We start from the raw sequence: 56,532 nt of genomic DNA, 5'->3' as shown, positions 1-56,532 counted from the left end.
GCGATATCGAGCAGATGCTGTCCGCCATGAATGACATCCATTCGGCTTCGGCGGAAATCCGGAAGATCATCAAAACGATCGAGGACATTGCGTTCCAGACCAATATTCTGGCGCTGAACGCCGCCGTGGAAGCGGCAAGGGCCGGGGCGGCGGGCAAGGGTTTCTCCGTTGTTGCGGACGAAGTGCGGAATCTGGCAGGAAAGAGCGCGCAGGCCGCGGGCCAGACCGCAAAGCTGATCGAGAACACGATTTCGCTGGTCAACAACGGAATGACGGTTGCGAACTCCACCGCGGAGTCCTTCCAGCACATCAGGACCCGGACAAGCGAGTCCGCCGGGCTGATTTCGGAAATTTCAGAGGCGACCGGCGACGAAGCCGCCGCCGTGGAGCAGGTCACGCAGGGGATCGAACAGATCGCGCAGGTGGTACAGACGAACTCCGCGACGTCGGAGGAAAACGCGGCGGTCAGCCAGGACCTGTCCGCACAGGCCCGGCGTCTGCGCACGCTTGCGGCGAAATTCCGCCTGAGAGAAGGCGCGGCGAAAAAGGCCGGCGCGGTCGTCCAGCTGAAGGCCGCCCCACCGGAATCCAAGGGGACGGCTGAAAGCTTTCCCACGGTAGTTGAAAAATACGGCTGAAAGACATTTCCCAGAACGAAGGGGCCGCCATGCCGAGCATGGCGGCCCCTTCCGTTTGTATAGATTCCCGCTGTTTTGGCTCCCTCTTTGAGGGAGCTGGCAGGCGCAGCCTGACTGAGGGAGTCTGATAGAAATCCGGAAGCTTTTACTCCTTTCGACGCGCTGGGCGCGTATCGCCGCAATTCAACAGATAACTGTCTGAGAGCATCGCCGTAGGCGTTTGCCGACCGGCAGGTTCGCGTCGGAAGGAGTCTCCGCTTGCTTCATTGACGCATCGCCGCAAGTAGGTGTTGATCGTCAGCTTTGCCCTCAGGCCGGGCGGGCCCCTACTTTCGCTCTTGTACGAAAGTAGGCAAAGGACGCGCAGGGGGATTTTTAATTCCCGGCGGGAGGGTCCCATAAAATCCCCCTGCACCCCCAAGGTATCCCCAAAGTGTCTCTGTGAGATACGATACTGCTGCGGTTTTCATTGACGGGGGATACGGAAACGGGAATTAAACTTCCTGTGGGAGGGTGCCAAACCCTTGCCTCCCTCCGTGAGGGAGGTGGCGCACTTGGTGCGCCGGAAGGAGTCTCGGAGCATCCCGCTCACGATTTAAGGTAAAGCTGACAGGAAGCATCGCCGTAGGCGCATCCCGACCGGCAGGTCCGCTTGCCGACCGCATGGTCCAATAAAGGGCCGTCATGTTGAAACATGGCGGCCCGATTTTGAAAATTTTGGAAAATATTTGCAATTGATATTGCGTATCCCTGAAAAACGCGCTATAATCAACGTGTAAGGCACGAATAAAAAGTGCAAAGCAGGCGGAATGGTACGGGAATACCAACCGCCCTGCATACGGAGGACCAAGCTCCATACACAGCTGAATACTCAGCGCTCTGCGGTTACTATTATACCGCCTGTTTTTCATTTTGTACAGGGGGTATCTTAGGTTCGCGGCACTTTGATGACGTTGTATATGGAAAAATTTCCTGTACGGCGTTTTTTGTGCCTTGCGGACAAAAAAGGCGGCGGACCCGCATTCCGGGAAAGTGTCCCCCTGGTTTGCGCGGCCCGCCGTCTTTTGCATTTAAAAAAAATTAATTTTCCTGCTCTGTAAGGAACAGCCTTACAGAATGGGGGGATTTTCCGGATTATAATACGGTCCGGCGGGGGGAACCAGCCCCAGCTCTGCCGGGTCGATCTGATGGGTCTGGATCGCGCGGTCGCGCAGGAAAATATAAAGCTCCGCCATGGTAGCCTGATAATAGGGATTCACAAATAAAATCCCCACGCCGAAGCAGATGGCCCCGAGCAGGTACCACCCGATAAAGGAAAGGCCCAGCACGAAAATCGCACCCTTTTCGCCGTTTGTCAGGATGCGGCTGAGCTCCCTTGCGCGGCTGCCCGTCAGGTTGGGGTTATCCGCAAGGAGATACTTCACCATGGAATATTCCAGCTGTTTGATGATGCCGGGAATAATCAGCAGAAGATACCAGAGCCCAATAAAGATTTCCGTAACGAGCATGGCGGCGGCGCTGTTGACGTAGCCGTAGCGGAAGCTGCTGAACAGCGTGCCGAAATCCGACGCGCCGAAATGGTTGTGCACGTAATACCGGCTTTCACCGATAGTGACCGGCAGAGCAACGAAGACATAATAAAGAAAGCCGATCAGGGCAATCAGGATCGCGGACAGGCTGAGCACTATGGCCATAACGGACGCGATTCCTTCGTTCCACGGCAGGTTGTCAAAGCTGACCGTGAACCGTCTTGTCGACCATGAAAATCCTTCAATAATAGCCGCGGCAAGCAGCGATACGCCGAATGCGGTCCAGTACCGTCCTCCCAGCGCAATTTTTGCATTGGATTTCAGAATCCCTCTGTCCCACATAACAATGGCTCCCTTCATTCGTCAAAAATATTCCGCCGTCTTTCCACACGGCATCGGAAACAGGTTCCCGTATCGTAAGATGCCCCGGAAAAAGCTGCGGCGGAATCCATGCCTTTTTGATTATATGTTTTAAATCGTGAAATTAGTCAATCGGATCGTCGTTCCACGCATACATTTTGCGAAGCTCTTTGCCGACTTCCTCCAGCTGATGGCTTGCGCCGATGCGGCGGCAGGCGTTGAAGTGCGAGCGGCCGTTCTTGTTTTCCGCAATCCACTTGGAAGCGAAGGTACCGTCCTGAATTTCGCCGAGGACCTTCTTCATTTCCTTCTTGGTCTCGTCGGTGATCAGGCGCTTGCCGGTCTCGTAGTCGCCGAACTCCGCGGTGTCGCTGATGGAGTAGCGCATCAGGCCGAAGCCGCCGCGGTAGATCAGGTCAACGATCAGCTTCATTTCATGGATGCACTCGAAGTAGGCGTTTTCCGGAGCGTAGCCCGCTTCCACAAGGGTTTCAAAGCCGGCCTGCATCAGGGCGGTCACGCCGCCGCAAAGCACGCACTGTTCGCCGAACAGGTCGGTTTCAGTCTCGATTTTGAAGGTGGTCTCCATGATGGCGGCTCTCGCTGCGCCGAGCCCCGCGCCGTAGGCAAGGCCGATGTCCTGCGCGTGGCCGGTGTAGTCCTGCTCGACGGCGATCAGGCAGGGAACGCCCTTGCCGGCGACAAACTCGCTGCGGACGGTGTGGCCCGGGCCCTTCGGGGCGATCATGAATACGTCGACATCCTTCGGCGGCTTGATCTGGCCGTAGTGAATGTTAAAGCCATGGGCAAACGCAAGCGCTTTTCCCTCCGTAAGGTAAGGGGCAATGTCCTTCTTATACATATCCGCCTGGCGCTCATCGGGAATTAAAATCATAATAATGTCCGCGGCTTTGGTGGCCTCCGGGACACTCAAAACCTTCAAACCGGCAGCCTCGGCTTTTTCCTTGCTCTTGCTGCCTTCATACAGGCCGACCACTACATTGACTCCGCTGTCGTGCAGGTTCAGCGCATGGGCGTGGCCCTGGCTGCCGTAGCCGATAATAGCGACGGTTTTACCTTTGAGCAGATTGATGTCGCAATCTGCCTGATAATAGATTTTTGGCATGATAAATTCCTCCTTGCCTGATGGCAAAATATTAACGAAACACTTAGACGGCGCTGCCGCATAAGGGTTGGTTGGCTTGGGTCAGCTGTTCTGTTTGCGGGCGGTGGTGGGGCCTTTTTCAATGGCCAGGGTGCCCGCGCGGACGATTTCCTTAATGCCGTAGGGCTTTAAAAGGCTGATGAGCGTCTGGGTGCGCTCGTCGTTGTCCGTCAGCTGGATAGTCAGTGAGGTGGTGGCCACATCCACGATCTGGGCGTGCATCAGCTCGACGATTTTCATAATTTCGGCGCGCTGCTTTGTCGGGCAGTTTACCTTGATCAGCGACAGCTCGCAGCTGATGAACAGGTCGGGCTGCAGCACCTTGACCTTGATGACGGGAATCAGCTTGTTGAGCTGCTTTTCCACCTGCTCCACAATATATTCGTCGCCGTTCACCACAATGGTAATGCGGGAAATGGCGGGGTCCTCGGTAATGCCGACGGCTAAACTGTCAATGTTGAAGCCGCGGCGGGAAAACAGGCCGGACACCTTTGAGAGGACGCCGGGCTGGTTTTCAACTAAAATCGAAAGGGTGTATTTCATTTTCCTGCCCTCCCTATATCGTGGGCGCGTCGGGGTTGACCCGGCACACCAGGATAAAAGCCCTGTCGGACGCGAACATTTCTTTGGCCAGGCGCTCCGCTTCCCCGTTGGAGGTGGCCAGCGCCGCGGGAATGCCGTAAGCTTCCGCGATCTTCACGAAATCAGGGTTGCCCTGCAGCAGGGTCATCGCGTAGCGGCTGCCGTATTTGTTGTCCTGTATTTCCTTCACCATGCCCAGTCGGTCGTTCTGCATCACGATCATCTTGATGTTGACGTCGTTCTGGCAAAGCGTGCCCAGCTCGCACATGGCCATCTGGAAGGAACCGTCTCCGCAGATGCACAGCACCTGCCGGCGGGGCTTGGCCAGCTTTGCGCCGATAGCGGCGGGGAGCGCGTAGCCCATGGTCCCCAGCCCGCCGGAGGTCAGGAACCGGCCTTCCTTTACATTGAAATTGCGCGCGGCCCAAATCTGGTTCTGGCCGACGTCGGCGGTCAAAATCGCGTCCTCCTCCATCAGCGAGGAAAGTACGCGCATAAAGGAGCGGGGCTCCACAAAACCGCTGCTGTTGTCCGGTTCTCCGCCCGGAACGAATTCTTTTTTATACCGCAGTACGGCGTCGATCCACTCCTTCGGAACGGAAACGACGCTCTGCTCGATGAAATCGCGCAGTACCAGCCGGATGTCGCCGACGATGGGGATATGGGCGGTCACATTTTTGCCGATTTCGGCGGGGTCGATATCGATATGGATAATGGTTGCCTTTTCTCCCATCTGCTCCGGCGCGGACACCGCCCGGTCGCCGACCCTCGCGCCGCAGAGGATGATCAAATCGGCCTCATGCATGGCGCGGTTGGCGTTTTTGTGGCCGTGGATCCCGATCATGCCGAGATACAGCGGGCTGTCCATGGGAACCACGCCGATGCCCATCATGGTGGAAACCACCGGGATTCCGCTGCTTTGCGCAAAGGCGACCAGCTCGTCCCGTGCCCCGGCAAGCACGACACCGCCGCCGCAGACAAGGACGGGGCGCTTCGCTTCGGCCATGGCGGCGAGCGCCTTTTTGACCTGCATGGCATGTCCCGTGGTGCGGGGCTTGTACCCGATGATGTTCGCCTTCTGCGGGTAGACGAATTCCGGTACCTCTTCCATCTGAATATCCACCGGAACGTCGATCAAAACCGGTCCCGGGCGGCCGGTGGAAGCGATATGAAAGGCTTCCTTGAAAATCCGCGGAAGGTCCGCGGCGCTTTTCACCAGATAGGAATGCTTGGTGAACGGCTCGCAGGCGCCGGTGATGTCCGCTTCCTGGAACACGTCGCGGCCCAGAAGCTCGGAGCTGACCTGCCCCGTGATGACGATCAGCGGGATGGAATCCATATAGGCCGTCGCGATGCCGGTAATCAGGTTGGTCGCGCCCGGCCCGCTGGTCGCGACGCAGACGCCGGGTTTCCCGCTTGCGCGGGCGTAGCCGCTCGCCTCATGGGCGGCGTTCTGCTCCTCGCGCACCAGAACGTTTTTGATCGGCGAGCGATATAGGTAATCCAGGAAGGGACAGATCGCTGCTCCGGGATATCCGAAGGCGATCTGCACGTTTTCGTTTTTTAGGCATTCCGCCATCATTTCTGCTCCGCTTATCAAAAACAGTCACCTCTTATAATTGATTCGTTCCGGCGGCTCCAATGGGAATCGGGCACCGGACCTGCCGGTCGGGAAGCGGACCATGCGGTCGGCACGCGCCTTCGGCGATGCTCTCCTGAGAGCAAGGGCAGGCATACGCAGACTCAGTCAGGCCATGCCTGCCCGGCCTGAGGGCAGACCATACGGTTGGGAAACTTCCCCCGGCGCGCCGCCGGATGTGTTTCTAATTATTATATGTTTTTTACCGTTATGAGTCAAGGCATTTTAACGGTTTAAATGGATAAATTACCGTTCTTTCTTTTTCAGCACGGAAATCCCGCTCTTTTTATTGGGATGCTTCGCAACGGTGCGGTACAGCAGGTAGCCCCCGACGCTCAGTACGCCGGTCGCCGCAAAGAGGACGGCGGCCTGTGTGTAATTGCCGCTGAAGAGCGCCCAGCCCCCGAAGGAACAGGCCAGCAGGGACGGAATGCGCGCAAGGGTGGAGATCAGCAGGAATTTGCCGAAATCCTGCGGCACAAGTCCGGCGGAAAACACGAACAGGCGCTTGGGCATTCCGGGAATCAGGAAAACGATCCAGTAAAAGGTATCGCGCGATTTGGGGCTGCGCAGGTAACGGATGTGTTTCCGCTGGGCGGGGGTGAAGAACAGGCCGATCAGCCGGTGGCCGAATATCCGGGTGAAATAAAAGATGATGGTGGTGGAGATCACCACCGAGCAGAGGGTCAGCAGGCTGCCCTGCACCCGCCCGAAGGCGTAGCCGCCCGCGATGGTCGTCAGTTCCAGCGGGATGGGGAGAAAGCCCTGCAGAATCTGGATGCCCAGGAACGCGGCGCGGCCCATCGCGCCCCGGCTGCGGATAAAGCTCTCAAACCGGCCGGGATCCCGGAGCAGCGACAGAAGCGGTCTGCACAGAACGACCGTGAGCCAGAGGAACAGCCCCGTGGCCGCGAGAAGCACAGCCCCGCCCAGAAGCCGGTCGCGGAGCGTCGGACCCGCCGTTTCCGGCAGGTCGGCGGCGGTTATTTCCGGCGGGGGGCCGGTTTTTTTCTTTTTTGACCCCGTTCGAAGAATCGTCACCCGGCATAGCCTCGTTTCATGGGTTCTATGGAATAGTATACCACAAAAATGTTCCCGTATGGTAAATAGATACGCACCTCCTGCCCTCTCCTGTTTTATGAAAACTGCTTATTTTCGCTTTGTATAAAATGGGATGGGTTACATCATTTCCAGTTGATTCTGCAACAAGTTTGCGTTTTGTCCCGCAAACTGAAATGGAATTGCCGTAGGGGTGGAAAAAAACACTGGAAGCGATAAAAAAGCATGAAGGACGGAACCCCGCGCTTCATGCTTTCCTTTTCAGCTGTTATTCCTGTTTCAGGATGCGTTTCCGGGAGCACGGTGCTCCACACGGTCAAGGACCCGGATCAGCACGACCGCGACAACGGCGGTGATGACCGCTTCGGGAAGCATGTAGCTGCCGTTGTAGGTTAAGGAATAAATCCAGACCGGCGTGCCCTCCGGCGCGTAGCTGCCCCAAATCAGGATGCCGGACAAAAAGCTGCAGAGAAACCGCAGGAACGCAACGGCAACGGAACCGACGGCGACGCTGGCGGCCCTGCTTTTAAACGGCTTGCCGAAGAAGGCGGCGGTGCCCAGAACGGTGAACGCCAGTACATAGTCCAGCAGAACGACGGCGACGAACGCCCCGAAGGTGTTTGCCGGCGGCGCGTTGAACTGGATAATCATCTGCAGCAGGCTGTGCGCAAACGCGGTGGAAATGCCCCACTTCAGGCCGTGCCGGTAAGAGACCAGCACCAGCGGGACCATGCTCGCGCAGGTAACGGCGCCGCCCTGCGGCAGCTCAAAAATCTTGAACATGCTCAGTACGGTGGACATTGCGATCATCAGCGCGCATTCCACAAGGATAACGGTCGTGTTCTTTTTCATAAAATACCCTCCAGTCAATTATATGGAACTGAAATTGAAAAATTACCTGAGGGAAAATAAAAACGCCCTGTGATGCCACAGAGCGTTAAAAATCATCTTTTCCTACGCTGGCATTATCCAGATCAGGTTTAAGGGACATAAACGTCAGTTCGCTTCATCTCAGCCGAGGTTACTCAGCGCCCCTGTATATTCAGTTCTTATGTTCAGCATACCTTAACAATTCCGGTTTGTCAAGGGGATTTCCGTCGGATTCAGGAATCTTTCAGAAGCATGCCTCTCAGCTCGTCGATATCGCGGGCAAAAACTTTGCCGCCCTGTGCCTGCATGTCCTCCTGGGTGCCGAAGCCGTACAGAACGCCGATGAAGTTGGTGCCGGAATTCCGGGCGCCTACCGTATCGTAAACCGTGTCGCCGATCATGACGGCGCGGTCCGGCTTCACATGACAGGCGTCCAGACAGGAGTTGATCAGGACGCTCTTGTCGCCGCTGCGTTCCGAATCGTCCGGGCCGGAAACATGGGCGAAATATTTTGTCATGTCAAAATAGTCCAGCACGCGGCTGGTGATTCTGGCTGGCTTGGTGGTGGCAACGGCAAGCGTGGCGCCGTTTGCCCGCAGCTCCTCCAGGAAATCGATCATGCCGGGGTAGGGCTTGTTTTGGAACGCTCCGGAGACCTCGTATACTTCGCGGTAATTTTTGACCGCCTGCGCAGTCTGCTCCTGTGTCAGTCCGCAGTAATGGACAAAGCTGTGCCACTGCGGCGGGCCGATGAATTTGCGCAGGATGGAAATGTCGGGCACCGGCTGTCCCATTTTTTCAAGGGCATATTTTACCGAGCTGGTAATGCCAGGTTCGGAATTGGTCAGTGTGCCGTCCAGGTCAAAAATAATCAGATCATAAATCGGTTTCATCGTTATACCGCCTTACTTGTTTTTTCTTGCTTCCGCTTTGGCGGCGAAGCTTTCCTTTTTCACGCTGACGCGCTCGTGGGTCCCGGTCGCGATCAGGCCCGCGTTGTCGTAGGCTTCGAGCTGAAACCGGTAGACCCTGCCTTCCGCTTCGGTCAGTTCCGCGCTGACCGTTACCTTGCAGCCCGGCGCCGTAGGGTTCAGGTGGTTCACCGTGATGACGGAGCCGACGGTGGTGTAGATATCCTCAAGATATGTCTGGGCCAGCTGCGCCGCCGTACCCTCAAAAAAAGCGGCGACCATCGGGGTAGCAAGAACACGAACGCTGCCGCTGCCGATATTCACCGCGAGCATATCCTCGGTAACCGTGTATTCGCGGGTCAATTTTGTCTCTTTCATTGAAATTACCTCCTGTACCATGATATAATAAAAAATAAGCGGTTTCATCAGGGCCCGCTTCCGTGCGGCCTGAAAACAGGGCGCACGACATTGTCTATATTATAACATGATCCTGGGGATTTATAAATATAGAACTTTCAGCGGTTATCCCTTTCATTCCTATGCGAAACGCCGGTTTTGACCGTGCAAATCCGAAATCGGAGGGCGAACGAATGCCGAATCAAATCAAAGGGGCAGGGCGCAGGCGGATTTATTTTATGGATGAGCTGCGCGGTTTTGCGGTTTTCTGCATGGTGTTTTACCATGGCTTTTATACGCTTGCCTACCTGTACAACCTGAAAATCGGAATGCTCCTGCTGAACTTCTTTATGCCCGCGGAGCCTTTTTACGCCGGGCTGTTTATGCTGATTTCCGGCATTTCCTCAAACCTGTCCCACTCCAACCTTACGCGCGGGTTCAAGCTGCTGGGGGTTGCGCTTGTGGTCACCCTGGCGACGTGGTTCGTCCTTCCGGATGAGCTGATCGTGTTCGGCATCCTGCATTTTCTGGCGGTCTGCATGATTCTTTACGGGCTGCTGAAACCGGTTGCCGATCGTTTCCGTTTCTCGTGGGCGGCGGTCGCCGTCTGCGCGCTGCTGTACCTTTTGACCATGGGGATTTCAAGGGGGTATCTCGGCCTTTCGCCGGAATGGGGGGTGACGCTGTCTCCTTCCCTGTACCATACCGACTGGCTGGCGCCGTTCGGCCTTTACAGCGATACGTTCCGCAGCGCGGACTATTTCCCGCTTTTCCCGTGGATGTTTGTGTTTGCGGCGGGTACCTTTCTGGGTAAGCTTGCCGCGCAGGAGCGGTTTCCGGCGTTTATGTACCGTTCCCGCGTGCCGTTTTTCTCCTGGCTGGGGCGGTACGCGCTGATTATTTATGTGGTTCACCAGCCGGTGATCTACGGTGTGTGCTACGCCGTTTCCGCCGTCGTACAGTGGGTTCGCGGCTGAAGGCTTAGAATAAGAATTTTCGGAGGATATTTATGGATTTTGCGTTATTGATCGCGGAACAGTTTCATTTACAGCAGTGGCAGGTGCAGAAGGTCGTCGAGCTGATCGACGAGGGGAACACCATCCCGTTTATCGCGCGTTACCGTAAGGAAGCGCACGGCTCGCTGGACGACCAGATGCTGCGCGAGATTTCGGAGCGGCTGGAGTACCTGCGCGCGCTGCAGAAGCGCCGGGAGGAGGTTACGGACCTGATTGCCGCCGCCGAATGCATGACGGAGGAAATCGCCGCCGCGCTGGCCGCCGCGTCCACCCTTTCCGAAATCGACGATATTTACCGGCCGTTCCGTCCCAAGCGCAAAACGCGCGCGTCCGTGGCAAAGGCGAAGGGCCTTGAGCCGCTTGCGGACGCGATTTTTGAGCAGAAAAAAGACAGCGCGTACCCGATCGATATGGCGGAAAGCTATGTGAACGCGGAGCTGGGCGTGGAAACGCCGGAGGACGCGCTCGCGGGTGCGCTCGATATTATTGCGGAGCGGATTTCCGACGACGCGGGTATCCGCAAGCGGCTACGCGTGGTCGCCATGGCGCGGGGCGAGGTGGTTTCCAAGGCGGCGAAGCCGGACGAGGACTCCGTTTACGCGCAGTATTACGATTTCCGCCAGCCGGCGGCGAAGATCGCCGGACACCGTGTGCTGGCCGTCGACCGCGGGGAGCGGGAGGGCTTTTTGAAAGTAAGCGTGGAGCTGGAGCGCCTGAAGGGGTTGAATATCGTATATTCCGCAAGCGTGAAGGGGAACGGCCCCTGTACACAGGCTGTGCAGGAGGCCGCGGAGGACGCCTACGACCGACTGATTTTTCCGTCCATTGAGCGCGAAATCCGCAATGCCCTGACCGAAGCCGCGGCGGAGGCCGCGATCAAGGTCTTTTCCGTCAACCTGCGCCAGCTTCTGATGCAGCCGCCGGTCAAAAACCGGGTGGCCATGGGGCTGGACCCCGGGTACCGTACGGGCTGCAAGGTCGCCGTGGTGGACCCGACCGGCCGCGTGCTGGACACCGGCGTGATTTACCCCACCCACTCCCAGGCGAAGGTGGAGGAAGCAAAAAAAGTCATTACCAATTTTATTCTGAAATATAAAGTGGAAGTCATTGCGATCGGAAACGGAACGGCGTCGAAAGAGACGGAGATGTTTGCCGCCGACGTGATCAAAGCGCTGCACAGCGGCGTTTCCTATATGGTGGTCAGCGAGGCGGGCGCGTCCGTCTACTCCGCGAGCAAGCTCGCCGCGCAGGAGTTCCCGGAGTTCGACGTCACCCTGCGAAGCGCGGTCTCCATCGCGCGGCGGATGCAGGACCCGCTGGCCGAGCTGGTCAAAATCGACCCCAAGGCCATCGGTGTGGGGCAGTACCAGCACGATATGCCGAAAAAGAAGCTGGACGAGGCGCTCGGCGGCGTGGTCGAGGACTGTGTGAACACCGTGGGCGTGGACCTGAACACGGCGTCGCCGTCCCTGCTGGAAAAAATTGCCGGGCTTTCCGCGGCGGTCTCCAAAAATATTGTGGCGTACCGGGAGGAAAACGGCGCGTTCCACTCGCGCAGCGAGCTGAAAAAGGTGCCCAAGCTGGGGCCGAAGGCCTTTGAGCAGTGCGCGGGTTTCCTGCGCGTGGCGGAGAGCAAAAACATTCTGGACAATACCGCCGTCCACCCCGAATCGTACGACGCGGCAAAGGCGCTGCTTTCTCTGTGCGACTACGACATGGACAGCCTGAAAAAGAACGGCATCGGCGACCTGAAAAACCGGGTGGAGAAGATCGGGGCGGACAGCGCCGCCCACAGGCTCGGCATCGGCGTGCCGACGCTCAGGGACATTGTGACCGAGCTGCTGCGCCCGGGCCGCGACCCGCGCGACGAGCTGCCCGCTCCTATGCTGCGCACCGACGTGCTGAGCATGGAGGATCTGAAGCCCGGCATGGAGCTTTCCGGCACGGTGCGCAACGTGATCGATTTCGGCGCGTTTGTGGATATCGGCGTGCATCAGGACGGCCTTGTCCATATTTCGCAGATCTGCGATAAATTCATCAAGCATCCGGGCGAGGTGCTGAAGGTCGGCGACGTGGTCAAGGTGCGCGTGCTGTCTGTGGATACCGCGAAAAAGCGCATTGCGCTGACCATGAAGAGCGGGGAAATCGGCTGACGGGGAGAAACCGCCTTGCATCGGGGAATATAAACCTTTATAATAGTGTCATGAATAACAGAGACAAAGAGGGAATTAAAATATGAAGCTTGGTATTGTGGGGCTGCCGAATGTCGGCAAAAGCACCCTGTTCAACGCGATCACAAACGCGGGCGCGCAGTCCGCGAACTATCCGTTCTGCACCATCGAGCCCAACGTGGGCGTGGTCGCGGTGCCGGACAAACGGCTGGACAAGCTGGCGGAAATGTATCATCCGGAAAAATACACCCCCGCCACCATCGAGTTTATGGATATCGCCGGGCTGGTGCGCGGCGCAAGCAAGGGCGAGGGGCTCGGCAATAAATTCCTTGCCAATATCCGCGAGTCCGACGCCATTGTGCATGTGGTGCGGTGCTTTGTCAACGACGACATCATCCACGTGGAGGGGAGCATCGACCCGAAAAGGGATATTGAGACCATCAATCTGGAGCTGATCCTTTCCGATATGGAGGTTCTTGACCGCCGGATCGACAAAACGCAGAAAATGATCAAGGCCGACAAAAAATACCAGGCGGAATACGACTTTTTCCTGCGTGTCAGGGAAACGCTCGACGCCGGAAAATCCGCGCGCAGCGTGGAGTGCACCGAGGAAGAGGCGGAGCTGCTCAACTCCGTTTCCCTTCTGACCAACAAGCCGGTCATTTACGCCGCCAATGTGAGCGAGGACGACTTTAAGGGCGGAATCGAAAACAATGAATACTTTAAGGTGGTAAAAGAGATCGCCGACAGCGAGCACGCGGGCGTTCTGCCCATCAGCGCGGAGATCGAAGCGGAGATCGGCAGCATGGACAAGGACGAAAAGGAGCTGTTCCTTTCCGACATGGGACTGAAGGAGTCCGGACTTGACCGCCTGATCAACGCATGCTACAGCCTGCTGGGGCTCATTTCCTACCTGACGGCGGGCCAGCCGGAGGTGCGCGCGTGGACGATCAAAAAGGGTACGAAGGCGCCGCAGGCGGCCGGAAAAATCCACACCGACTTTGAGCGCGGCTTTATCCGCGCCGAGGTAGTCGCGTTCGACGATCTGATGGCGTGCGGCACCATGGCCGCAGCGAAGGAAAAGGGTCTTGTCCGCAGCGAAGGAAAAGAGTATGTGATGAAGGACGGGGACATCGTACTGTTCCGGTTCAACGTCTGATAAACAGAGGCTCGCAGGCCCCATTTCCTGGAAGAAATATTGGATGTTTTCTTGCCTGAGGCGGATTCCTGATGTATAATTAACTCAGGCAAACAAATTCTATTCTATATGGAAATTTATCTGAAGGAGGAATTTTATCATGGAATTAAAAGGAAGTAAAACAGAAGCGAATTTATTGGCTGCATTTGCGGGTGAATCCCAGGCAAGAAACAAGTATACTTTTTACGCATCCAAGGCGAAAAAGGACGGATACGAGCAGATTGCGGCCATTTTTGAAGAGACTGCCAACAATGAAAAAGAACACGCGAAGCTGTGGTTTAAATATTTGCATGGCGGAGCAGTAGGCCCGACAACGGACAACCTGGACGACGCGGCAAGCGGCGAGCGGTATGAATGGACGGAAATGTACAAGGAATTTGCCGATGTCGCCGAACAGGAAGGCTTTACCGAGATCGCACAGACCATGCGCCTGATCGCGACCGTGGAAAAGAGCCACGAGGAGCGTTACCGCAAGGTCCTGCAGAATATCAAGGAAGACATCGTCTTCAAAGCAGGGGAAGAGACCGTCTGGGTTTGCCGCAACTGCGGTTATATCCATATCGGCAAGAACGCGCCGGAAAAATGCCCCGCCTGCCAGCATCCGCAATCCTACTTCGAGCGCAGAGCGGTCAATTATTAATCTTAGCTTTCAAAAAGGCAAAGCATCGGAAACGGTGCTTTGCCTTTTTTGGTTGCGGTGGAAAATGATGAGTCACATATTCTATCATTTTCTTTATAAAAACTTAATGGGTTTTAAAAATAAGATTATTAAATTTCTATAGAATCAAACGATATATGTTATAAAACGATCAATATCAAGTAGATTTGAAGGGAAAAAGATGAGAAAACATGATCATTCCACTGCCTTTGGTCTGATTTGCGGGGCTATGGTAATTGCTATCAGCGCCATTTGGGGAAAAAAGGACATCAGAAGCGCGCTGCTGCTTTTTTATGATGTCCCGTCGATTTTTATTGTGCTGGGCGGGTCGCTGTGCGCCATTGTGGTCGCCTTCCAATGGGATACGCTGAAAAGCGTGCCGTCCATCCTGAAAAATGCTTTTCTGGACAAACAGCTTCCCAAAAAAAAGACCATCGAATTGTTTGTGGAGCTGTCCAAACAGGCGCGCAGATCAGGAATTTTATCGCTGGAAAACAGCATGGAGAAAATTACCGATAAATACACGAAATCGGGGATCATGCTGGTCATTGACGGCACGAATGAGGAGACGATCCAAAGGATCAAGACGCTGGAAATCGAAAACACCGCCGAAAGGCATAAAAAATGCATCCAGCTGTTCCGGCTGTGGGCGAACCTTGCACCGTCGTTCGGGATGCTGGGCACCTTTATGGGCCTGATTCAGATGATGGGGAATTTTCAGGATATGAGCAAGTTCTCCGCCGCGTTTGCGACCGTGCTGGTCACTTCGTTCTACGGCGTCATTCTTGCCAACCTGGTATTTTCTCCGCTTGCCAATAAGCTGGATATCAAAAATTCCGAGGAGATCAACAGAATGCAGATGGTTCTGGAAGGCATCATAGGCATCCAGACGGGAATAAGCCCCAGAATTATGGAAGATAATTTAAAGGCTTTCCTGTCGCCGTCGGAAAAGCTGGGCTACGAGCTGGTGGATATCAAAAATCTCAAGAGCCGCGGCGACGAAAAGGTAAAGAACCATGTCGCTTAAAAACAGTCTGGAAAACGCGGAGGACAACTGGCTGATTTCCTATGCCGATATGATGACTCTGCTGCTGTTCCTGTTTATTATTCTGTACGCCATGGCGGTGCAGAAAGAAGGGGCGAACCAAATACCGGCCGCGTCCGCCGCCCCGGCTGCGTCTGCCTCCAGTCAGGCCGCGGACCAGAGCAGCACGGGGGAGACGGCCGCGTATTATTATATCGACAAAAACAGCTCCGCCGCGGGAACCGCGAGTAAAAGCAGCTCAAGCAGTAAAAGCGCCGCGGCAAAAACGGCGGCGGGCAAGAGCACCGCAAGCAAAAGCAGCGGTACGAAAAAAGTCAGTACCGCGGCCAAAAGCAGTACGGGAAAGAGCAGCAACGGCAAGAAGCCCACGTATAACGAGGTGGAATCGTTTGTGGAAAGCAACAGCCTGAAAGGCACGGTGAGCGTACAGCAGGTGGAGACCGGCATCGTGTTCGACATTCAGGCCGAGGTGCTTTTTGACGAGGGAAGCTCGCAGCTCCGGCCGGAGAGCTATACGGTTCTCGACAAAATCGGCAAATATATCGGGTCGCTGTCAAACGACATCATCATTGCCGGACACACCGACAACCAGCCCGTGGATACGGGAAACTACCAGTCAAACTGGGAGCTTTCCTGCGACCGCGCAACCAAGGTGCTGAGGTATTTTACGGATACGGAAAAACTGGCCCCGCAAAGATTCCAGGCGGTGGGGTACGGCGGATACCGGCCGATCGCGGACAACGGCACCGCCGGCGGAAGACAGCAGAACCGCAGGGTCGAGGTGATCGTCGTCGAGGTGCCGTGAGCGGAAAATCGAACCGGCCCGCCTATTTCTGCTCCAGAATCAGCTCTTTGATATTGACCAGCATTTCGCGGTAGTCCAGGTGGTGCCTGACCCCGTGGGTCAGCAGCAGGCTGCGGATATAATTTTTGCCGTACCCGGCGCAGAATTCGTTTTCCTCAAGCAGCTCCAGAAGGTAATTCCGGATATAGAGAATCCCCGTTACGCTCAGATCATCGCTGAAAAGGGGATAGCTGATGTTTGCCATGTCGCTGAGTTCCGTGGTCTTTTGCGCCTGAAACCGGGCATCATAGCCCTTCAGAAGCAGACTGATTTCGGAATCGATCGTATGATTGTAGGCGATCAGCTCCGTCTGCACGCGGGTCGCCTTCACTTTCTTTAAAAGCTGTTTGCATTCGGAAACATACTGCTTGACAAGCTCCAGCCCGCTGAAAAAAATCTGCTGTAAATCAAACGCGCGCATCGCGGCGTACGGGTCGGGCAGGGTGTTGAGGTAGGCGGTCATGCAGTACAGCATGGACTCAAAAAGGGACTGAGCCGTTTCCACCGGCACCGAGTTGCTTTCGTAGCCCGTGTACCGCAGAATTTCCTCGCTGAGCATGTTCAGCAGGCGGGCCTGCACATCCTGAATTTCCTCCGGGTTTAAAAAAGCGGCGATCGCTGCGTTACTGTTCATCCAAATCCTCCTTTTCGTCCTCATCCAGCTCGTCCGGCTCCGGGTCCATATTGGTGTAGTCTTCCCGGCCGAAGCGCAGATTTTCCGCCAGCTTTTGAAGTTCCCGGTTCGCCAGCAAGTCCAGCGAACCGCCGCAGCGGTTTTCAAAGGCGTCCTTCATAAAAGCGATCAACTCATTGTCCGAAATCAGATCGAGCGTTTCATTTTTATAGTAGTAAAACAGCTCGATCAGCTCGTGCAGGACCGGGGAGTAATTCTGCTGGCTGAGATAGGCGGAGCCGCAGAAGGCTTCGACCAGCCGGCCGATGGTGGCGCTGCCGATTTCAATGCGTCCGTTTGCGTTGAGCGCTTCGGTGCGCGACTGAATCAGCGCGGAAACGTCCGTGGGGGAAAGCGTCAGACCCAGAGGCTCCGTTTTTTCATTCAGGCTTAAAAGCTGGGCGGCGGCGGTCGGATCGGAAAACAGGTTGAGAGAAAAGACGGCGGAAAGGCGGCTGTCCAATCAAAAATCCCCCTTAAAAAAATATTTTTGAAAAACCTATTGACAAATAAAAACAGATGTGCTATACTATAAACAGTATTATGAGAATGTTATATATGTTCGCCATTCAACAGTATACCATTGATTCGTAAAAGAGTCAATGGCTTTTTTTATGCTCATTTCTAATTTTATAAACAAAAGGAGACGGCGGGGGAAAGATCTATCAGGGGGACCTCATCCCGCCGTCCCTTCGGCAAGACGCAAAAAAACGCCGCACACGGATGACTCACCCATATACAACGTTCTACATCAAAGCGCACGGATATTATCAACGAACCTCTGTACAAAAGCCGAAAGAGGCGGTATAATAATAACCGCAATGTGCTGATTATTCAGTTGCCTATGGAGGTTATTTCTCCGTAAGCAGGAACGGAGTGCTGCAACACTCCGTTCCTGCATTGCGCTTTTTATTGCGCCTTACAAGGGCATTATAGCGCGTTTTTTCCCGTAACGCAAGAGGAAATGTAAAAATATGTCAGTTTATCAATTGAAAACCGGCGCCGGGAGTGTCTTCCGGCGCCGGTTTTATACAAAACCCCCTCCCGCTGAACTCCTCTTGCGCATCACCGATTGAACTTATTGAAGAGCAGGAATGCAAAAGGGGGCGGGGACGGGCATAGCCGAAAATTCGGCCGCGCGGTCAGTAGCGGTCCAGATCGCGCTGCAGCCGTTCCACATATCTTCCGGCATGAACGCCGTCCATCAGCGCATGATTGGCCTGAATGGAAAAAGGCAGGAGCGTTTTTTCACCGTCCTTAAAATATTTTCCCCAGGCGATACGCGGGATGGAATCGTCCCTGTCCAGCGCGATGGGATGCGTCACCTGCGTAAAGGAGAACCAGGGAACGCAGGTGATGTAGAGCACGTCGTCGCGCTCCTCCTGTTCCGGATCCATAAACGTCTTTTGCGCGGCGGAGGCGCGGGACGCTTTTTCCGAAAAGGAGCAGATATCTTCCGTTAAATCGACTCCTACGCACTTGAACAGGTCGCTGTCCCTGTCAAGGTCGGTAAAGGAGGGGTGTACTTTGTCGTGAAGAACCACCCGGCCCCCGCGGATGCGGCAGCGGAATTCGGGGATTTCGTTTGCCGCCCGGGTCGCGGCAAAGCCCATCGCGTAGTAGAAGGAAAGCCGGTGTTCCTTCACAAAGGGCAGAAAACTGGTGATGTCCAGATTCAGGCTGACACTGAACATAGGGTATTCCATTTTATAAAAATGCCGGAAATGCTCTTTCCTGGGCCATGTTTCCATATTGATGTATTCCACTTTCATCCCCGCTTCCCTCAATCCTGCCGTAAAATCGCCCGGTAAATTTCGCCTTTTTTGAAGCCGGTCTCGGCGGCGGCCTGCCTGGCTGCGTCCGAGGCCGAAAGGCCGTCTTCCATATATTTTTTCGCGAAGGCGACGCCGTCCTCCAGTGCAAACGATGCCTGTTCCTTTTGGGGCGCGCCCTCGATCACCAGCACAAATTCCCCCTTCGCGCCGCCGTCGGCGTAGCGCGCGGCGGCTTCGGACAGGGTGGTGCGGATGACCTCCTCGTGAATCTTCGTCAGCTCGCGCACCAGCGCGATGCGCCGGTCGCCCCACGCCGCGAGCATGTCGCTCAGGGTGGTGGAAAGCTTATGCGGCGCTTCGTAAAAAATCATGGTACGGGTCTCGTTCGTGACTTCCTCCAGATGCTCCCGGCGGCTTTTTTTGCCGACGCTCAGAAAGCCCTCGAACGTAAAGCGGCCGGTCGGCAGCCCTGAAACCGCCAGCGCCGAAACGACGGCGCTCGGGCCGGGCACCACGTAAACCGGGATTCCGCGCTCCGCGCACTGGGCGACCAGAAGCTCCCCCGGGTCGGAAATGGCGGGCATCCCCGCGTCCGAAACGAGCGCGCAGGTCTCCCCGGCCTCGATACGCGCGCAGATCACGTCCCCGCGCTCGCGTTTGTTGTGTTCAAAATAACTGACCATCGGCTTTTTGATGCCGAAATGGTTGAGCAGCTTCAGCGTGACCCGCGTGTCCTCCGCGGCGATGAAATCGGCTTCCCGCAGGGTTTCCGCCGCGCGCGGGGAAAAATCGGAGAGATTGCCGATCGGCGTGCCGACCACCATTAATTTTCCGCTCATGTTGCCGCCCCTTCCTTGTTCTGTGCGTATTCGCCGTAGATTGCGGTCATTTCCTCAGAGTATCCGCCGCCGTCCTCAATCAGCAGGACGGGGTCTATCACCATGCCGGGTTTTCCGCCCCGGTTTGCCTGTAACAGGAAAAGCGACGGGGACTTGTCCGCGCGCTGCTGCACCAGGCGCAGGCGTTTGGGCTCCAGCCCCGCGCTTCGCAGGTCCAGCAGGACGCTGCAAAGGCGTTCCGGGCGCAGGCAGCAGCAGAAGCGGCCGCCAAACCGGAGCAGGTACGCCGCGCTGCGGGCGATTTCCGCAAAGCTGCACGCAACCTCGTGCCGCGCGACGCGGCGGGACTCCTCCGGGTTTTTCAGGCCCGCGCCCTCCTCCTTATACGGCGGGTTGCAGGCGATGAGGTCGAACCGGTTGGCGGGCAGGGCGGCCTTTTGTCTGATCGCGGTCATGTCGCAGCAGAGCAGCTCGACCGTTCCGGTCAGGCGGTTCAGCTCCACGGAGCGGCGGGCCATTTCACAGGCCTCCCGCTGAATTTCCACACCGTAAATTTTTTTCGGTTTGGCCTTCGCGCACCAGATCAGCGGAACGGCGCCGCAGCCCGTGCCGAAATCCGCGCAGGTTTCGCCTGTTTTCGGCAGGGAAAACGACGCGAGCAGAATGGTGTCGGTGCTAAAGCGGTGCGCCTGTGAAACGATCACCGAAATTTCGCGCGAAAGCGGTTCAAGGTGTTCATCGGGTAAAAGCATAAGGTCCCTCGGTTATCCTTATTTTTATATGGCTCAAAAACGACTGGTTTTCAAGAGCTTTGGCTGATTTCATGGATTTATTACATAAGAAAAAAGACGGCGCGCAACAACGCTCCGCCTTTCGTCCACATGTAAAATTATTCCTGTGCAGGAGCGCCTACGGGGCAAACATCCGCGCAAGCACCGCATTCTGTGCAAAGATCAGCGTCGATAACGTACTTGCCGTCACCTTCCGAAATTGCGTTTACAGGACACCCTGCCGCACATGCGCCGCAGGAAATGCAGTCATCACTAATTGCATATGCCATGGGAAAACACCTCCATATAAAATTACAACATAATTCTATCATAAATAACAAAAAATGCAACCGTAATCAGGTAAAAAATAAATTTAATCTTTTTCCAGTTTTTTAAGCTCCTCCAGCTCGCCGCGGTCAATATTGACCTGTCCGCCCTTGATCAGCTTCACCTGGCACACCTTAAAGGTCTGGGGCGCGGCGTCCGGCGCGGAGTCGAGGCGCACCTGCAGAACGCCGGTCAGCATGTTCAGGTCGGTAACGGTGCCCTTGCCGGACGGCGTGGTCACAATGGAGTTTACGCTCGGGGTGGAGCGGATGAGGTCCTGATAGGCCTCCTGCTCGTATTTCAGGCAGCACATCAGCCGCCCGCAAGTACCGGAAATTTTCACCGGGTTCAGGGAAAGGCCCTGCTCCTTGGCCATCTTGATGGAAACCGGCTGAAAACCGCCCAAAAAGGTCGAGCAGCAGAACGGCCGGCCGCAGATGCCCAGCCCGCCGAGCATTTTCGCCTCGTCGCGCACGCCGATCTGGCGCAGCTCGATTCTGGTGCGGAACACCGACGCCAGGTCCTTGACCAGCTCGCGGAAATCCACGCGCCCGTCGGCGGTAAAATAAAACAAAATTTTGGTGTTGTCAAAGGTGTATTCCACGTCCACCAGCTTCATTTCCAGCTTGTGGACCGCTATTTTCTTCAGGCAGATCTGAAAAGCCGTTTTTTCCTTCGCGGCGTTTTCCTCCATCTTTTTCAGGTCGTCCTTGGTGGCGACGCGGATCAGCTTTTTCAGCGGCTGCACAATGCCTTCTTCGCTAATCTGGCGGTTTTCCATCGCGATTTCGCCGCATTCAATTCCGCGGGCGGTTTCCACGATGACCATATTGCCCTGCTTCAGTGTATTCCCATCGGGGTCAAAATAGTATATCTTGCCTACATTTTTAAAACGAACGCCAATTACTTCGGCCATGTGAACCTCCAATATCGTAAAATAGGGACTATCTTCCGGCGCCGGCGCGCAGATTCGCGCACAGAGCCGTTACCAGCAGCGCCGCGTTTGCGTTCAGGTCAAGCGCGCGCTGCGCTTTCTGCACTTCGTTCAGCAGGGAAAGAAGCTTTTCGCGGGTCAGTCCCGCGCCGAGAGCCGCCGCCGCTTCCCTTTGACCGGAAAGGCAGGCGCTCCCGCCCGAACGAAGCACTGCTGCGTCGCGCAGGACCAGCCCGAGCTGGGGCAGGACGGCGCGCAGCTTGTCTTTATCTTTTGAAAGATCCGCCGTCAAATACAGCAAATCCGTTTCGTTTGCGGCGGTGATCGCCGCCGCCAGTTTTTCCATATACGCGGGGTCGACATCCGTTTCCGTGCGCGCACCCTCCAGCGAAAAAATCTGCGCGCGCGAGCGCACGGTGGGCAGGAGCGCCGAAGCGCTCACGGTCGTCAGCAGGAACAGCACGTTTTCCGGCGGTTCCTCAAAAACCTTTAACAGGGCGTTTTGAGAAATCTCGCTCATATTCTGTACGCCGTAAAGGGCGTAAACCTTGGTCTGCGCTTCATGGGGCCGGATGTACGCGTCCGAGCGGATCCGGCGGATGGCGTCGATGGGAAAGGCGCGCGGGTTCGCGTCGCCGTCCAGCGTGAGGATATCGGGGTGGGAACCGGCCTGCGCTTTGACACAGCCCGGACAGCTGCCGCAGGGACGGGTTTCGCCGGAGCATACGGCGGCCTGGGCCAGCATCGCGGCAAGGGCGTTGCGCTCCTGCGCGGGACCTTCCAGAATAATCGCGTGCGCAAGCCTGCCCTCACCAAAGGAGAGCGAAAGCTGCTTTATGATTTCCTCATTGCCGGAAAATCCGCCGATACGAAGACTGGTCATACCTTCTCAAATCGATCCACGCTTAAAACAAAAATGGTCGACCCGCCGACGGTGACTTCGACGGGGAACGACGAGTACATGCCGACGTCCATGGTTGTCGTGCTCGGGACAAGCTGGGTGCGGCGGCTGCTCTGCTTTGCAATGATGGAGATGACCTGATCGACCTTGTCATCCTCCGTGCCTACGATGAAGGTGGTGTTGCCCGCCATTAAAAAACCGCCGGTTGTTGCAAGCTTGGTAACGGAAAAACCGTCCTTGGTCAGCGCCGCGGAAACCATGCCGCTGTCGTCGTTGCTTACAATCGCAAGTACCAGTTTCATAATGAATCCCTCATTTCTATCATTTAACGGTAAGAACAGATATCCAAATCTGATTCCAACAGCAATATTCAAAATCCGCGGAAATGTTTTCCGTTTCGCTTTTCCGCTTAATTTGTTTGATTCCTGTTTTATTATTTTAGCACTTTTATTGAAAAAAAGCCATACCCCTGTAAAAACCGGAGAACATCTTTTGTAATTTCCTCTCCGGGCATCACGACGGGTACGCCCGGCGGGCAGGGACACGCGGCCTGCGCCGCGACTCTGCCCAGCGCGTCTTCCAGCAAAACCGTCTCCGCGGCGGAAAAAACGGCTTCGCGCAGACCGGTTTTTACAGGGGGCAGGGGAGGAAGCTCCGGCGTTCCGGGAAGCGGGGACCGCGCCGGAAGCAAATCGATTGCGTCCTCCAGACGGGCGAAATCGCTTTCCGTGTTGAACGGAGTCGCAATGAGCACCACATGGGCGCCGTCGGCGTACTCCGGCTCCACGCCCGCGCCGCGAAAAATCTCCGCCGCCGCGGTGCCCGAAAGGCCGATGGAGGCGGTGTTCAGCGTGATGCGCGTCGGGTCCGACGGGCCCGACGGCAAAGAAAGGCCGTGCTCGCGAGCGGCGAGCCTGACCTTCTGAACGCGCTGCTGCAGGGCGGCGTATTCGCCTTTGTGCGCTTCCAGCCACGCGCGGGCCAGATCGAGAGAAGCCATCACCGCGTAGTTGGGGCTGGTGGAGCCGAAAAGCGCCATGGCTTCCTTGACTCCGTCCGCGAACCGGCTGTCCGCGATATGGAGCCACGCGCCGCCGGTCAGCACGTTCAGCGTTTTGTGCGCGGAGCAGGCGGTCATGCTCGCGCCGAGGGCGAGCGGATGGAGCACGGGTTCGGTGAACATCAGGTGCGCGCCGTGCGCGTTGTCCACAAGAAGCGGAATATCCGCCTGCCTGCAGGCCCGCGCGATTGCGGGAATGTCCAGCAGCTCCCCGTAGTAGTTGGGGCTGGTGACATAGACGGCCTTTGCGTCCGGATTGCTTTCCACAGAGGAGACGATTTCCCCGGGCAGTGCCCAGACCGGCTGAATGTCCAGCAGCGCCATGGCGTTGACTGCGCTGCGGTGCAGCACCCGGGAGCAGACGACTTTTCCGCCGTCCGGCGCGGCGAGCCGGAGCATAGCCTGAATGCACAGGGTGCAGCCGCCTGCGGAAATGCAGGTGCGCTCGGCATGAAACAGCTTTGCGGCCAGACGCTCTGCCTCCAGAATCGGGCCGTCCGCCTCAAACAGGCTGTCCGTGTCCGGAAGCTCCGTAAAATCAAGGGAAAATAAATCCTGCGGCAGAGAGAGGGGGTTATTTTTATGGCCCGGCGTGTGGAACGAGGAACGGTTTAAATCCCTGTGGTTCACAAGCGCGGTATAAAGCGGAGTCGGCATAGACGGTTTTCTCCTTTAACTGAAAAACCGCACGGCTCAAGCCGTGCGGTCAGACTGATAACAAAGTCGCGCAACCGCAAAATTGTTTTGCAATTTGCTGCAACCGGATTATTTTCCCTGATAGGTTTTGCTCGGCAAATCCGTTTCATAGATAAAATCCGCAACGGTTTTTTGGCATTTTTCAAGATCGGGCACCAGCACGTCCGCGGGGGAACCGCCGATGGAGACCCGCTGAGAGGTATATTCGTTGTTCGCCGGAATGCGGTTCTGGCTGACGGGGTAATTCAGGTAGGTCAGCGCGTTTGTCGCCATATTCAGCACTTCGTTTTTTGTCATATTGGTGGTAACAAGGGGAAGAATATCATACAGAGCCTGGTTGATAGTACCGAGGTTGGCTGTTTTGAACTTGTTGACGATGCTGGAAAAAACCTTGCGCTGGCGCTCGGTGCGCTCAAAGTCATCGCCGATGGCACGGATACGGGAATAGTAAAGAGCCTGTTTGCCGCTGAGCAGGAAGGTGCCGGCGGACAGGTTGCGTCTGGAATCGCCGGAGTTCTGGTTAATCAGCTTCGCTTCGCCGGAAGTGATGGTCATGGTCACGCCGCCGAGCTTGTCCACGATTTTGGAGAAGGACGCGTAATCGATCAGTACGAAGCGGTCGATGTCGGTGCCGAAATTCGCTTCAATGGTGGAGACGGAAAGCTGCGGGCCGCCGGAAGCATACGCCACATTAAGGCGCTGGCTGCCGTGGCCGGGAATCGCGACGTACATGTCGCGCATAAAGGAGGTCAACTTCAGCTTTTTGTGGCGGGAATCGACCGAAACCAGCATCATGCTGTCGCTGCGGCCGGGGTCGTTCGGCTGGTAATCATCCACACCCATGACCAGAATATTGGTAATGGCATCGTCGTGGTACAGCCCGCCCAGAACGCCCGCCTGCGCGCTGGTATCGCCGCTGGCGGTTCCTTCCTGGAAAATCGGGGCGGTTTCCACCTTGGAAACCGGGTCCTCCAGCGGGACAAAATTGATCCTTCCGAGCATCTGGTCGGCATAAACACAGCCGACGCCGGAAATCAGAAGGACGACACTCAAAAATAAAATCGCTATATTTCGGATGAGAGCTTTTTTACTTTTGCCCTTATTCGGGCTTTTCTTTGCTTTATTCACAACATCAGTCCTCAATCGACATTTTTTAAAATAATAACCGCTATATTATAACCCTTTCAAGAAAAAGAATAGTTTTTTGAAAGAATAATTTTGTGAACAGAATATGGAAGTTCAATCCTGTTCATCCAGTGTCAAAGCGTAGGAAGGCAGGAATTCCTCGACGAAGCAGTCGGCCTCCGGCAGGTGAAGATCGCTTACGGTCCGGCGCAGGGAGGCTTCCGCCTTAATAAATTCGGAATTGCCCATCCCTTTTTCTTCCATGCATTTGATGACGGCGGAAAGCTTGTCCGCGGCTTTGACAAGCGGCAGAAGCTCCCGGTCGCCCTCCTGTGCGGCGGTGAAAACGGATTCGTAGCTTGGTTTCAGGTCGTCCGGCAGAAGGCTCAGAAGCTTTTTCTGCGCGACGGTTTCGACCTCGCGGTAGGCGGAGCGGAGGTTCGGGTTGAAGTATTTGACCGGCGTGGGCAGGTCGCCGGTGATGATTTCCGCCGCATCATGGTAGAGCGCAAGCAGAGCCGCGCGCTCCGGGCTGACATGGCCGCCGAAGCGCGTGTTACGCAGCACGGCCAGCGCGTGGGCGATGACCGCGGTTTCAAAGCTGTGTTCGCTCAGGGTTTCGCTGCGCGTGTTGCGCATCAGGCCCCAGCGGCAGATATATTTCATGCGCGACAGCATCGCATAAAAATGAAACATGGCATTTTCCCCTTTATTTTTTATATTTTACAGAAGGCCGGCCTCTTGGCCTCCCTCCGTGAGGGAGGTGGCGCGCCCGGCGCGTCGGAAGGAGTCAATCACGCATAACTGTCTGAGAGCATCGCCGCAAATAAGAGTTGATTGTCAGCTTCGCCCTCAGGCCGGGCGGGCCCCTACTTTCGCGTTTGTCCGAAAGTAGGCAAAGGACGCGCAGGGGGATTTTGAATTCCCGGCGGGAGGGTTCCATAAAATCCCCCTGCACCCCCAGGTATCCCCAAAGTGTCTCTGTGCGACACGATACTGCTGTGGTTTTCATTGACGAGGGTACGGAAACGGGGACGAAACTCCCTCAGTCAGGCTACGCCTGCCAGCTCCCTCAAAGAGGGAGCCTGAAACGGCGGTCCTTCTTTACGACATTATAACCAATATAATAACAAACAGTAAATATTGCAAGAAACAGTCTTGTAATTTTTAAATTCGCTTTGTTCAGACAAAACCGTGTGATATAATATGTTAATCAGGAATATGGGGGCGACAGTTTGACAGGTGTGCTGACCCGCAAAGGGAGACAAAATTATTATTTGAAAGCCCTGCTTTACGGCATGGGAATAGCTTTTCTCTTTTTCATACCTTTTATTATTTTTGATAACGGTTATTTTCTGTTTTACGGCGACTTCAATGTGCAGCAGGTCCCGTTTTACCAGATGTGCCACGACGCGGTGCGCAGCGGCAATATCGGCTGGAGCTGGACAACCGACCTGGGCGCCAATTTCATCGGCTCCTATTCGTTTTATCTGCTGGGCAGCCCGTTTTTCTGGCTGACCATCCCGTTTCCCAGCTGGATGGTGCCGCACCTGATGGGCCCGCTGCTGATACTGAAATTCGGCTGTGCTTCCCTGACGGGCTTTCTTTATCTGAAAAGGTACGTCAAAAATCCGGACTACGCGGTCATCGGCGGAATGCTGTACGCGTTTTCGGGCTTTTCGGTCTACAATATCTTTTTCAACCACTTTCATGAGGCGATTGTCTTTTTCCCGGTGATGCTCTGGGCGCTGGACGAATATATCTACACCCGGCGGCGCGGCATCTTCGCGGTGACGGTGTTCGCCTGCTGCTTTGTCAATTACTATTTCTTTGTGGGACAAGTCGTGTTTACGCTGATTTACGGGTTTACCCGTCTTTTGACCGGCAACTGGAAAATCACGCTCAGGGATTTCCTGCTGATTATCTGCGAGGCCGTGATCGGCGTCCTGTGCGCCGCCGTCCTGCTGGTGCCGACCATTCTGGCGGTGATCCAGAACCCGCGGGTGGACAACCCGCCCGAAGGCTGGAACGCGCTGCTCTACGACTGGAACCAGCGCTATGTCCACATTTTGGAATGCTTCTTCTTCCCGCCGGATATTCCGGCCCGGCCCAACTTTACCCCGAAGTCGGAAGCAAAGTGGGCTTCGCTCGGCGCGTGGCTGCCGCTGTTCAGCATGACAGGAGTCATCGGCTTTTTGCGTATGCACAGGGAGCACTGGCTGAAAAAGCTGCTGGGCATCCTGTTCCTGATGGCCTTTATTCCGATCCTGAATTCCTCGTTCCAGCTTTTCAACGCGTCGTATTACGCGCGCTGGTTCTATATGCTGACCCTGATGATGAGCCTTGCGACGGTGATTTCGCTCGAGAGAGAGTGCATCGACTGGAAAAGCGCCATCAAGTGGACGACCGGCATTACGCTGGGAATCGCGCTGCCCATCGGGCTGATGGTGACCACGACGCAGCAGGACGGGCAAAAGGTGACCTCCTTCGGACTGGAGGATTACCCCACCCGCTTCTGGACTTATGTGGCGATCTCGCTGTTAAGCCTGACCCTGCTGACGATCATTTTTAAATGGTACCGCCGCGACAAAAAGCTGTTTATCCGCCGCTGTATGAGCGGTGTGGCCCTGATTTCCGTTCTGTATTCGCTGTTTTTCATCGCGCTGGGAAAGACCCAGAGCGACGCCGCCCACCGGGAACTGATTCCGTATTCGCTCAACGGCGGAAAAGACATCCAGCTGCCCGACACCAAAAACTGCCGCATCGACGTTTACGACGGCATGGACAATCAGGCCATGTACTGGCAGATTCCGACGATTCAGGCGTTCCACAGCATTGTGCCGGGTTCCATTATGGATTTCTATCCGTCCATCGGCGTCCAGCGCGACGTGGGTTCGCGGCCGGAGGCCAAGTATTACGGCCTGCGCGGGCTGACCAGCTGCCGCTGGCTGTTTGACCCGGTACAGAGCGGAAAGAATTTTGCGGGGGACGAAGGCGAGGATACCCCGGCGATGCCCGGCTGGACGTTCTACGCGGTGCAGAACGGCTTCAATATTTATGAAAACGACTACTATATCCCCATGGGGTTCAGCTACGATTCCTATATTACCCGCGCGGAATACGAACAGGTGGATAAGGAAAGCCGTCACCTGCTCCTGCTGAAAACGCTGGTGCTGGAAAACGACGACGTACAGAAGTACGCCGGGATTCTTCCTCACAACGACGATTTCCAGTCCAGTGAATTTACGCAGAGCGCCTATTTCGAGGACTGCATGAACCGAAAGTCGGAAGCCTGTTCCTCTTTTGAGCGTGACAACAGCGGCTTTACCGCAAAAATTACCGCGGACAAAGAACGGCTCGTGTTTTTCAGTGTCCCCTGGGAAGGCGGCTGGAGCGCGCAGGTCAACGGCAAACCGGCGGAAATCGCCAAGGTAAACGTCGGGTTCATGGCGGTGAAGGTGCCGGCCGGGGAGTCGGTCATCCGCTTCGACTACGCGACGCCGGGCCTGAAGCTGGGCGCGGCGATTTCCGCGGGCGGCGCGGTGCTGTATCTGGTATTTTATCTTGTAACCCGGGCGTATGACAAAAGGAAGCCGCGCAAGCGGAAAACGTACCGGATCAAATACGAGGAACTCCCGGCGGAAGAGGTGCGGCCGGCGCCCGAGGCACCGGAAACGACACAATGACGATCTTATCGGAGGAAATTATGCCTACTGTATATTTGGTGATACCATGCTATAACGAGGAAGAGGTTTTGCCGGAAACGGTGAAACGGCTGACAATCAAAATGAATTCCATGATCAAGGCCGGGCGCGCCGACGAAAAAAGCCGGATGCTCCTTGTGGATGACGGCAGCCGCGACCGCACCTGGGAGATGATCAGCGGGTACTGTGAAGAAAATACGCTGGTCAGCGGGATCAAGCTCGCGCACAACCGCGGCCACCAGAACGCGCTTCTGGCGGGGCTGATGACCGCGAAGGAATACTGCGACTGCGCGATCAGTCTGGACGCCGACCTGCAGGACGACATTGAAGTGCTGGACCAGTTTGTGGACAAGTTTACCGACGGCTGCGACGTGGTCTACGGAGTGCGCAACAAGCGCGAGACGGACACGGCTTTTAAGCGCACCACCGCGCAGGGCTTTTATAAATTCATGAAGGTGCTCGGGGTGGACGTCGTCTATAACCACGCGGACTACCGGCTGATGAGCCGCCGCGCGCTGGACGCGCTGAGCGAATACAAAGAGGTCAACCTGTTCCTGCGCGGGATCGTGCCGCTGATCGGCTACCGGAGCGACTACGTGTACTACGACCGGAACGAGCGCTTTGCGGGCGAGTCGAAATATCCGCTGAAAAAAATGCTTTCCTTCGCGCTGGACGGCATCACGTCCTTCAGCGTGAAGCCGCTGAAAATGATCTCCACCCTGGGGGTCATCCTGTCCCTGCTGAGCATTCTGGGACTGATCTACGCGCTGGTTTCGTATTTTATGGGCCTTGCGGTCGCGGGCTGGACGGCGATCGTCTGCTCCATCTGGCTGCTCGGCGGCATCCAGCTGCTGTGTCTCGGCGTGGTGGGCGGCTATGTCGGCAAGATCTACAGCGAAGTCAAGGCAAGGCCGCGTTTCCTGATCGAGGAATTTAAAAAATAGCCCGGATTTTACGGAAAAAGGAAGAATTTTGACCCGTAAAAAATTGCCCCGGAAATGAACCGGCAATATTACCCGGGAAATTTTCAGGATATCAGAAAGCGGACAGGTTTTCCTGCCCGCTTGTTATTTTAGAAGGATGCGCGTTTCCCCCGGGTTCAGGCTGATGAGCTTGGCGGAAATGCGCGGGTGCTTGAGCTGTTTGCGCACCATGTCGCGCAGCACCTGGCCGCTGTTGTAGCCGTGGATGACGCGGATTTCCGAAATGCTTTTGTCCGCGCGGGTCAAAAGCTGCTCCAGGCCGCGTTTGGCCTCGCCGGCGGTCATGCCGTGAATATCCACTTCCAGAACGCTGCCGTGTTTTGTCTGAAGCATTGTTTTCCCCACCGTATCTTTCTGTTTCGGCAATCCGGAAAAGCAGAAAGCCGCCTAACAAAAAAGCATCCTTTTATTTAAAAAACGAATATGATTACAGCGTTTCCAGTTGATTCTGCAACAAGTTTGGGTTTCTCCCCCGCCGGAGGCGGGGAGAAACCTGTTTTGTCTCACAAACTGAAATAGAATTGCTGTAGGATAATATCAGAGTCAGGCTTCGCCTGCCGGCCCCCTCAAAGAGGGAGCCAAAAGGAGAAACGACTTTATCGACAGCCTGAAATATTATACAACTGATATTATAACATCAATCTGAAAAAAAGGAAGCGTCCGGAAAGTCAAAAACAGGGATGGACGATCGGGTCCTTTATGCTATAATAAAGAGAATGGGAGGGATTCGGAGTGAAGGTTGTCGATCTGAGAAACGTCTTTGCAAGCTGTAACGACGTGCTGATTGAAATCAGCGATCATTTTATTTATTATGCAGAAGAGAAAAGAGAGGAAGGCCACAACAACCTCTTTATTCTGGAATATAACCGCGTTACGCGCCGTGAGCGGATCATCGCGAACTATTTTCTGAGCAATCCGGCTTTTGTACAGCATTTTTTCAGCTTTCCGGAGGACATTATCGTCGTGATGGAAAGCGGGGAAAGCGATGCCTGGATTTTACGGATCGACAAGCACACGGGCGCGGAGAGAAATATGGCCACGCTGAACTTTATCGGCGGGTTTTCGGACTGCACCGCGCTGGACGAAAGCCATCTGGTGATTTATACCAAAGAGAACGCGCAGCACCGGGCGCTGTTTGAGGACTACAAAAAGCTGACCGGTTTTGAAAAAGTGGCGTATCTTTACGATATTGACGATGAAAAGTACTATTATGTGCGCGACCCGCGCGTCTGTACCGCTGACAGCGCCGGATTAATTTCCTACGAGGCGGACGGGCAGAAACAGCTTCTGGTTTTGCAGCCGCACGGCGACGAGGAGGAAAAGGAGCATTGCTTCCGGAACATCCGCTGGCTGGGCGACAATATCAACGACAACGTCTGGCTTTGCCCGCTGTTCGACTTTATTGTCGCCGTCAAGACGGGGGAGGAGCGCGCCCCACTGGAGCTGATCCTGAGCGCGGGGACCCCGGGGCTGGTGCGCTTTGCCGGGATGGACGGCGGCAGCCTGTATTTCCGGGTCAAGTATTTTCCGACCGGCGACCAGAGAATCTGCGCTTACGATAAAATGACGGGGAAAAAGTCGATTGTGGCGGAGCTGAACCTGAAGGAGGACGAGGCCCCCGCCATGTTCAGTATCGACGGCAGCGGCGCGCGGGTCTACCGGATTACGGAGGAAGAGGACGGTTACCGGGTGGACGGCGTGCTGAATTCCGAAATCCACACGCGGTACAGCAAGGAGCTGGGGGAGTTTTTCGCCTGTGTGGACGACCGGTTCCTTCTGGCCCGCTATATTCTTGCGGACGACAAGGATTCCTTTGAGTTCAATTCGGTCTTTGATGCGCAGACGGGGACTCAAAAAAGCTATGAGTGCAGCTGCGCCGTGCAGGGCGGCACCGTGGTGCTGTACTGATAAAACATAATGATTTCGGGTGATGTTTACATGACAGTCTATGAGAGGATTCGGAATTTAAGGGAAGACAGGGATCTGAAACAAAAGGATTTGGCCGGGCTGCTTTCCATTGGGCAGACCACCTATTCGGATTATGAATTAGGGAAGCTGGGTGTTCCCATATCGGTTCTGGTTCAGCTGGCAGAGTACTACGGAACCAGCATAGATTATCTTGTCGGTCTGGCGGACGTCGAAACGCCCTATCCAAGAAGAAAACAGAGGGAATAAACCTCACATGAAAAGGGCGAAGACAGAAGCTTCTGTCTTCGCCCTTGTTTTGTTTTGGCTGGTTATTTGGACGATGCGGCGCTTGCCGTTGAGGCAGCCGCCGAAGAGGCCGGAGCGGAGGATGCCGCAGCCGCGGAAGATGCTGCCGCCGCGGAGGAGGTCTTTGTCTCAAACATGGAAGGCTTATAGGAATCGATCGCCTTCTGGTTCAGCGTAACGTTGGTGTACGCCGCCGCTTCCTTTTCGATTTCGTCGGAGTATTCCTGACCCTTCAGCTGGGCCAGAATGGAGCTGCGGGTGCTTTCGGTACCGAGCTGCTCGGCGGTTTTTTTGGTGATATCATTTTTCATCGCGACCAGATAGGTGCCGGAGATTTCCGCCGCCTTGACCTCGCCCGGCTTCATCGAAGAGAAGAGGGAAAGGAAATCCGCCGGGAAACCGGAATTGCTGTCCAGAATTTCGGTGCCGGACTGAAGCTGGTCGGTCGTCTGTTTGGAAGAGGTCTTATAAGCGTCGGCAGCCTGCTGCATGGTCATTTTTCCGGCTTTGATGTCCGCCGCGTAGCCGTTGAATTCTTTTTCCAGCGCGGCCTGCTCGGCTTCCGTGATCATCACCGTGCTGCCGTTGGCGTCGGTGTTGTAAAGCGGCTTGAGGAAATAGGAAAAGTCGGTGTAGTTCTTCTCAAAATAGGCTTTCAGGTCGGCGTCGGAAACTTCTTTTTTGCCGCCCTTGCCATAGAGGGCCGTAAACACCTTCTGATATTTGGTGTAATAGTCCGAATACGCAAGATTGAACGAACTCTTTGAGATACCGTATTTTTCAAGGGTGGAGCTTGCCTGCGCCCACTGGGAATCCGTGCTGGAGCTGATGGACTTCGTTTCGTCCGCGGTCAGGGAAAGGCCGAGCTCTTTCATTTTATCGTTCATCACAAAGAGCATCTTTGTGGAATTCAGCGCTTTTTCTTTAATATAGGCTTCCGCGTCCTTGCCGTCGATCTTCTGTTCCAGGAGCGGCTTCGACGAGTCCGTCGCCAGGGATTGCGCATTCTGGTAAGCATAATACAGATTATAGATATATACTCCGATGGGAGCGGTCAGGCTGTCGTTTTTCATCGCCCAGCTTTTGTCGCTTTTACATGCGGTCATGCCTGCTATCATGGCAACGGCCAGCACTGCGGCGACCACCTTTTTCGACTTCTTTAACATAACTACCTCCATGCGCTTGTGCGCAGCCAAAATTTGAACAGGTGCCGGGCCTCGTCTGTCAACAAGACCTGATTCAAGTTTCACCAGATTATTATACTCTTATCCATCCGGCTTGTCCAGTGCGCCGCCCGGCGATTTTGTGAAGGTTGTGTGAAACCTTGGTGGAAAACCGGTGAGTTTTTGCGCGGTATGACGTTATTCGCGGATCGTGTTGAGAATTTCGGTCAAAGTGTCCAGCGGGGTGGCGCCCGGGAGGATTTTGACGCTGATGTACGGCTTCGCTCCGGCGTTCAGCATCACGCGGGAACGCATGGAGGAAATGAGGGAACCGACCTGCTTCATGTCGATGTTTGTCTTATAAAGGAGCAGAACGTCGTTCTGCTGTTTGATTTCATAAATGCCCAGCTGGGAAGCAAGATTGCGCAGGAGCGCGACCTCGATCAGGCCGTTTACACTCTCCGGCGGGTCGCCGAAACGGTCGATCAGCTCGTCGGTCACGTCGAGCGCGTCCTCGCGGGTGCGGATGTCCGCGATGCGGCGGTAAATCTCCAGCCGCTGGCTGAGGTTGGAAATGTAGCTTTCCGGGATATGCGCCTGAATCTGCATATCCACAAGGCATTCCCGGTCGTACTCGGGCGGGGTTTCGCCCTTCTCGCGGCTGATCGCCTCCGCCAGCAGGTGCAGGTACATGTCGTAGCCGACGGCTTCCATATGGCCGTGCTGTTCGCCGCCCAGAATGTTCCCCGCACCGCGGATTTCAAGGTCGCGCATGGCGATTTTGAAGCCGGAGCCGAATTCCGTGAACTCACGGATGGCGGAAAGCCGTTTCTGGGCGATTTCCGTCAGCACCTTGTTGGGCGTAAAGGTCAGGTAAGCGTAGGCGCGGCGGCTGGACCGCCCCACGCGGCCCCGGATCTGATGGAGCTGGGAAAGGCCCATCCGGTCCGCGCTTTCGATAATCAGCGTGTTGGCGTTGGGCACGTCCACGCCGGTTTCAATGATCGTCGTGCAGACGAGCACGTCGATTTCGTGCTCGATCAGGCGGCGCCAGACCTCGGAAAGCTCCTGCTCGTTCATTTTGCCGTGGCCGAAGCCGATGCGCGCCTCCGGAATCTGCGCCTGCAGGCGGGCGGCGGTGCGCTCAATGGTGGCGACGTCGTTGTGCAGGTAGTAAACCTGCCCTCCGCGCCGCAGCTCGCGCCGGATGGCTTCGTTGATCAGGCCGCTGTCGTGCTCCAGCACATAGGTCTGCACCGGGTGGCGGTCGTGCGGCGCTTCCTCGATCAGGCTCATGTCGCGGATGCCGGACAGCGCCATGTTCAGCGTGCGCGGAATCGGCGTGGCCGAAAGGGTGAGGACGTCCACATTTTTACACAGCGCCTTGAGCTTTTCCTTCTGCGCGACGCCGAAGCGCTGTTCCTCGTCGATGATGACCAGTCCCAGATCGTGGAATTTTACGTCCTTGGAAACAAGGCGGTGCGTGCCGACCACCATGTCGACCTCCCCGCGCTTCAAACGCCGCAGGATTTCCTCCTGCTGCTTGGGCGTGCGGAAGCGGGAAAGCAGCTCGATCCGGACCGGGAAGCCCTCCATGCGCTTGGTGATGGTCTGGAAGTGCTGCCACGCGAGGATGGTGGTGGGCACGAGCATGGCGCACTGCTTGGAGTCCGTAACGCACTTGAACGCGGCGCGCAGGGCGACCTCCGTTTTCCCGAAGCCCACGTCCCCGCACAGAAGCCGATCCATGGGGGCCTCCCGCTCCATATCGCTCTTGATCTCGTCGATACAGCGGAGCTGGGCCTCCGTTTCGTCGTATTCAAAATGCGCTTCAAAGTCGCGCTGCCACTCGTTGTCCTGCGGGAAGGCGTGTCCCTGTGCCTGCATCCGTTCGGCGTAAAGCTTCATCAGCTCCTTCGCCATATCCTTGACCGCCGCGCGGACCCTCGCCTTGGCTTTCTGCCATTCCGCGCCGCCCAGGCGGTGCAGCTTGACGGTCGCGTCCTCGCGCGGGCCGATGTATTTGGAAACCATGTCCAACTGGGTGACAGGAACGTACAGGGTGTCGTTTTTGGCGTACCGCAGCTTGATATAATCCTTGACAATGCCGTGCATGTCGAGCTTGTGGATGCCCTCGAACACGCCGATACCGTGGGACGCATGTACCACGTAGTCGCCGGGGGTCAGCTCCGCAAGGCTGTAGATTTCCTGGCTGTTCTTGCTGCGCTTGGCCTTTTTGGCGGGCGCGGTGATCAGGCGGCCGTGGGTAATCAGGCCGAAAAACGCGCCGGGGTATTCCAGCCCGGCGGAAAGCGCCCCGGTGGTGACCACAACGGTCCCGCGCTGGACGGTTTCCGGGTTTTCCACGTAACCCGCGGGCAGCCCGGCCGCCTGCAGGTCGGCGGCGGTGGTCCGCGCGCTGCGCTCGCTCCCGGCGAGCACTACGCAGGCCCACTTGGTCGCCATCATGTTCTGTACGTCTTCGCTCAAAAGCTGTGTGCTGCCGCCCCAGACGGAGAGCTGCCGCGCGGTCATCCCGATCAGGGTGCGCACCGGCGTTTCGTAGCTGCCTCGCACAAAGGTGTCCAGATAGACCGCGCCGCGCCGCTCGCACAGATCGAGCGCGTACGGCCAGTCCCCGCTGAAGGTGTCCAGCCCGCGGCAGAGCGTGCCCTCCTGCAGAAGGTCCTTGACGTCCTCGCCCCACTGCCAAAGCGTGCTGCGCATCCGCTCCTTGGACTTGACCGGCTCGCTGACGAACAGCAGGGTGCCGGGTTCCATATAGTCGAACAGGGTCGCCGTGGCGCTGTACAGCAGGGAGATATATTTGTCCGCGCATCCGATGCGGACGCCGTTTTCCAGCTTTTCCGCCTGCTCCGTCAAAACGGTCCTGGCGGCGGGAGCCGTCTTTCCGCGCAGGGTGGATGCGTGTTTCATGATCTTGTCCGCGAGAAGCCCCGGGTTGTCAATCAGCGCTTCCACCGCGGGGGCGATGACGAGCTGCTCCGCGGTTTCCGTGCGGCGCTGGGTTTCCAGGTCGAACAGGGAAATCGTGTCGATTTCGTCGCCCCAGAACTCCACGCGTGCCGGGTTGGGCGCGTCCGGGGTAAAGATGTCCAGGATACCGCCGCGCTGGGAGAACTGGCCCGTGCCGTCCACCTGAACGGCGCGTTCATACCCGCAGGCGGTCAGGGCGGCAAGCACCTGCGCCATGGAGACGGTATCGCCCGCCTTCAGCGTAACGGTGCGCTTTTTCAGCTCGGCGGGGGGGATGGTGTACTGGAGCGCCGCGTCCATACAGCAGACGACCGCGTCGCACGCGCCGTTCAACGTCTGCTCAAGCACCTGCAGACGCTGATGCTCGTACTCGTGGCTGCTGCCCGCGGTGTCGCGGAAATTGAAGTCGCGCACGGGGTAAAACAGCGGCTTCATGCCCATGGCGGCAAGGTCGTCGCACAGGCGCTGGGCCTCGTTTTCGTCACCGGCAACAACAAAAGCCCTGCGTTTTGATTTTACGCAGAGCGAGTAGATGATATTTGCTTTATGGATTCCGGAAAGCCCGGTCACTGCCGCCGGCAGCGCAGAGGTTTTGACGGCGGCTTCAAGCTCCTGAAACTCCTTGAGGCCGCTGATTGCATTGGTGAGAAATTTCATGAAATCTCCCTTATTCTGAAGGAATCGGAAAATCACGCTTTTCCATTCTTTTCATTGCTTCTTTATTATATGCGTTCGTTAGGAATTATATTTGTTCATCGCTTCGGCGGCGTCTCCCTGCACCATCAGCTCCACAGAGGAGTTGGCGTGGTCAATCGCCTCGTACAGCGCCTTTCTGTCCGCTTCCGTAAATTTGGAAAGCACCCAGTCGGCAAGGTCCCACTGGGGATTCGGCTTTGCGCCCGTGCCGAGCTTGATGCGCGGGAAACGGTCGCTCCCGCTCAGGTAGATGATGTTTTTCATGCCGTTCTGGCCGCCGTCGCTGCCCTTCATGCGGATGCGCATACGGCCCGGCTCCAGCGAAACGTCGTCGAAAAGGACGATCACCTTTTCCGGGGGCAGCTTGTAAAAGGCCATGGCCTCGGTGACGCTCTGGCCGCTCAGGTTCATATAGGTGGAGGGCTTGAGCAGAAGCACCTTTTTCCCGCCGATCACGGCGGTACCGGTCAGCCCCTTGAACCGGATGCGGTCGACCCGCGCCCCGGCCTTCTCCGCAATATAGTCAAGCGCCATAAAGCCCGCGTTGTGGCGCGTGCCCTCGTATTTGCCGCCGGGGTTGCCCAGACCGGCGACAATGTATTCGACCGGGCCGGCCGGCTCGGCGCTTCTTGCAAAGATGTTTTTAAACATGTTCCGTAACCTCGATCTGATATTTGGACCTGCCGGTCGGCAAGCGGACCATGCGGTCGGCAGGCGCCTACGGCGATGCTTCCAATTAGCTTACATTAAATCGTGAGAAAGATGCTCCGAAACTCCTTCCGACGCGCCGGGCGCGCCACCTCCCTCACGGAGGGAGGCGGGGGCTTGGCCTCTTTTGGCTCCCTCTTTGAGGGAGCTGGCAGGCGGAGCCTGACTGAGGGAGTCTACATTTTCTCCCTTTGGTTTTCATTAGTGCATCGCCGCAAGTAGGAGTTGATCGTCAGCTCTGCCCTCAGGCCGGGCAGGGACCTGCCGGTCGGGAAGCGCCTACGGCGGACTCGACTGCAAGCAAAAAACGACCAAATAGCTAATTTCGTCGTTCTAAGCGACGCCGGGAGTCCAAAATCCCCCTGCACCCCCGAGGTATCCCCAAAGCACCTTTATGTGACACGGTATCATTATGGTTTTCATTGACGGGGGGATACGAAAAAGCAAGGACTGCCGCGAAGCGGCTGGGGAAATTTGCTGTAAGCCCAAGTAAGGGACGGGCTTCTCCCATCTATTTCCATAATCTTCCGTTATTTTACAATTTCTATTGCACTGGCAAAGAAAACGCGCTATAATCGGTTTGTAAGGCACAATAAAAAGTGCAGAGCAGGAACGGGGTGCACCACCACCCCGCCCCCTGCATACGGAGAATACACCTCCATACGCAACCGAATAATCGGCGCACTGCGGATATTATTATACCGCCTCTTTGCAGTTTTGTACAGGGGTGATTTGTATCCGTTTGCACCTGACGGCGTTGTATATGGATGAAGTCATCCGTGTACGGCGTTTTTTTGTGCCCTGCCGCAGGAAGGCCGGCGGTGAGGGTCCCCCGAATGGCTTTTCCCCGCCGGTCCTTTTTGTGTTAAATTTTTAAAAACTTGCTAAAAATTTTTTATTATTTCCTTCGTTGATGCGCCAATAAAGGCGCAGGGGGGAACTCCTTTCGTCGCGCCGAGCGCGACACCTCCCTCACGGAGGGAGGCAGGGGGTCTCTCTCTTTAGGCTCCCTCTTGAGGGAGCCGGCAGGCGCAGCTTGACTGAGGGAGTCTAATAAGAAACCCGACTGAAAATGAATACAACTCGGCCCCGTTTTTGAAGGGGCCGCCACTTGGTGGGGAGTTTAACATATGCTTGGCCGGGGGGAGTTCCCCCATTCCCCCCGGAACCATGCGGTCGGCAGGCGGACCTGCCGGTCGGGAAGCGCCTATGGCGATGCTTCCAATCGGCTTACGTAAAATCGGGAGTGGATTGCTCCGAGACTCCCTCCGTCGCGGCGGGCGCGACACCTCCCTCACGGAGGGAGGCAGGTGCTCGGGCCCCTTCTCCGAGAAATTTTAATACTCGTTTCCGTTCCCCGTCAATGAAAACCATGCAGGTTTCGTATTTCATAAAGACACTTTGGGGATACCTGGGGGTGCAGGGGGATTTTATGGAACCCTCCCGCCGGGAATTAAAAATCCCCCTGCGCGTCCTTTGCCTACTTTCGGACAAACGCGAAAGTAGGGGCCCGCCCGGCCTGAGGGCAGAGCTGACGAGCAACTCCTACTTGCGGCGATGCTCTCAGATAGCTATCTGTTGAATTGCGTTGATACGTTTCCGAAGAAACTCCTTCCGACGCGCCGGGCGCGCCACCTCCCTCACGGAGGGAGGCAAGGGTTCTGCCCCTTCCCCGAGGGGACTCAGGCGAAGCCTGACGGAAGGAGTCTAATAGAAACCCGACTGAAAAAGATTACAACTCGGCCCCGATTTTTGAAGGGACCGCCACTTGGTGGGGGAATTTAACATATGCCGGGGGAGGCCGTCCCTCCCTCCGGTGCCCCGCCCGATTCAGGGCAGGGGAAAGCAATATGGCGGGATAGATTGCTCTACCCCACCTGATACTGCATTTTCATTCCTTTATCAGACAAACATGGGAGAAACAGGCTTGTCTTCGTAAATCCTCTCGATTGCCTCCGCGAACAGCGGGGCGACGGGCAGAATCGTAAAGTTGTCCAGATGCTTTTCGGGAGCGAGGGGGATGGTGTCGAGCAGGACGAGCTCTTTGATGGGGCTTTCCTTAATGCGCTCGATGGCCGGGCCGGAAAGGACCGCGTGGGTCGCGCAGGCGTTGACTTCCTTCGCGCCCTTGTCCATGATGGCGCAGGCCGCGTTGCAGAGGGTCCCGGCGGTGTCGATCATATCGTCGACGAGCACGACCTTCTTGCCCTTTACGTCGCCGATGATGTTCATGACCTCGCACACGTTGGCCTTCTGGCGGCGCTTGTCCACAATCGCGAGCGGGCAGCCGATGCGGGCGGCGAAATTGCGCGCGCGGGTAACGGAGCCCAGGTCGGGGGATACGATCACGTAATCGTCGGTTTCGTCGCCGATGCGCTCTTTCAGGAAAGAGGAAAGAATCGGCGCGCCGAGAAGATGATCCACGGGGATATTGAAGAAGCCCTGAATCTGGGGTGCGTGAAGATCCATGGTCAGCACGCGGTCTGCACCGGCGGTGGTGATCAGATCGGCGCAGAGTTTTGCCGAAATCGGGTCGCGGGCTTTTGCCTTGCGGTCCTGACGGGCGTAGCCGAAGTACGGCATGACGGCGGTGATGCGCGCCGCGGAAGCGCGTTTCATCGCGTCGACCATAATGAGCAGCTCCATCAGGTTGTTGTTGACCGGCGCGCAGGTCGACTGGACAATAAAGCAGTCGGAACCGCGGACCGATTCAAAAAGAGATAGGGAAATTTCACCGTCGCTGAAGGTGGAAACCTCGCTCTTGCCCATCGGAAGGCCCAGACACTCCGAAATCTGTTTTGCTACGCGCTGGCTGGCGTTGGCAGCAAAAATCTTGATATCCTTGCCATGAAAGTTCATTTGCATATCCCCCTGTATTCTGTTGACTCAAACTATATTCTGGTTAATAACAGAAAAAGGCGCAACGGCCTTGTTTGATGGAATCACGCTGTTTTCGCACTGTACGGAAATCAGCTGTACGCCGTCCCCAACCCGGCAGTCCGATAAAAAAGAATGCGGCCCCACAGTGCAGTTGCAGCCGATCACGGTTGCTCCGCGCAAAATGGTGCCGGGTAAGATACAGGTATCGCTGCCGATGACCACGTCCGGGCCGATCATCACGCCGTCGCGGCACGGAATTTCCACTCCGTTGCGCATATGGCGGGAAAGGATTTCGTCGCGGGCGACGGAGTTCAGCGCGTTGAGCTGCAGGCAGTCGTTCGCGCCCAGCACGGCGTTTGCGTCGCCGGTGGTATGGGCCCCGGCGTTTTTGCCGTTTTCAATCAGCAGTTTGACCGCGTCGGTCAGATAATATTCACCCTGCGCATTGTTGTTCTGGATTTTGGAAAGAATGTCCAGAAGGTCGTCCACACGGAACCAGTATGCGCCGGAGTTGATTTCACAGATGGAAAGGGTCGCGAAGTCAGCGTCTTTCTGTTCCACAATCGCGCTGATGAGGTGGGTTTCCGGGTCGCGCACAATGCGGCCGTACCCGGTGGGGTCGTCCAGAACGGCGGAAATGACGGTAACCGCGTTGCCGTTCTCAACGTGGTCCTTCAGCGCTTCGCCGATCACAGAGGAACCGACAAACGGAGCGTCTCCGTTTAAAATCAAAACATTTTCCCCGCGGTGGCCGCGCAGAAAGTGCTCGGTCATCATAACGGCGTGGCCGGTGCCCTTGCGCTCAGGCTGAAGAACGTGGGAAATCGGGGCAAAGGTACCGCTTTCGTTCAGAAGGGAAAGGTACCGCTCGACCTCCTCATGCATATAGCCGGTGACTACACAGATACCGGAAACTCCCGCGCCGTGCGCGGAATCAATCACCCATTGCAGCATCGGCTTGAAAAGTACCGGTGAAAGCACTTTGGGGCGGTTGGACTTCATCCGTTTCCCCTCGCCGGCGGCAAGAATTACTGCACAGCATTCCTCTGGCATGTTGTTTCCTCCGTGATTATCTATAGCATTAGCGTCTGAGCATAAAAATACATTCTAGGTTATCTCTATTATCTCATAAGAATCAGAATTTTCAAGATATAAATCAACTTTTGAATATGATTTGTGAAAGATACTCTGTTTTTACAAAATTTAATTTGAAATATCAGGCGGTTTTATAAAAAAACATATAGTAATTTCTAACTCTTTTTGCTATAATACATTTTGAGCGACTATTTACAAAATTACAAATTAATATAGCTCGTCAAAACAAACAATTTAATAGGAGGTACTGTTAATGAGCCACAAGTACGTTTACCTTTTCTCCGAAGGCAATGGCAAAATGAGAGAGCTTCTCGGAGGCAAAGGCGCTAACTTAGCCGAGATGACCGTTCTTGGCATGCCTGTTCCGCAGGGCTTTACGATTTCCACCGAAGCCTGTACGCAATACTATAAGGACGGCCGTGAAATCAACGCCGATATTCAGGCTGAAATTTATGAATACCTCGCAAAAATGGAAAAGATCTCCGGCAAAAAGTTCGCCGATCCGACAAATCCGCTGCTGGTTTCCGTACGTTCCGGCGCCCGCGCTTCCATGCCGGGTATGATGGATACCATCCTGAACCTCGGCCTGAACGATACTGTTGTGGAAGGGCTTGCAAAGCTGACGAACAGCCCCCGCTTTGCTTATGACTCTTACCGCCGCTTTGTACAGATGTTCTCCGACGTTGTGATGGAGCTTTCCAAAACAGAGTTTGAAAAGATCATTGAGGCGAAGAAGCAGGAAAAAGGCGTTAAGATGGATACCGAGCTTGACGCGGACGATATGAAGGACCTTGTTAAAAAATTCAAGGCTTTCTATAAAGCCCAGAAGGGCGAGGACTTCCCGACCGAGCCGAAGGTTCAGCTGATGGAAGCCGTCAAGGCCGTATTCCGTTCCTGGGACAACCCCCGCGCGAACGTATACCGCCGCATGAACGAAATCCCTTATGACTGGGGCACCGCCGTCAACGTACAGGCGATGGTGTTCGGCAACTCCGGAGACAAGTCCGGCACGGGCGTTGCGTTTACCCGCAACCCGGCTACGGGCGAAAAGGCTCTCTTCGGTGAGTACCTCATTAACGCACAGGGCGAAGATGTCGTCGCCGGTATCCGCACCCCGTTCCCGATCAGCCACCTCCAGCAGGATATGCCGGAAGTTTACAACCAGTTCGCTGAAATTGCAAACAACCTTGAAAAACATTATACCGACATGCAGGACATGGAGTTCACCATTGAAAACGGCAAGCTCTACATGCTCCAGACCAGAAACGGCAAGAGAACCGCGGCCGCTGCCCTGAAAGTAGCCGTCGACCTGGTTGACGAAGGCATGATCACCGAAGAAGAGGCAGTGCTGAGAGTAGAGCCGAAGCAGCTCGACTCCCTGCTCCATCCCCAGTTCGACGCTACCGCCATTAAAAAGGCAAAGGCGATCGGCAAGGGCCTTGCGGCTTCCCCGGGCGCTGCCTGCGGCAGAGTCGTATTCTCCGCGGAGGACGCGAAGGAATGGCACGATAAGGGCGAGAAGATCGTTCTTGTCCGTCTGGAGACCTCTCCGGAAGACATCGAAGGCATGGCGGTCGCACAGGGCATCCTCACCGTACGCGGCGGCATGACCTCCCACGCGGCGGTTGTTGCGCGCGGCATGGGTACCTGCTGTGTATCCGGCTGCGGCGAAATCGTTGTCGATTACGACGCAAAGAAATTTACCCTCGCTGGCCAGACCATTAAAGAGGGCGACTATATTTCCATCGACGGTTCCACCGGCAATATCTACGCGGAAGCGATTCCGACGGCCGCCGCCAAAATTTCCGGCGACTTCGACCGCTTCATGAAGTGGGCCGACGCTGCCCGTAAGCTGGAAGTTTACACCAACGCCGACACACCGAAGGACGCAAAACAGGGCCGTGATTTCGGCGCGCAGGGCATCGGCCTCTGCCGTACCGAGCACATGTTCTTTGAGGGCCAGCGTATTAAGGCAATGCGTGAAATGATCGTTGCCAAGACCACCGAAGAGCGCGAAAAGGCGCTTGTCAAGCTGACCCCGTTCCAGCAGGGCGACTTTGAGGGCATCTACGAAGTGATGGAAGGCCGTCCGGTCATCATCCGCTTCCTCGATCCGCCGCTCCACGAGTTCCTGCCGACCAAGGAAGAGGACATCAAGGAAATCGCCGGCGAGCTGAACATCACCGTTGCAGACCTGAAGAACGTCATTGCAAGCCTGCACGAGTTCAACCCGATGATGGGCCACCGCGGCTGCCGTCTTGCCGTTTCCTATCCGGAAATCGCCAGAATGCAGACAACGGCCGTCATCAACGCCGCTATCGCAGTCAACAAGAAGCATCCTGAGTTCAAGACCGAGCCGCGCATCATGATTCCACTGGTGGGCGAGCAGAAAGAGCTCAAGTTCGTAAAGGATATCGTTACGGAGACCGCCGATAAGATCATCAAGGAAGCCGGCGTATCCCTCAGATACGAGGTCGGCACCATGATCGAGATTCCGCGCGCCGCTCTGACCGCGGACGACATTGCCAAGGAAGCGGAGTTCTTCAGCTTCGGCACCAACGACCTGACCCAGATGACCTTTGGTTTCAGCCGTGACGACGCCGGTAAGTTCCTGAACTACTACTACGAGAACAAGATTTACGAGTCCGATCCGTTTGCCCACCTTGACCAGAACGGCGTAGGCAAGCTGGTGAAGATGGCGGTTGAGCTTGGCCGCAAGACCAGACCCGAGATCCACCTCGGCATCTGCGGCGAGCACGGCGGCGACCCGACTTCCGTCGAGTTCTGCCACAACGTCGGCCTGAACTATGTATCCTGCTCACCGTTCCGCGTGCCGATCGCACGCCTGGCTGCCGCACAGGCCGCTGTAAAGGAAAAGAGAGCAAAATAAATTTCCCCGCACTTTGATAGACACAGAATTCCCCATGCTCTCAGGAGCATGGGGAATTGTATTCAAGGGATATTTACCGGAAGGAGGCGGGTACGGTTGAACAAGAAGCAGATTAAAAGCATGGTGACCCTGCTGCAGCTTTTCTTGATCGGAGCGCTGTTTTTACCGGCGGGGACCATTGTCGGGGATGCCGCCGGCGACACTGCGCTGAGTGTTTTTCAGATGATTAACCGCTACGCGGGCATGGGCTTTTCCGACGACGCGCTTTTCTACATGGTGATGGCGTGTGTGTTCCCGGCCGCGATTATTATTTTTATGAGGGTCCTGAAGGAAAGAAAAAATTTCGGCGCTTCCGTGGTGCTCTGCGCACTGTACGCGACGGCGTCGGCCTGTTTTTACAGCGCGGCAAAAAGGAAAATGGTGGATTACGCGACCATGACCTGGCTGCCGTATATCATTATTCTGATTTCCCTGACTTCCATGATGCTGCTGATTTTCGGGTTTTTCCAGGCTGCACAGGACGGAGATGGGAAGGAATCCCCCAAAAAGGAGTAATTGACAAAGGCGCCGCGATATCCTATAATATAAAAGTTGTATGCGATTTCCGCTGAAAGAGAGCCGTTTGGCGGATGCCCGCGGAAACCCGCCTTACAGCTTTATTTGTCTCCGTAGCTCAGCTGGATAGAGCGTTCGCCTCCTAAGCGAAAGGCCGCGCGTTCGAATCGCGCCGGGGACGCCAGCGTGACGCTGGATCCAATTCGCGTTTGGGTCCGGCGCTTTTTCTTTACTTTGCCGCCCGGTCGGCGGCGTCTATATTCACCTAACCTGCCAAAAAAGGAGACGCTCTTTCCTGCTTGCGGGAGAGGGCCCTTTTTTATAAAAGGAGAGAGCAATGAACAATTCGCCTTACACCCAATACGGCCCTTATTATAACGTGCATCCCTATGTGGAAGCCCAGAACAGCAAGCGCGAGCTGAGGAAAACCTCTAACGCGGTCTGCTGGACCCTGCTCGTCGCCATGTTCCTGATGACCGGCTTCCTGTATGTCTGCGTGTTCTATCTTCGCGCGGTGGGATATGCGCACGACTATACGAACAGCGATTTTCAGGGGTTTACGCCGGTGCTTTATTATCTTGCGACCGGGGCGGGCTATCTGGTCGGGCTGGCCGCTCCCGCGCTGGTCTTTTTCGCCGCGAGGCATATTTCCCTGAGCAGCGCGCTGCCCTTTGAGAAGGCCGGGTTTCTGAAAATTGGCGCGTGTGTCTTTTTCGGGACAGCCGTCTGTATGCTGGCGAACATTCCGGCCAATGCGGTGGTGGAAATCGAGAAATGGTTCGGCTTTTCCGGCGAGCTGCCGGAGATGCCCCTGACGGGCGATCCGCCGGTTTTATTCCTGTATTTCCTTACGATCGCGGTCATTCCGCCGCTGGTGGAGGAACTGTTTTTCCGCGGCGTGGTGCTTCACAGCCTGAGAAAATACGGGGACGGGTTCGCGGTAGTGGGCTCCGCGATCCTTTTCGGGCTGTACCACGGCAATTTTGTGCAGATGGTGTTTGCCTTTATCGCCGGTCTGGTCATGGCGCTGGTGGTTGTCCGCACCAATTCCCTGTGGCCGTCCATCCTGATCCATTTTTTCAACAACGGGATTTCCTTCGCGGTAGAAATGTCGCAGCGTTTAGGCGGGGACCAGATGGCAGATTATGTAAACAACACGGTGGTCGGCGTCGTCTTGGCGCTGGGTGTGGCTTCCTTTGTTTATCTGCTGGTAAAGGATAAGAAGTTTTTCCACAGCGACGGGGTAAACCCGTATTTCCGGCTTTCCGCAAAGCTGAACGCGCTGTTTTTCAATCCGGGCGGTGTGGCGGTGCTGCTGTTAACGCTTCTGTCCTCGTTCCGGTATCTTTCGTAGGCTGATATGGACAGGGAAGAACGGTTTATGCGCCTGGCGCTGGCTCTTGCGCGGGAGGCGGCGCAGGAGGGCGAGGTGCCGGTCGGCGCGGTGATCGTAAAGGACGGGGAAGTCATTTCCACGGGCCGCAACCGGCGCGAGAGCGGGAAAAACGCGCTTTGCCACGCGGAACTGGAGGCCATTGACCGGGCGTGCCGTCTGCTGGGCGGCTGGCGGCTGTGGCAGTGCGAGCTGTTCGTCACGCTGGAGCCCTGCCCCATGTGTGCGGGAGCGATCATCAACGCGCGGATTCCAAGAGTGGTATACGGCGCACGGGACCCGAAGGCCGGTTCCTGCGGCTCCGTCGTGAATCTGTTTGAACTGCCGTACAACCACAGTCCGGAGCTGCTGGGCGGCGTGCTTGCCGACGAATGCGCGCTGCTGCTTACGGATTTTTTTCAAAAGCTGAGGGATAAAAAATAAAGGGAGGAAGCGTTTCGCTTCCTCCTACTTTTTTCCCCGGCGATAAGGCTTCCGGGAATCCCGGAATTTTCCCGGAGCATCGTATCTCTTCTTGTTGATCTTGCCAAACGTATAGACAAGAATATAACATCCCGCAATGATCAATAAAGGAGCGAAGCTTTCCATTTTGATTCCCGCTTTCCGTTTGGTATCCTGCTCCTGTCCGGACAGGCCGCTCAGGCTTTTCTTTTATTTTAACATCCTTGTAAAATGGAAACAAGCCCGGTTCGGTGTACCGAGTTTGTCCCTGCCAGAGCTTTATATAGAACGTTTGTTCTAAAATATCTTGAAAATTTGCTCCTCTTTGGATAGTATGGAATTATAGGACACGAATCCGGATGCTTGCGATCCGCTTCGGGGAAGGAAAGGAGCAATATGGACTATAACGAATGGGGCACGGAATATTTGAATGAGGCAGAGAGAATTAAGGAACGGCTGACGCCGCTTCGCAGGCAGGCGCGGCAGGCGGGCAACGAGGAGGCCTCCGGGCTGTACCGCAGGATTGCCCTGCTGAACGACATGTATCTGGACTGCCTGCACACGGGCAGGTATCTGGTGAGAATCGGGGCGAAAAGATGAGAAGAAAAAGCAATTTAAGCTTGGACCTGTTCGGGGACCGGTTGAATGTCGGTCGGGAAGAGAACGACGACGGGAGAGAGCATCTCAGGATGCGCGGGGCGCTGCGGCGCGCGATGGAAGGAGAGCTGACCGAACGGCAGCGCGACTGTCTGCGGCTGCGGTATTTCGAGCAGAAAAGCGTACAGGAGGTCGCGGAAATCATCGGCGTTACGCCGCCGACCGTGTCGAAGCATCTGAAAAAAGCGCGGGAACGTCTGCGCCGAGTGGTGGGGTATTCCTTCTCGCGGTTAAATTGAGGGGGAAGTACTCCGAGACTCCCTCCGACGCGCCGGGCGCGCCACCTCCCTCTGGGAGGGAGGCAGGCAGGCAGGCAGGGGTCGTTCCTTAAGGCCATCCTTCGAGGGGGCTGCCGCGGAGCGGCTGGGGGAGTTTACGGCAGGCTGGAAGGAGCCCCTCCTTTCGCATCAGCCTGCCGGCCGGGATGTGCGCCTTTGGCGATGCTTCTGGTCGGCTTACGTTAAATCGAAGGCAGAATACTCGAAACTCCCTCCGTCGCGCCGGGCGCGCCACCTCCCTCAGGGAGGGAGGCTGGGGGTCGTTTTTTTAAGGCCTTCTCCTCGAGGGGGCTGCCGCGGAGCGGCTGGGGGAGTTTGACGGGAGTGTCTGAGCGGGGGCGCACTCCTTTCGTTAACCCTACTTGCCAAATCCGTTTGTATCGACAGGGTATCTGTGATATCATTACGGTAAGAATTACAGGGTGGTGTAAGATGGCCAGATTTTTTAAAGGGGCGGGATTGGTGTTCCTGATTGCAGGGATCGGTCTTTTCCTTGCGGAGCTCGCGTCCTCCGACAAGGACTTCTGGGTTTTCCTCAGCGTTTTTACCGCGGGGCTTCTCGGCCTGCTGCTGATTGCCGTCGGCGAACTGATGAACAGGGTCGATGTGCTGGAGGATCAGCTGAAAATCAGCGAGGACCGTCGGGACAACGCGCCGGAAATCATGCAGATCACCTGCCCGAACTGTGGAAAGGAATGCGACATGGATTACCCGAAATGCCCGTACTGCGGGTACGGTCTCAAGCAGTGATCGGCTTTTCGGGCAGAAAAGGGGCGGTAAAATGAGCAAAGACGGCAGCCGCGTCCGGTCGATTCAGATCGTTCTGTGGGGCGCTTTTGCGGCGGTGCTTTATTCTGCGGGATTCACGCGCGGCGAATGGCAGAACTGGGTATGTTCGGTCATTGTCTTTGCCTTGCTGTGCTCCTATAGCTATGGAAATCATCCGACGCAGAAGCGCCTGAAAGGGATTTTTGTCGTCTTCGGGATATTTTGTGTCGGGCTCCTTCTTCTGTATTTTCTGGAAAATAAACGCTGAAAGGGCGGAGCCGAAAACGGCTCCGCCCTTACGATTATTCCGGCTGAATCGTGCCGCCGCCGACCACAAGGTCCCCGTCGTAAAAGACGACGGCTTGTCCCGGCGTGACCGCACGCTGCGCTTCTTCAAAATCCACACGGACTTTTCCGTCCCCGAGCGGAACCAGCTTCGCCTTTGCGGGCTTCGCCTGATACCGTACCTTGGCGGTGATCTCCGTTTCCTTTTCCAAGGTATCGAACGGAATGAAATTGAGGTCCGCCGCAATCAGGGAGGATGCGTACTGGCTGCCCTCTTCCCCCAGTGTAATCCGGTTATGTACCGTGTCGATCCCGGTCACATACATGGGCTTGCCGAAGGTAACGCCCAGCCCCTTGCGCTGACCGACGGTGTAACGGGTGATGCCGCGGTGGCGGCCGATCACGTTTCCGCTCTGGTCCACGAAATCGCCCTGCGGAGCGGTTTTCCCGGTGTAGCGCTCAATGAATCCGGCGTAATCGTTGTTTTCCACAAAGCAGATTTCCTGACTGTCCGGCTTGTGCGCGACGGGCAGCCCGGCTTCCTCCGCCATGGCGCGCGCCTCGGGCTTTGTGTAGCTCCCCAGCGGCATCAGGGTGCGGCTGAGCTGCTCCTGTGTAAAGGAGTACAGCACGTAGCTCTGGTCCTTGCTGGCGGGCGCTTTTTTCAAAAGCCAGCGCCCCGCCGCGTTTTGTTCGATCACGGCGTAGTGGCCGGTGGAGATATAGTCAAAATCCAGCTCCTTCGCGCGGCGGAGCATGGCGTCGAACTTGACGTGGCGGTTGCAGGCGATACACGGGTTGGGCGTCAGCCCCGCCGCGTACTGCGCCGCGAAATAGTCGATGACGTCCTTTTCAAAAACGTCCGTAAAATTGAGGACCAGATGGTCGATCCCAAGCTTGTAGGCAACCCTGCGTGCGTCGTCGATATCGTCCAGCGAGCAGCAGCCGCCCGCCGCGCTCTGGCACATGTATTCGTCCGGCCGCAGCCGCAGGGTGACGCCGGTAACGTCGTATCCGTCCCTGAGAAGCAGGAGCGCGGCAACGGAGCTGTCCACGCCGCCGCTCATGCCGAGCATTACTTTTTTCTTCATATTCCCGCTCAGTCCAGCGTGGGCTGGGCCTCGTCCTCGTCGTCCGCTGCTTCCTCGGCCGCCTCTTCGGACGCGTCATCCCTGTCGTTTGCCTTGTCAACAATGGGGAAATGGAGCGGAAAATCGGCGGGCGCGATATCGTCCTCCGGTTCCGGCGCGGGGACGTCCGTGCTTTCCGTATCGGATTCACCGGAACAGCCGCACGGGCAGTAATCGCAGTCGTCCGTACAGTCGGTACAGGCGTCGTCCTCATACCCTTCTTCGGCGGTGAGCTCGTCGAGCTTGTCAAACGCCTTTTTTATGCGCTTGTCGGCGGCTTCCACCGCTTTGCACAGGGACTCGGTTTCCTCGTTCTGCGCGTCGCGCAGATTCTGAAAATAATATTTTCCCAATGCGACGTAGGCGCGCGCTTCGTTTTCCCTTTCGTTTTTAATCACGATCCTGATGCGATTTATCAGCGCGGCTTTGCGGTTTTTCTCAACAACATAGTCGACTGCTTTTGTTACCCTGCCGGTTACATTTTCAAAAAAATTCATAGCGTACCTCCTGCCGCAATAGCGGTGTTCATGATGGGATTTCAATGCTATTATTATAACTCAAAAGTTTGAAAAATAACAGGATTATTTAATTCTGTTCCTTTTTTAAATTTGTTGTGATATAATAAACAAATACGCAAAGGCTAAGGAGGAAATAAAAATGCCATCGGTTGGAAACAGGGACGTAAGCTGCCCTCACTGCGGTGCCGTGGTAAAAACAGCGATGAGCCCCGAAATCAACGCCGGGGAGAATCCGGATTTGCGGCAGCGCATCCTGGATGAAACGCTGTTTGACTGGAAATGTCCGGAATGCGGCTATGAAGCGCAGCTTGTTTATCCTTGCCTTTATCACGATAAAGAAAATCAGTTTATGGTATATGTTGTGCCGAACAGCGGCTGCTGCCAGCTGGAACCGGTCAGTGTGGGCGAAGCTTTTCCGCAGTTTAACGGGATGGCCAAGCGGGCGGTGACCTCGCTGGCGGGTCTGAAGGAAAAAGTGCTTATTTTCGAGGCCGGGCTGAACGATTTTGCGGTGGAGCTGGTCAAGCTTGCGCTCACCGACGTGGCGGGCAAAAAACACGACCGAAAGACTTCCTCCGGATACTTTTGCTACGCGGATGAAAAAGAGAACCGGATTGTGTTTTCCTTTTTCCTGCAGGGAGAGGACGAGCCGGTACAGCAGGGAACGCGTATGGACGTATACCGCAAATCGCTGGAGATTGTGGAAAGCGTGGGCGCGGTTTCACGGGACGACGATTTTGTGGCGGTGGATTCTGCCGCCGCTGAAAATATTTTGCGGGTGTACCGCGGCGGGGAGGACTAAGACAGATGTGCGGATTGTGCGGATTTACCGGTGAAGTAATCGACCGCGACGCAGTGATTAAAAGCATGACCGATAAAATCACCCACAGGGGCCCGGACTCCAACGGGTTTTTTACCGATTCCGATATCTCCATGGGCTTTAGGCGCCTGAGCATCATCGACGTCGCTTCCTCGGGCGACCAGCCGATCTACAACGAGAACAAAACCCTGGTGCTTACGTTTAACGGGGAAATCTATAACTACCGGGAGCTCAGAAACATCCTGCTGGAAAAGGGGCATCGTTTTTATACCCAGACCGATTCCGAGGTGCTGATCCACGGCTTTGAGGAATGGCATGAAGACCTTCTGACCAAGCTGCGCGGGATGTTCGCGTTTGCCATCTACGACACCGTCGAAAAGAGTGTGTTTATTGCCCGCGACTATTTCGGAATCAAGCCGATGCATTACACGCAGGTCGGCGGCCATTTTGTTTACGGCTCCGAAATCAAGAGCATTCTGGAATTTCCCGGCTTTGAAAAGAAATTCAATAAAAACGCGCTGAACAATTACATCTCGTTTGAATACGCCGTTCCGCCGGAAACCTTCTTCGAGAATGTCTACTGCCTGATGCCGGCGCACTACCTCTGGTACAAGGACGGCAAGGTCGAAACCCACCGCTACTGGGAGCCGAAATTCAGCGAGGACCCCGGCATGACCCGGGAACAGGCCGTCGAGGAAATCGAAAAGGTGTTTGAGGACTCGGTCAGCGCGCACAAAATCAGCGACGTGGAAGTCGGGTGCTTCCTGTCCAGCGGCGTGGATTCCAGCTATGTTTCCACCTATTTCGCCGGGCAGAAGACCTTTACGGTCGGGTTCGATTACGGGGAAAAATACAACGAAATCGACTGGGCAAAGAACCTTTCCGAAAAGATCGGCGTGGAACATCACTATAAGGTCATTTCCGCCGACGAATACTGGGGAAATATCCGCAAGGTGCAATACCATATGGACCAGCCGCTGGCCGACGCGTCCTGTATCGCCCTCTATTTTGTTTCGAAAATGGCGAGCGAGTACGTGAAGGTGGTGCTTTCCGGCGAAGGTGCGGACGAGCTGTTCGGCGGATACAATATTTATCACGAGCCGGATGATTTTGCAGGCTACAAAAAGCTGCCGCTCGGCCTGCGCAAGGCGCTGGCGGCGGTTGCGAAGGCGCTGCCGTTTTCCTTCCGGGGCAAAAGCTTCCTGATGCGCGGCGCGCTGCCGATCGAGGAAAACTTTATCGGAAACTGCAGCATGTTTACCATGGACGAAAAACGCCGCCTGCTGAAAAGCGATATTCCGGTCACCCGTCCGCAGGAGCTGACAAAGCCGTATTACGACCGCGTAAAGGACAAGGACGACGTGACCAAGATGCAGTATCTGGACATCAACGTCTGGCTGGTCGGCGACATCCTTTTGAAAGCGGACCGCATGAGCATGGCGAATTCGCTGGAGCTGCGCGTGCCGTTCCTCGACAAAGAGGTGTTCGGGGTGGCTTCCCGTATTCCGAGAAAGCTGCGGGTGAATAAGGAAAACACCAAGTACGCGATGCGCCTTGCCGCGATGAAGCATCTGCCGGACGCGACCGCACAGAAGAAAAAGCTGGGATTCCCGGTGCCGACGCGTGTGTGGCTCAGGGATGAAAAATACTATAATGTTGTAAAGGACGCTTTTACGGGCGAAACCGCAAAGAAGTTCTTCAACACCAACGAGCTGATGAAATTCCTTGACGACCACTACAGCGGGAAGCGGGACAACAACCGTAAAATCTGGACGATTTTTGTCTTCCTCGTCTGGTACGATATTTATTTTAACGGCGGTTCCCACGAACCGGGCGATCTTCCGGTCATCCGGTAGCCGTGTCGGGACTGATTGCAAACGCGAATTTCTGAGGAGCTTTCATTGGAAAGGGGAAAAATCGGATGATGCCGGTGGTTTTTGTAGGACATGGGTCGCCTATGAACGCGATTGAGGAAAATGAGTACACGGCGGGCTGGAGAGAGATCAGTGCGGAAATCCCCAGGCCGGATGCGATTCTGGCGGTTTCCGCTCACTGGTATACCGACCGTACCCGGCTGATGACGCAGGAAAAGCCGAAAACCATCCATGATTTTTACGGCTTTCCCAGGGAACTGTACGATATTCAGTATCCGGCCCCCGGCGCTCCGGAGCTTGCAGCCGAGACGATGAAGCTGATCGGCGGGGACTGTCTGGAGGACCGGACCTGGGGCATTGACCACGGGGCGTGGAGCGTGCTGAGGCTGATGTATCCGCGGGCGGATATCCCGGTGGTGCAGATGAGCATTGACAGAAGGCTGACCCCGCGGGAGATGTTCGATGTCGGCAGGAAGCTGAAGGCTTTGCGGGGAGAGAATGTGCTGATTTTCGGGAGCGGAAACGTGGTACATAATCTGGCGCTTGTGGATTTTTCCGTACGGGGCGGATACCCCTTTGCGGACGAGTTCGACGCATATATCCGCGATCATATTCAGGACGGGGATTTCAGCGCGGTGATCGAATACAAAAAAGCGGGAGAATGTGCAAAACACGCGTTTCCCACACGGGAACACTTTGACCCGCTGCTGTACGTTTTGGGAGCGGCGGATGAAAAGGATCAGGTCAAAATCTATAATGAAGCGCGTATGGCGGGAAGTCTTTCCATGACCTCCTACGTCTTTTCATAATAAACCAAAGCGAACCGGCCGGATGGCCGGTTTTTTTGCGGTATTTTTTGATTTAATTCTTTGGAATGTATATTGAAGCGATCATCAGGCGAAAATAAAGCCGAGGTGAAAAACATGGATTATTTATGGGCTTTTTTGATCGGCGGCGCCATTTGCGCGATCGGCCAGGTACTGATCGATTTTACGAAGCTGACGCCGGCCAGAATCCTTGTTTTGTTTGTCACACTGGGTGTGGCGTTGACGGGGCTGGGGCTGTACGGGCCGCTCGTGGATTTCGCGGGGGCCGGCGCTACGGTGCCGCTGACCGGTTTTGGGTATCTGATGGCGAAAGGGACGCTTGAAGCGGTCAGGGAACAGGGTTTGCTGGGCGCGTTTACGGGCGGCGTCGCGGCGAGTGCCGCAGGTATCGCGGCGGCCGTGTTCTTCGGATACGTTGCCGCTCTGTTTTCAAAGTCGGGAGATAAGAGCTAGCAAAACCTTTCTCGTTCTGAAAATCCTGTACAGGATTTTCAGGATTATCAACGGCCAGATCATCGGCATGCTTCTGTGGGAGATCTGGAAGCTGTATTACCGTACGTATTTCAAAAAATATATGGTAAGGCTAAAAGCATGAAAAAAACGGGCAGGTATCAAAACCTGCCCGTATGCTGTTATGGCACCGGAGGACGTCCCTTACTGTATGGAACAATCCAGGTAGTGCTCAAGCTCCTCTTCATCCTTTTTCTTTTTCTCAAAGAAGAGGACGACGGCAACAACAGCCGCCGCGACGGCCGTCATAGCGGAAATTACTGTAATCAATATGGATAATGTATTACATTTTTTCAAAACGAGCACCTCCGTTTATCATGATTAGATCCTGTTTATATAATATATAATAACCAATTCTTTTTGAAAAGTCAATCAAAGCGGCAAGTTTATGGAAATTCGCTCCCTGCGCTCCGGAGTATAATAAAAAAGCAGGGCGCAAGGCTCTGCTTTTGCTTTTAAACCGCGTATTCAGGGTTATGCATTTGCTGCGTTCAGCTTGCGTGCAAGAGCTGATTTCTTTCTTGCGGCTGTGTTCTTGTGCAGGATTCCCTTTGCCGCAGCCTGATCAAGCTTCTTAATCGCAACCTTAACGGCATCCGCTTTGTTGGCATCATTGGATTCTACGGCAAGGTTTGCTTTCTTTATATCAGTTTTCAGTCCGGAATGAAAGGACTTGTTGATGAGTGTTTTTGTAGCAATAACCTTTACGCGTTTTTTGGCTGATTTAATGTTAGGCATGATTCCACCTCCTTTGGTATTGTCACGTATCAATAATAATACCATCGATGGACAAAAAATGCAAGCGTTTTAAAAAAAATAGGAAAGGACTGATTTTTTATGGTATTCCGTACCGATCTGGCGCTGGAAAATACGGAACCCAGCAGGCACGTTACACGCAAAGAAAAGGACTGCACGGTCACACGGATAGACGAGGAGGGCAACACCTATGTTACGCTGGAGGTGCAGGCGATTTCCGACCATATCGACAGTGACAACAGCCTGCTGACCCTGACCGCGCAGGAGCTGTCCGCGCTGCTGCCAAAGAAGGGAAGCGTTTTGGTGGCGGGGCTGGGGAACCGCGCTATTACGCCGGACGCGCTGGGGCCGCTCGTCGCCGAAAAAATTCTGGCGACAAGGCATATCAAGGGCGAGCTGGCAAAGGTGACGGGCCTGGACAAGCTGCGTCCCGTTTCCGTAGTAAGCCCCGGGGTGCTGGGCTGCACGGGGATTGAAGCCGTGGAGCTTCTGCAGGCGCTGGTCAAGGAGCTGAACCCGGACGCCGTGGTTGCGGTCGACGCGCTTGCGGCGCGCAGCCCCGCCCGGCTGGGCTGCACGGTGCAGCTTTGCTCCGCGGGGATTTCTCCCGGGGCCGGTGTGGGAAACGCAAGGCCGCGCATCGACGAAAGCACGCTCGGCGTTCCGGTGGTCAGCATGGGGATTCCGACCGTGGTGGACGCGGCCACTCTGGCGGCGGACCTGCTGGACGGTGAAACGGACGGGTCCGAGGAGAAAATCGCACCGCGCGGCGCCCAGATGATGGTGACCCCGCGTGAAATCGACCTGATTATTTCCAGAGGCGCGCGACTGCTGAGCATGGGAATCAACGTGGCGCTGAACCCCTCTCTCAGTGTTGAGGATTTTGAAGAATTGACCTGAAGCATCATGAAATTTGTCCCGCCCGCATAAGAATGAATATCATTCAATGGGGGCAGGATATGAAAAACTGGATGCAAAAGGGAATGGGAATCTGCTCGGTTGCATTGGTGTTTGCGGCGGTCGCGTGCGTTCTGGGACGTTTGCCCGTGCTGCAGGCAAAGGACGCGGCGTTCGCCGCGGCGGGCTTTATCATGCCCGCGGGTGCTGCCGAGGCAATGAAAGAGGATTATCTGGAAGAGGATGAAGAGGATAATGAGCACGGGAGCAGCGAGGCGCCGGTTTCTTCGGGCGTAAGCTCCGCCCCGGCTT

At 55.8% G+C, this 56,532-nt stretch carries 55 protein-coding genes, 1 tRNA gene and 1 riboswitch (2 of these 57 only partly in view); of the genes, 26 read left to right on the top strand and 30 right to left on the bottom strand.

Annotation, left to right across the window (positions count from 1 at the left end):
• Positions 1-638: the 3' end of a methyl-accepting chemotaxis protein gene (locus tag ACRQU7_RS18615; RefSeq protein ID WP_444642584.1), read on the top strand. The gene continues 1,456 nt to the left of window position 1, outside the view; 638 of the gene's 2,094 nt are visible here — the last part of the coding sequence; its start codon lies beyond the left edge, outside the window; the stop codon is at positions 636-638.
• A 1,109-nt stretch (positions 639-1,747) separates the two neighbouring features.
• On the opposite strand, the gene ACRQU7_RS18610 is transcribed toward ACRQU7_RS18615, so the two are convergent.
• The 8 genes from ACRQU7_RS18610 to ACRQU7_RS18575 all read right to left on the bottom strand — a co-directional run bounded on the left by ACRQU7_RS18610 (position 1,748) and on the right by ACRQU7_RS18575 (position 9,131).
• Positions 1,748-2,509: a DUF975 family protein gene (locus tag ACRQU7_RS18610; protein ID WP_141826661.1), complete on the bottom strand. Its 762-nt coding sequence runs from the start codon at positions 2,507-2,509 to the stop codon at positions 1,748-1,750.
• 142 nt (positions 2,510-2,651) lie between these two features.
• On the bottom strand, positions 2,652-3,653 hold the full coding sequence (ilvC, locus tag ACRQU7_RS18605) for a ketol-acid reductoisomerase (RefSeq protein ID WP_038326166.1): 1,002 nt from the start codon (positions 3,651-3,653) through the stop codon (positions 2,652-2,654).
• 81 nt (positions 3,654-3,734) lie between these two features.
• Positions 3,735-4,235, bottom strand: coding sequence for an acetolactate synthase small subunit (gene ilvN / locus ACRQU7_RS18600; RefSeq protein ID WP_038326165.1), 501 nt, complete (start codon positions 4,233-4,235; stop codon positions 3,735-3,737).
• A 13-nt stretch (positions 4,236-4,248) separates the two neighbouring features.
• Positions 4,249-5,874 (bottom strand): biosynthetic-type acetolactate synthase large subunit, encoded by a 1,626-nt coding sequence (gene ilvB, locus ACRQU7_RS18595; protein ID WP_444642581.1) that lies wholly within the window; start codon positions 5,872-5,874, stop codon positions 4,249-4,251.
• Positions 5,875-6,159: 285 nt separating this feature from the next.
• A complete protein-coding gene (locus tag ACRQU7_RS18590; protein ID WP_444642579.1) occupies positions 6,160-6,954 on the bottom strand; it encodes a TVP38/TMEM64 family protein in 795 nt (264 codons plus the stop codon).
• A gap of 297 nt (positions 6,955-7,251) precedes the next feature.
• Positions 7,252-7,824, bottom strand: a complete 573-nt coding sequence (gene thiT, locus ACRQU7_RS18585; protein WP_141826658.1) for an energy-coupled thiamine transporter ThiT — start codon at positions 7,822-7,824, stop codon at positions 7,252-7,254.
• Between the two features lie 81 nt (positions 7,825-7,905).
• Positions 7,906-8,018: riboswitch (TPP riboswitch) on the bottom strand.
• 57 nt (positions 8,019-8,075) lie between these two features.
• Entirely contained in the window at positions 8,076-8,735 is a 660-nt protein-coding gene (locus tag ACRQU7_RS18580; protein ID WP_444642577.1) for an HAD hydrolase-like protein, read from the bottom strand.
• Positions 8,736-8,747: 12 nt separating this feature from the next.
• Positions 8,748-9,131 carry a thioesterase family protein gene (locus ACRQU7_RS18575; RefSeq protein ID WP_444642575.1) on the bottom strand — a complete coding sequence of 128 codons (384 nt, stop codon included), beginning with the start codon at positions 9,129-9,131 and terminating at the stop codon, positions 8,748-8,750.
• Positions 9,132-9,343: 212 nt separating this feature from the next.
• On the opposite strand from ACRQU7_RS18575, the gene ACRQU7_RS18570 reads away from it, so the two are divergent.
• From ACRQU7_RS18570 to ACRQU7_RS18545, 6 genes are all read left to right on the top strand, one after another.
• On the top strand, positions 9,344-10,126 hold the full coding sequence (locus ACRQU7_RS18570) for a heparan-alpha-glucosaminide N-acetyltransferase (RefSeq protein ID WP_042082321.1): 783 nt from the start codon (positions 9,344-9,346) through the stop codon (positions 10,124-10,126).
• A 32-nt stretch (positions 10,127-10,158) separates the two neighbouring features.
• Positions 10,159-12,318, top strand: coding sequence for a Tex family protein (locus tag ACRQU7_RS18565; protein WP_444642572.1), 2,160 nt, complete (start codon positions 10,159-10,161; stop codon positions 12,316-12,318).
• A gap of 82 nt (positions 12,319-12,400) precedes the next feature.
• Positions 12,401-13,495, top strand: a complete 1,095-nt coding sequence (ychF, locus tag ACRQU7_RS18560; protein WP_444642570.1) for a redox-regulated ATPase YchF — start codon at positions 12,401-12,403, stop codon at positions 13,493-13,495.
• A 139-nt stretch (positions 13,496-13,634) separates the two neighbouring features.
• Entirely contained in the window at positions 13,635-14,174 is a 540-nt protein-coding gene (gene rbr, locus ACRQU7_RS18555; protein WP_444642568.1) for a rubrerythrin, read from the top strand.
• A 199-nt stretch (positions 14,175-14,373) separates the two neighbouring features.
• The gene (locus ACRQU7_RS18550; protein ID WP_444642566.1) at positions 14,374-15,219 is read left to right on the top strand and encodes a motility protein A; all 846 of its coding nucleotides are present in this window, start codon (positions 14,374-14,376) and stop codon (positions 15,217-15,219) included.
• Positions 15,209-16,042, top strand: coding sequence for an OmpA/MotB family protein (locus ACRQU7_RS18545; RefSeq protein ID WP_444642564.1), 834 nt, complete (start codon positions 15,209-15,211; stop codon positions 16,040-16,042). The genes ACRQU7_RS18550 and ACRQU7_RS18545 overlap by 11 nt, the downstream gene beginning before the upstream one ends.
• 22 nt (positions 16,043-16,064) lie before the next feature.
• Here ACRQU7_RS18545 and ACRQU7_RS18540 read toward each other — a convergent pair whose 3' ends face one another.
• The 12 genes from ACRQU7_RS18540 to yfbR form a co-directional block, all read right to left on the bottom strand.
• Entirely contained in the window at positions 16,065-16,715 is a 651-nt protein-coding gene (locus tag ACRQU7_RS18540) for a DUF6179 domain-containing protein (RefSeq protein WP_444642562.1), read from the bottom strand.
• Positions 16,705-17,217 carry a DUF6323 family protein gene (locus ACRQU7_RS18535; RefSeq protein WP_243122531.1) on the bottom strand — a complete coding sequence of 171 codons (513 nt, stop codon included), beginning with the start codon at positions 17,215-17,217 and terminating at the stop codon, positions 16,705-16,707. The genes ACRQU7_RS18540 and ACRQU7_RS18535 overlap by 11 nt, the downstream gene beginning before the upstream one ends.
• Before the next feature lie 679 nt (positions 17,218-17,896).
• Positions 17,897-18,526 carry a CatA-like O-acetyltransferase gene (locus tag ACRQU7_RS18530; RefSeq protein WP_444642560.1) on the bottom strand — a complete coding sequence of 210 codons (630 nt, stop codon included), beginning with the start codon at positions 18,524-18,526 and terminating at the stop codon, positions 17,897-17,899.
• 11 nt (positions 18,527-18,537) lie between these two features.
• Positions 18,538-19,368 carry a 16S rRNA (cytidine(1402)-2'-O)-methyltransferase gene (rsmI, locus tag ACRQU7_RS18525; RefSeq protein ID WP_444642558.1) on the bottom strand — a complete coding sequence of 277 codons (831 nt, stop codon included), beginning with the start codon at positions 19,366-19,368 and terminating at the stop codon, positions 18,538-18,540.
• Complete coding sequence (locus ACRQU7_RS18520; RefSeq protein WP_444642556.1) at positions 19,365-20,120, bottom strand: tRNA1(Val) (adenine(37)-N6)-methyltransferase; 756 nt, start codon at positions 20,118-20,120, stop codon at positions 19,365-19,367. Before ACRQU7_RS18520 ends, rsmI begins: the two co-directional genes overlap by 4 nt.
• A 137-nt stretch (positions 20,121-20,257) precedes the next feature.
• Positions 20,258-20,428: a DUF362 domain-containing protein gene (locus ACRQU7_RS18515; RefSeq protein ID WP_081928417.1), complete on the bottom strand. Its 171-nt coding sequence runs from the start codon at positions 20,426-20,428 to the stop codon at positions 20,258-20,260.
• An 83-nt stretch (positions 20,429-20,511) separates the two neighbouring features.
• Complete coding sequence (locus ACRQU7_RS18510; RefSeq protein ID WP_444642554.1) at positions 20,512-21,381, bottom strand: PSP1 domain-containing protein; 870 nt, start codon at positions 21,379-21,381, stop codon at positions 20,512-20,514.
• 28 nt (positions 21,382-21,409) lie between these two features.
• The gene (locus ACRQU7_RS18505) at positions 21,410-22,282 is read right to left on the bottom strand and encodes an ATP-binding protein (protein ID WP_444642552.1); all 873 of its coding nucleotides are present in this window, start codon (positions 22,280-22,282) and stop codon (positions 21,410-21,412) included.
• Positions 22,279-22,602, bottom strand: a complete 324-nt coding sequence (locus ACRQU7_RS18500) for a cyclic-di-AMP receptor (protein ID WP_038326145.1) — start codon at positions 22,600-22,602, stop codon at positions 22,279-22,281. The genes ACRQU7_RS18505 and ACRQU7_RS18500 overlap by 4 nt, the downstream gene beginning before the upstream one ends.
• 131 nt (positions 22,603-22,733) lie before the next feature.
• On the bottom strand, positions 22,734-24,017 hold the full coding sequence (locus tag ACRQU7_RS18495; RefSeq protein WP_444642549.1) for an aminotransferase class I/II-fold pyridoxal phosphate-dependent enzyme: 1,284 nt from the start codon (positions 24,015-24,017) through the stop codon (positions 22,734-22,736).
• Between the two features lie 108 nt (positions 24,018-24,125).
• Positions 24,126-25,184 (bottom strand): LCP family protein, encoded by a 1,059-nt coding sequence (locus ACRQU7_RS18490; protein ID WP_444642547.1) that lies wholly within the window; start codon positions 25,182-25,184, stop codon positions 24,126-24,128.
• Between the two features lie 111 nt (positions 25,185-25,295).
• Positions 25,296-25,877 (bottom strand): 5'-deoxynucleotidase, encoded by a 582-nt coding sequence (yfbR, locus tag ACRQU7_RS18485; RefSeq protein ID WP_141826645.1) that lies wholly within the window; start codon positions 25,875-25,877, stop codon positions 25,296-25,298.
• A gap of 548 nt (positions 25,878-26,425) precedes the next feature.
• Here yfbR and ACRQU7_RS18480 point away from each other — a divergent pair.
• Entirely contained in the window at positions 26,426-28,867 is a 2,442-nt protein-coding gene (locus tag ACRQU7_RS18480; RefSeq protein WP_444645632.1) for a YfhO family protein, read from the top strand.
• Positions 28,868-28,884: 17 nt separating this feature from the next.
• Positions 28,885-29,829, top strand: coding sequence for a glycosyltransferase family 2 protein (locus tag ACRQU7_RS18475; protein ID WP_170949953.1), 945 nt, complete (start codon positions 28,885-28,887; stop codon positions 29,827-29,829).
• A 123-nt stretch (positions 29,830-29,952) separates the two neighbouring features.
• Here the strand turns inward: ACRQU7_RS18475 and ACRQU7_RS18470 are convergent, their stop codons facing one another.
• A complete protein-coding gene (locus ACRQU7_RS18470; protein WP_141826644.1) occupies positions 29,953-30,201 on the bottom strand; it encodes a Smr/MutS family protein in 249 nt (82 codons plus the stop codon).
• Positions 30,202-30,600: 399 nt separating this feature from the next.
• On the opposite strand from ACRQU7_RS18470, the gene ACRQU7_RS18465 reads away from it, so the two are divergent.
• Together ACRQU7_RS18465 and ACRQU7_RS18460 are read left to right on the top strand one after the other, a co-directional pair.
• Positions 30,601-31,776, top strand: coding sequence for a hypothetical protein (locus ACRQU7_RS18465; protein WP_444642544.1), 1,176 nt, complete (start codon positions 30,601-30,603; stop codon positions 31,774-31,776).
• 30 nt (positions 31,777-31,806) lie between these two features.
• On the top strand, positions 31,807-32,043 hold the full coding sequence (locus ACRQU7_RS18460; protein ID WP_444642542.1) for a helix-turn-helix domain-containing protein: 237 nt from the start codon (positions 31,807-31,809) through the stop codon (positions 32,041-32,043).
• Positions 32,044-32,105: 62 nt separating this feature from the next.
• Here ACRQU7_RS18460 and ACRQU7_RS18455 read toward each other — a convergent pair whose 3' ends face one another.
• The 5 genes from ACRQU7_RS18455 to ACRQU7_RS18435 all read right to left on the bottom strand — a co-directional run bounded on the left by ACRQU7_RS18455 (position 32,106) and on the right by ACRQU7_RS18435 (position 41,579).
• Entirely contained in the window at positions 32,106-33,248 is a 1,143-nt protein-coding gene (locus tag ACRQU7_RS18455; RefSeq protein ID WP_444642540.1) for a peptidylprolyl isomerase, read from the bottom strand.
• A gap of 195 nt (positions 33,249-33,443) precedes the next feature.
• Positions 33,444-36,899 carry a transcription-repair coupling factor gene (mfd, locus tag ACRQU7_RS18450; RefSeq protein WP_444642538.1) on the bottom strand — a complete coding sequence of 1,152 codons (3,456 nt, stop codon included), beginning with the start codon at positions 36,897-36,899 and terminating at the stop codon, positions 33,444-33,446.
• A 78-nt stretch (positions 36,900-36,977) separates the two neighbouring features.
• Positions 36,978-37,589 carry an aminoacyl-tRNA hydrolase gene (gene pth / locus ACRQU7_RS18445; RefSeq protein WP_444642536.1) on the bottom strand — a complete coding sequence of 204 codons (612 nt, stop codon included), beginning with the start codon at positions 37,587-37,589 and terminating at the stop codon, positions 36,978-36,980.
• A gap of 1,959 nt (positions 37,590-39,548) precedes the next feature.
• Positions 39,549-40,505 (bottom strand): ribose-phosphate pyrophosphokinase, encoded by a 957-nt coding sequence (locus tag ACRQU7_RS18440; RefSeq protein WP_038326125.1) that lies wholly within the window; start codon positions 40,503-40,505, stop codon positions 39,549-39,551.
• A 27-nt stretch (positions 40,506-40,532) separates the two neighbouring features.
• On the bottom strand, positions 40,533-41,579 hold the full coding sequence (locus ACRQU7_RS18435) for a sugar phosphate nucleotidyltransferase (protein WP_141826638.1): 1,047 nt from the start codon (positions 41,577-41,579) through the stop codon (positions 40,533-40,535).
• A 295-nt stretch (positions 41,580-41,874) separates the two neighbouring features.
• Between ACRQU7_RS18435 and ppdK the strand changes: the two genes are divergently transcribed.
• The 9 genes from ppdK (at position 41,875) to ACRQU7_RS18390 (ending at position 48,871) form a co-directional block, all read left to right on the top strand.
• Positions 41,875-44,511, top strand: coding sequence for a pyruvate, phosphate dikinase (gene ppdK / locus ACRQU7_RS18430; protein ID WP_444642533.1), 2,637 nt, complete (start codon positions 41,875-41,877; stop codon positions 44,509-44,511).
• A gap of 96 nt (positions 44,512-44,607) precedes the next feature.
• Positions 44,608-45,066 (top strand): hypothetical protein, encoded by a 459-nt coding sequence (locus ACRQU7_RS18425; RefSeq protein WP_038326122.1) that lies wholly within the window; start codon positions 44,608-44,610, stop codon positions 45,064-45,066.
• A gap of 107 nt (positions 45,067-45,173) precedes the next feature.
• Positions 45,174-45,250 (top strand) — tRNA-Arg (locus ACRQU7_RS18420).
• Positions 45,251-45,403: 153 nt separating this feature from the next.
• The gene (locus tag ACRQU7_RS18415) at positions 45,404-46,420 is read left to right on the top strand and encodes a lysostaphin resistance A-like protein (protein ID WP_444642531.1); all 1,017 of its coding nucleotides are present in this window, start codon (positions 45,404-45,406) and stop codon (positions 46,418-46,420) included.
• 6 nt (positions 46,421-46,426) lie between these two features.
• On the top strand, positions 46,427-46,882 hold the full coding sequence (tadA, locus tag ACRQU7_RS18410) for a tRNA adenosine(34) deaminase TadA (RefSeq protein ID WP_038326121.1): 456 nt from the start codon (positions 46,427-46,429) through the stop codon (positions 46,880-46,882).
• 414 nt (positions 46,883-47,296) lie between these two features.
• Positions 47,297-47,500: a hypothetical protein gene (locus ACRQU7_RS18405; RefSeq protein WP_444642529.1), complete on the top strand. Its 204-nt coding sequence runs from the start codon at positions 47,297-47,299 to the stop codon at positions 47,498-47,500.
• Entirely contained in the window at positions 47,497-47,796 is a 300-nt protein-coding gene (locus ACRQU7_RS18400) for an RNA polymerase sigma factor (RefSeq protein WP_444642527.1), read from the top strand. The genes ACRQU7_RS18405 and ACRQU7_RS18400 overlap by 4 nt, the downstream gene beginning before the upstream one ends.
• Before the next feature lie 471 nt (positions 47,797-48,267).
• A complete protein-coding gene (locus tag ACRQU7_RS18395; protein WP_444642525.1) occupies positions 48,268-48,585 on the top strand; it encodes a hypothetical protein in 318 nt (105 codons plus the stop codon).
• Positions 48,586-48,616: 31 nt separating this feature from the next.
• Complete coding sequence (locus ACRQU7_RS18390) at positions 48,617-48,871, top strand: hypothetical protein (protein WP_444642523.1); 255 nt, start codon at positions 48,617-48,619, stop codon at positions 48,869-48,871.
• 34 nt (positions 48,872-48,905) lie between these two features.
• Here the strand turns inward: ACRQU7_RS18390 and mnmA are convergent, their stop codons facing one another.
• Positions 48,906-49,979, bottom strand: a complete 1,074-nt coding sequence (mnmA, locus tag ACRQU7_RS18385) for a tRNA 2-thiouridine(34) synthase MnmA (protein ID WP_444642521.1) — start codon at positions 49,977-49,979, stop codon at positions 48,906-48,908.
• Positions 49,980-49,987: 8 nt separating this feature from the next.
• The gene (locus tag ACRQU7_RS18380; protein WP_444642519.1) at positions 49,988-50,515 is read right to left on the bottom strand and encodes a hypothetical protein; all 528 of its coding nucleotides are present in this window, start codon (positions 50,513-50,515) and stop codon (positions 49,988-49,990) included.
• Positions 50,516-50,675: 160 nt separating this feature from the next.
• On the opposite strand from ACRQU7_RS18380, the gene ACRQU7_RS18375 reads away from it, so the two are divergent.
• From ACRQU7_RS18375 to spoVAE, 4 genes are all read left to right on the top strand, one after another.
• Positions 50,676-51,338 (top strand): CpXC domain-containing protein, encoded by a 663-nt coding sequence (locus tag ACRQU7_RS18375; RefSeq protein WP_038326113.1) that lies wholly within the window; start codon positions 50,676-50,678, stop codon positions 51,336-51,338.
• 5 nt (positions 51,339-51,343) lie between these two features.
• Positions 51,344-53,212, top strand: coding sequence for an asparagine synthase (glutamine-hydrolyzing) (gene asnB, locus ACRQU7_RS18370; RefSeq protein ID WP_444642516.1), 1,869 nt, complete (start codon positions 51,344-51,346; stop codon positions 53,210-53,212).
• Positions 53,213-53,277: 65 nt separating this feature from the next.
• Positions 53,278-54,039, top strand: coding sequence for a 4,5-DOPA dioxygenase extradiol (gene ygiD / locus ACRQU7_RS18365; protein WP_444642514.1), 762 nt, complete (start codon positions 53,278-53,280; stop codon positions 54,037-54,039).
• A 114-nt stretch (positions 54,040-54,153) separates the two neighbouring features.
• Positions 54,154-54,510: a stage V sporulation protein AE gene (gene spoVAE, locus ACRQU7_RS18360; RefSeq protein WP_038326109.1), complete on the top strand. Its 357-nt coding sequence runs from the start codon at positions 54,154-54,156 to the stop codon at positions 54,508-54,510.
• Between the two features lie 201 nt (positions 54,511-54,711).
• Here the strand turns inward: spoVAE and ACRQU7_RS18355 are convergent, their stop codons facing one another.
• Both ACRQU7_RS18355 and rpsT read right to left on the bottom strand, forming a co-directional pair.
• A complete protein-coding gene (locus ACRQU7_RS18355) occupies positions 54,712-54,864 on the bottom strand; it encodes a hypothetical protein (protein ID WP_170949943.1) in 153 nt (50 codons plus the stop codon).
• A gap of 177 nt (positions 54,865-55,041) precedes the next feature.
• Complete coding sequence (gene rpsT, locus ACRQU7_RS18350) at positions 55,042-55,305, bottom strand: 30S ribosomal protein S20 (RefSeq protein ID WP_038326108.1); 264 nt, start codon at positions 55,303-55,305, stop codon at positions 55,042-55,044.
• A 99-nt stretch (positions 55,306-55,404) separates the two neighbouring features.
• On the opposite strand from rpsT, the gene gpr reads away from it, so the two are divergent.
• Both gpr and spoIIP read left to right on the top strand, forming a co-directional pair.
• Positions 55,405-56,223 carry a GPR endopeptidase gene (gpr, locus tag ACRQU7_RS18345; RefSeq protein ID WP_038326107.1) on the top strand — a complete coding sequence of 273 codons (819 nt, stop codon included), beginning with the start codon at positions 55,405-55,407 and terminating at the stop codon, positions 56,221-56,223.
• Positions 56,224-56,282: 59 nt separating this feature from the next.
• A protein-coding gene (gene spoIIP / locus ACRQU7_RS18340) for a stage II sporulation protein P (RefSeq protein WP_444642511.1) crosses the window boundary here: on the top strand, positions 56,283-56,532 show its 5' portion. The gene runs 842 nt beyond the window's last position; only the first 250 of its 1,092 coding nucleotides appear in the window; the start codon lies at positions 56,283-56,285; the stop codon falls past the right edge of the window.

Origin of the sequence: Caproiciproducens puteiluti (assembly GCF_052442865.1) — a bacterium.
Lineage (GTDB): Bacteria > Bacillota > Clostridia > Oscillospirales > Acutalibacteraceae > Caproiciproducens.
Note: the sequence above shows the minus strand (reverse complement) of the source record. Positions and strands in the feature narration are given on the sequence as shown.

Excerpts from the sequence above, each read along its gene's own strand:
- ACRQU7_RS18610 (WP_141826661.1), bottom strand. The coding sequence starts at position 2,509 with ATGTGGGACAGAGGGATTCTGAAATCCAATGCAAAAATTGCGCTGGGA.
- ilvC (WP_038326166.1), bottom strand. The coding sequence starts at position 3,653 with ATGCCAAAAATCTATTATCAGGCAGATTGCGACATCAATCTGCTCAAA.
- ilvN (WP_038326165.1), bottom strand. The coding sequence starts at position 4,235 with ATGAAATACACCCTTTCGATTTTAGTTGAAAACCAGCCCGGCGTCCTC.
- thiT (WP_141826658.1), bottom strand. The coding sequence starts at position 7,824 with ATGAAAAAGAACACGACCGTTATCCTTGTGGAATGCGCGCTGATGATC.
- ACRQU7_RS18580 (WP_444642577.1), bottom strand. The coding sequence starts at position 8,735 with ATGAAACCGATTTATGATCTGATTATTTTTGACCTGGACGGCACACTG.
- ACRQU7_RS18575 (WP_444642575.1), bottom strand. The coding sequence starts at position 9,131 with ATGAAAGAGACAAAATTGACCCGCGAATACACGGTTACCGAGGATATG.
- ACRQU7_RS18570 (WP_042082321.1), top strand. The coding sequence starts at position 9,344 with ATGCCGAATCAAATCAAAGGGGCAGGGCGCAGGCGGATTTATTTTATG.
- ACRQU7_RS18565 (WP_444642572.1), top strand. The coding sequence starts at position 10,159 with ATGGATTTTGCGTTATTGATCGCGGAACAGTTTCATTTACAGCAGTGG.
- ychF (WP_444642570.1), top strand. The coding sequence starts at position 12,401 with ATGAAGCTTGGTATTGTGGGGCTGCCGAATGTCGGCAAAAGCACCCTG.
- rbr (WP_444642568.1), top strand. The coding sequence starts at position 13,635 with ATGGAATTAAAAGGAAGTAAAACAGAAGCGAATTTATTGGCTGCATTT.
- ACRQU7_RS18550 (WP_444642566.1), top strand. The coding sequence starts at position 14,374 with ATGAGAAAACATGATCATTCCACTGCCTTTGGTCTGATTTGCGGGGCT.
- ACRQU7_RS18545 (WP_444642564.1), top strand. The coding sequence starts at position 15,209 with ATGTCGCTTAAAAACAGTCTGGAAAACGCGGAGGACAACTGGCTGATT.
- ACRQU7_RS18540 (WP_444642562.1), bottom strand. The coding sequence starts at position 16,715 with ATGAACAGTAACGCAGCGATCGCCGCTTTTTTAAACCCGGAGGAAATT.
- ACRQU7_RS18530 (WP_444642560.1), bottom strand. The coding sequence starts at position 18,526 with ATGAAAGTGGAATACATCAATATGGAAACATGGCCCAGGAAAGAGCAT.
- rsmI (WP_444642558.1), bottom strand. The coding sequence starts at position 19,368 with ATGAGCGGAAAATTAATGGTGGTCGGCACGCCGATCGGCAATCTCTCC.
- ACRQU7_RS18520 (WP_444642556.1), bottom strand. The coding sequence starts at position 20,120 with ATGCTTTTACCCGATGAACACCTTGAACCGCTTTCGCGCGAAATTTCG.
- ACRQU7_RS18515 (WP_081928417.1), bottom strand. The coding sequence starts at position 20,428 with ATGGCATATGCAATTAGTGATGACTGCATTTCCTGCGGCGCATGTGCG.
- ACRQU7_RS18510 (WP_444642554.1), bottom strand. The coding sequence starts at position 21,381 with ATGGCCGAAGTAATTGGCGTTCGTTTTAAAAATGTAGGCAAGATATAC.
- ACRQU7_RS18505 (WP_444642552.1), bottom strand. The coding sequence starts at position 22,282 with ATGACCAGTCTTCGTATCGGCGGATTTTCCGGCAATGAGGAAATCATA.
- ACRQU7_RS18500 (WP_038326145.1), bottom strand. The coding sequence starts at position 22,602 with ATGAAACTGGTACTTGCGATTGTAAGCAACGACGACAGCGGCATGGTT.
- ACRQU7_RS18495 (WP_444642549.1), bottom strand. The coding sequence starts at position 24,017 with ATGCCGACTCCGCTTTATACCGCGCTTGTGAACCACAGGGATTTAAAC.
- yfbR (WP_141826645.1), bottom strand. The coding sequence starts at position 25,877 with ATGTTTCATTTTTATGCGATGCTGTCGCGCATGAAATATATCTGCCGC.
- ACRQU7_RS18470 (WP_141826644.1), bottom strand. The coding sequence starts at position 30,201 with ATGCTTCAGACAAAACACGGCAGCGTTCTGGAAGTGGATATTCACGGC.
- ACRQU7_RS18460 (WP_444642542.1), top strand. The coding sequence starts at position 31,807 with ATGACAGTCTATGAGAGGATTCGGAATTTAAGGGAAGACAGGGATCTG.
- ACRQU7_RS18455 (WP_444642540.1), bottom strand. The coding sequence starts at position 33,248 with ATGTTAAAGAAGTCGAAAAAGGTGGTCGCCGCAGTGCTGGCCGTTGCC.
- mfd (WP_444642538.1), bottom strand. The coding sequence starts at position 36,899 with ATGAAATTTCTCACCAATGCAATCAGCGGCCTCAAGGAGTTTCAGGAG.
- pth (WP_444642536.1), bottom strand. The coding sequence starts at position 37,589 with ATGTTTAAAAACATCTTTGCAAGAAGCGCCGAGCCGGCCGGCCCGGTC.
- ACRQU7_RS18440 (WP_038326125.1), bottom strand. The coding sequence starts at position 40,505 with ATGAACTTTCATGGCAAGGATATCAAGATTTTTGCTGCCAACGCCAGC.
- ACRQU7_RS18435 (WP_141826638.1), bottom strand. The coding sequence starts at position 41,579 with ATGCCAGAGGAATGCTGTGCAGTAATTCTTGCCGCCGGCGAGGGGAAA.
- ppdK (WP_444642533.1), top strand. The coding sequence starts at position 41,875 with ATGAGCCACAAGTACGTTTACCTTTTCTCCGAAGGCAATGGCAAAATG.
- ACRQU7_RS18415 (WP_444642531.1), top strand. The coding sequence starts at position 45,404 with ATGAACAATTCGCCTTACACCCAATACGGCCCTTATTATAACGTGCAT.
- tadA (WP_038326121.1), top strand. The coding sequence starts at position 46,427 with ATGGACAGGGAAGAACGGTTTATGCGCCTGGCGCTGGCTCTTGCGCGG.
- ACRQU7_RS18405 (WP_444642529.1), top strand. The coding sequence starts at position 47,297 with ATGGACTATAACGAATGGGGCACGGAATATTTGAATGAGGCAGAGAGA.
- ACRQU7_RS18400 (WP_444642527.1), top strand. The coding sequence starts at position 47,497 with ATGAGAAGAAAAAGCAATTTAAGCTTGGACCTGTTCGGGGACCGGTTG.
- ACRQU7_RS18395 (WP_444642525.1), top strand. The coding sequence starts at position 48,268 with ATGGCCAGATTTTTTAAAGGGGCGGGATTGGTGTTCCTGATTGCAGGG.
- ACRQU7_RS18390 (WP_444642523.1), top strand. The coding sequence starts at position 48,617 with ATGAGCAAAGACGGCAGCCGCGTCCGGTCGATTCAGATCGTTCTGTGG.
- mnmA (WP_444642521.1), bottom strand. The coding sequence starts at position 49,979 with ATGAAGAAAAAAGTAATGCTCGGCATGAGCGGCGGCGTGGACAGCTCC.
- ACRQU7_RS18380 (WP_444642519.1), bottom strand. The coding sequence starts at position 50,515 with ATGAATTTTTTTGAAAATGTAACCGGCAGGGTAACAAAAGCAGTCGAC.
- ACRQU7_RS18375 (WP_038326113.1), top strand. The coding sequence starts at position 50,676 with ATGCCATCGGTTGGAAACAGGGACGTAAGCTGCCCTCACTGCGGTGCC.
- asnB (WP_444642516.1), top strand. The coding sequence starts at position 51,344 with ATGTGCGGATTGTGCGGATTTACCGGTGAAGTAATCGACCGCGACGCA.
- ygiD (WP_444642514.1), top strand. The coding sequence starts at position 53,278 with ATGATGCCGGTGGTTTTTGTAGGACATGGGTCGCCTATGAACGCGATT.
- spoVAE (WP_038326109.1), top strand. The coding sequence starts at position 54,154 with ATGGATTATTTATGGGCTTTTTTGATCGGCGGCGCCATTTGCGCGATC.
- rpsT (WP_038326108.1), bottom strand. The coding sequence starts at position 55,305 with ATGCCTAACATTAAATCAGCCAAAAAACGCGTAAAGGTTATTGCTACA.
- gpr (WP_038326107.1), top strand. The coding sequence starts at position 55,405 with ATGGTATTCCGTACCGATCTGGCGCTGGAAAATACGGAACCCAGCAGG.